At 64.6% G+C, this 54,730-nt stretch carries 61 protein-coding genes (1 of these 61 cut by a window edge); 31 read left to right on the forward strand and 30 right to left on the reverse strand.

Going from position 1 to position 54,730, the window contains the following annotated elements; all coding sequences use genetic code 11:
* Nucleotides 1-142 precede the first annotated feature (142 nt).
* The gene (locus WFP44_RS08160; RefSeq protein ID WP_336925968.1) at nucleotides 143-958 is read right to left on the reverse strand and encodes a bifunctional transcriptional activator/DNA repair enzyme AdaA; all 816 of its coding nucleotides are present in this window, start codon (nucleotides 956-958) and stop codon (nucleotides 143-145) included.
* Between the two features lie 78 nt (nucleotides 959-1,036).
* On the opposite strand from WFP44_RS08160, the gene WFP44_RS08165 reads away from it, so the two are divergent.
* The 6 genes from WFP44_RS08165 (at nucleotide 1,037) to WFP44_RS08190 (ending at nucleotide 7,537) form a co-directional block, all read left to right on the forward strand.
* Nucleotides 1,037-2,620, forward strand: coding sequence for a S1 family peptidase (locus WFP44_RS08165; RefSeq protein ID WP_336925969.1), 1,584 nt, complete (start codon nucleotides 1,037-1,039; stop codon nucleotides 2,618-2,620).
* 164 nt (nucleotides 2,621-2,784) lie between these two features.
* On the forward strand, nucleotides 2,785-3,342 hold the full coding sequence (locus WFP44_RS08170) for a F0F1 ATP synthase subunit delta (RefSeq protein ID WP_336925970.1): 558 nt from the start codon (nucleotides 2,785-2,787) through the stop codon (nucleotides 3,340-3,342).
* 27 nt (nucleotides 3,343-3,369) lie between these two features.
* Nucleotides 3,370-4,899, forward strand: coding sequence for a F0F1 ATP synthase subunit alpha (gene atpA, locus WFP44_RS08175; RefSeq protein WP_336926316.1), 1,530 nt, complete (start codon nucleotides 3,370-3,372; stop codon nucleotides 4,897-4,899).
* Nucleotides 4,900-4,928: 29 nt separating this feature from the next.
* Nucleotides 4,929-5,798 carry a F0F1 ATP synthase subunit gamma gene (locus WFP44_RS08180; protein WP_336925971.1) on the forward strand — a complete coding sequence of 290 codons (870 nt, stop codon included), beginning with the start codon at nucleotides 4,929-4,931 and terminating at the stop codon, nucleotides 5,796-5,798.
* Nucleotides 5,799-5,816: 18 nt separating this feature from the next.
* Nucleotides 5,817-7,274, forward strand: coding sequence for a F0F1 ATP synthase subunit beta (gene atpD / locus WFP44_RS08185; protein WP_336925972.1), 1,458 nt, complete (start codon nucleotides 5,817-5,819; stop codon nucleotides 7,272-7,274).
* A 5-nt stretch (nucleotides 7,275-7,279) separates the two neighbouring features.
* Nucleotides 7,280-7,537 carry an ATP synthase F1 subunit epsilon gene (locus tag WFP44_RS08190; RefSeq protein ID WP_336925974.1) on the forward strand — a complete coding sequence of 86 codons (258 nt, stop codon included), beginning with the start codon at nucleotides 7,280-7,282 and terminating at the stop codon, nucleotides 7,535-7,537.
* 72 nt (nucleotides 7,538-7,609) lie between these two features.
* Here WFP44_RS08190 and WFP44_RS08195 read toward each other — a convergent pair whose 3' ends face one another.
* Together WFP44_RS08195 and WFP44_RS08200 are read right to left on the reverse strand one after the other, a co-directional pair.
* Complete coding sequence (locus WFP44_RS08195) at nucleotides 7,610-7,906, reverse strand: HNH endonuclease (protein ID WP_336925976.1); 297 nt, start codon at nucleotides 7,904-7,906, stop codon at nucleotides 7,610-7,612.
* A gap of 2 nt (nucleotides 7,907-7,908) precedes the next feature.
* Nucleotides 7,909-8,844 (reverse strand): DMT family transporter, encoded by a 936-nt coding sequence (locus WFP44_RS08200; RefSeq protein ID WP_336925978.1) that lies wholly within the window; start codon nucleotides 8,842-8,844, stop codon nucleotides 7,909-7,911.
* Between the two features lie 178 nt (nucleotides 8,845-9,022).
* Between WFP44_RS08200 and WFP44_RS08205 the strand changes: the two genes are divergently transcribed.
* The 4 genes from WFP44_RS08205 to WFP44_RS08220 are packed head-to-tail and all read left to right on the forward strand — an operon-like array spanning nucleotide 9,023 to nucleotide 13,491.
* Complete coding sequence (locus WFP44_RS08205) at nucleotides 9,023-10,039, forward strand: glycosyltransferase family 2 protein (RefSeq protein ID WP_336925979.1); 1,017 nt, start codon at nucleotides 9,023-9,025, stop codon at nucleotides 10,037-10,039.
* Complete coding sequence (locus WFP44_RS08210) at nucleotides 10,036-11,730, forward strand: ArnT family glycosyltransferase (RefSeq protein ID WP_336925981.1); 1,695 nt, start codon at nucleotides 10,036-10,038, stop codon at nucleotides 11,728-11,730. Before WFP44_RS08205 ends, WFP44_RS08210 begins: the two co-directional genes overlap by 4 nt.
* A 2-nt stretch (nucleotides 11,731-11,732) precedes the next feature.
* Complete coding sequence (locus WFP44_RS08215) at nucleotides 11,733-12,551, forward strand: class I SAM-dependent methyltransferase (RefSeq protein WP_336925983.1); 819 nt, start codon at nucleotides 11,733-11,735, stop codon at nucleotides 12,549-12,551.
* Between the two features lie 10 nt (nucleotides 12,552-12,561).
* Entirely contained in the window at nucleotides 12,562-13,491 is a 930-nt protein-coding gene (locus tag WFP44_RS08220; protein ID WP_336925984.1) for a lysylphosphatidylglycerol synthase domain-containing protein, read from the forward strand.
* Here the strand turns inward: WFP44_RS08220 and WFP44_RS08225 are convergent.
* Nucleotides 13,424-14,566, reverse strand: coding sequence for a glycosyltransferase (locus tag WFP44_RS08225; protein ID WP_336925985.1), 1,143 nt, complete (start codon nucleotides 14,564-14,566; stop codon nucleotides 13,424-13,426). The genes WFP44_RS08220 and WFP44_RS08225 overlap by 68 nt on opposite strands.
* 186 nt (nucleotides 14,567-14,752) lie before the next feature.
* On the opposite strand from WFP44_RS08225, the gene WFP44_RS08230 reads away from it, so the two are divergent.
* On the forward strand, nucleotides 14,753-16,270 hold the full coding sequence (locus WFP44_RS08230; protein WP_336925987.1) for a TadA family conjugal transfer-associated ATPase: 1,518 nt from the start codon (nucleotides 14,753-14,755) through the stop codon (nucleotides 16,268-16,270).
* 116 nt (nucleotides 16,271-16,386) lie between these two features.
* Here WFP44_RS08230 and WFP44_RS08235 read toward each other — a convergent pair whose 3' ends face one another.
* Nucleotides 16,387-16,620: a hypothetical protein gene (locus tag WFP44_RS08235; RefSeq protein WP_336925988.1), complete on the reverse strand. Its 234-nt coding sequence runs from the start codon at nucleotides 16,618-16,620 to the stop codon at nucleotides 16,387-16,389.
* Nucleotides 16,621-16,696: 76 nt separating this feature from the next.
* On the opposite strand from WFP44_RS08235, the gene WFP44_RS08240 reads away from it, so the two are divergent.
* Together WFP44_RS08240 and WFP44_RS08245 are read left to right on the forward strand one after the other, a co-directional pair.
* A complete protein-coding gene (locus tag WFP44_RS08240) occupies nucleotides 16,697-17,629 on the forward strand; it encodes a DMT family transporter (RefSeq protein ID WP_336925990.1) in 933 nt (310 codons plus the stop codon).
* 49 nt (nucleotides 17,630-17,678) lie between these two features.
* On the forward strand, nucleotides 17,679-17,807 hold the full coding sequence (locus tag WFP44_RS08245) for a hypothetical protein (protein ID WP_336925992.1): 129 nt from the start codon (nucleotides 17,679-17,681) through the stop codon (nucleotides 17,805-17,807).
* A gap of 12 nt (nucleotides 17,808-17,819) precedes the next feature.
* On the opposite strand, the gene WFP44_RS08250 is transcribed toward WFP44_RS08245, so the two are convergent.
* The 12 genes from WFP44_RS08250 to WFP44_RS08305 are packed head-to-tail and all read right to left on the reverse strand — an operon-like array spanning nucleotide 17,820 to nucleotide 26,617.
* Nucleotides 17,820-18,413, reverse strand: coding sequence for a DUF938 domain-containing protein (locus WFP44_RS08250; protein WP_336925994.1), 594 nt, complete (start codon nucleotides 18,411-18,413; stop codon nucleotides 17,820-17,822).
* Nucleotides 18,410-18,877, reverse strand: coding sequence for an ABA4-like family protein (locus WFP44_RS08255; protein ID WP_336925995.1), 468 nt, complete (start codon nucleotides 18,875-18,877; stop codon nucleotides 18,410-18,412). Before WFP44_RS08255 ends, WFP44_RS08250 begins: the two co-directional genes overlap by 4 nt.
* Nucleotides 18,874-19,851, reverse strand: a complete 978-nt coding sequence (locus WFP44_RS08260; protein ID WP_336925996.1) for a bile acid:sodium symporter family protein — start codon at nucleotides 19,849-19,851, stop codon at nucleotides 18,874-18,876. The genes WFP44_RS08255 and WFP44_RS08260 overlap by 4 nt, the downstream gene beginning before the upstream one ends.
* A 24-nt stretch (nucleotides 19,852-19,875) precedes the next feature.
* The gene (locus tag WFP44_RS08265; RefSeq protein WP_336925998.1) at nucleotides 19,876-20,562 is read right to left on the reverse strand and encodes an NAD-dependent epimerase/dehydratase family protein; all 687 of its coding nucleotides are present in this window, start codon (nucleotides 20,560-20,562) and stop codon (nucleotides 19,876-19,878) included.
* A complete protein-coding gene (locus WFP44_RS08270) occupies nucleotides 20,555-21,727 on the reverse strand; it encodes a deoxyguanosinetriphosphate triphosphohydrolase (RefSeq protein WP_336926000.1) in 1,173 nt (390 codons plus the stop codon). Before WFP44_RS08270 ends, WFP44_RS08265 begins: the two co-directional genes overlap by 8 nt.
* A 60-nt stretch (nucleotides 21,728-21,787) precedes the next feature.
* Entirely contained in the window at nucleotides 21,788-22,498 is a 711-nt protein-coding gene (locus WFP44_RS08275) for an aspartate/glutamate racemase family protein (protein WP_336926003.1), read from the reverse strand.
* 25 nt (nucleotides 22,499-22,523) lie between these two features.
* A complete protein-coding gene (locus tag WFP44_RS08280; protein WP_336926004.1) occupies nucleotides 22,524-23,960 on the reverse strand; it encodes an NAD(P)(+) transhydrogenase (Re/Si-specific) subunit beta in 1,437 nt (478 codons plus the stop codon).
* On the reverse strand, nucleotides 23,960-24,244 hold the full coding sequence (locus WFP44_RS08285) for an NAD(P) transhydrogenase subunit alpha part 2 (protein WP_336926005.1): 285 nt from the start codon (nucleotides 24,242-24,244) through the stop codon (nucleotides 23,960-23,962). The genes WFP44_RS08280 and WFP44_RS08285 overlap by 1 nt, the downstream gene beginning before the upstream one ends.
* A 1-nt stretch (nucleotide 24,245) precedes the next feature.
* Nucleotides 24,246-24,635, reverse strand: a complete 390-nt coding sequence (locus WFP44_RS08290) for a hypothetical protein (protein WP_336926006.1) — start codon at nucleotides 24,633-24,635, stop codon at nucleotides 24,246-24,248.
* 1 nt (nucleotide 24,636) lies between these two features.
* On the reverse strand, nucleotides 24,637-25,359 hold the full coding sequence (locus tag WFP44_RS08295) for an endonuclease NucS domain-containing protein (RefSeq protein ID WP_336926008.1): 723 nt from the start codon (nucleotides 25,357-25,359) through the stop codon (nucleotides 24,637-24,639).
* Nucleotides 25,356-26,477, reverse strand: a complete 1,122-nt coding sequence (locus WFP44_RS08300) for an NAD(P) transhydrogenase subunit alpha (protein WP_336926317.1) — start codon at nucleotides 26,475-26,477, stop codon at nucleotides 25,356-25,358. The genes WFP44_RS08295 and WFP44_RS08300 overlap by 4 nt, the downstream gene beginning before the upstream one ends.
* Nucleotides 26,478-26,494: 17 nt before the next feature.
* Entirely contained in the window at nucleotides 26,495-26,617 is a 123-nt protein-coding gene (locus WFP44_RS08305) for an aa3-type cytochrome c oxidase subunit IV (protein ID WP_336926009.1), read from the reverse strand.
* Nucleotides 26,618-26,835: 218 nt separating this feature from the next.
* Between WFP44_RS08305 and WFP44_RS08310 the strand changes: the two genes are divergently transcribed.
* Both WFP44_RS08310 and WFP44_RS08315 read left to right on the forward strand, forming a co-directional pair.
* Nucleotides 26,836-28,254 carry a sigma-54-dependent transcriptional regulator gene (locus WFP44_RS08310; protein ID WP_336926011.1) on the forward strand — a complete coding sequence of 473 codons (1,419 nt, stop codon included), beginning with the start codon at nucleotides 26,836-26,838 and terminating at the stop codon, nucleotides 28,252-28,254.
* 123 nt (nucleotides 28,255-28,377) lie between these two features.
* Nucleotides 28,378-29,172 (forward strand): SDR family oxidoreductase, encoded by a 795-nt coding sequence (locus WFP44_RS08315; RefSeq protein WP_336926012.1) that lies wholly within the window; start codon nucleotides 28,378-28,380, stop codon nucleotides 29,170-29,172.
* A gap of 46 nt (nucleotides 29,173-29,218) precedes the next feature.
* Here the strand turns inward: WFP44_RS08315 and WFP44_RS08320 are convergent, their stop codons facing one another.
* From WFP44_RS08320 to WFP44_RS08335, 4 genes are all read right to left on the reverse strand, one after another.
* Complete coding sequence (locus WFP44_RS08320; RefSeq protein WP_336926014.1) at nucleotides 29,219-29,722, reverse strand: hypothetical protein; 504 nt, start codon at nucleotides 29,720-29,722, stop codon at nucleotides 29,219-29,221.
* A gap of 9 nt (nucleotides 29,723-29,731) precedes the next feature.
* A complete protein-coding gene (gene folP, locus WFP44_RS08325; RefSeq protein WP_336926016.1) occupies nucleotides 29,732-30,856 on the reverse strand; it encodes a dihydropteroate synthase in 1,125 nt (374 codons plus the stop codon).
* Between the two features lie 45 nt (nucleotides 30,857-30,901).
* Nucleotides 30,902-32,062: a site-specific DNA-methyltransferase gene (locus WFP44_RS08330; protein ID WP_336926018.1), complete on the reverse strand. Its 1,161-nt coding sequence runs from the start codon at nucleotides 32,060-32,062 to the stop codon at nucleotides 30,902-30,904.
* 201 nt (nucleotides 32,063-32,263) lie between these two features.
* Entirely contained in the window at nucleotides 32,264-32,905 is a 642-nt protein-coding gene (locus WFP44_RS08335) for a ribonuclease HII (RefSeq protein ID WP_336926019.1), read from the reverse strand.
* Here WFP44_RS08335 and WFP44_RS08340 point away from each other — a divergent pair.
* The 6 genes from WFP44_RS08340 to WFP44_RS08365 all read left to right on the forward strand — a co-directional run bounded on the left by WFP44_RS08340 (nucleotide 32,904) and on the right by WFP44_RS08365 (nucleotide 39,064).
* Entirely contained in the window at nucleotides 32,904-34,085 is a 1,182-nt protein-coding gene (locus tag WFP44_RS08340; RefSeq protein ID WP_336926021.1) for a PQQ-dependent sugar dehydrogenase, read from the forward strand. The genes WFP44_RS08335 and WFP44_RS08340 overlap by 2 nt on opposite strands.
* 73 nt (nucleotides 34,086-34,158) lie before the next feature.
* Nucleotides 34,159-34,689: a GNAT family N-acetyltransferase gene (locus WFP44_RS08345; protein ID WP_336926022.1), complete on the forward strand. Its 531-nt coding sequence runs from the start codon at nucleotides 34,159-34,161 to the stop codon at nucleotides 34,687-34,689.
* A 55-nt stretch (nucleotides 34,690-34,744) separates the two neighbouring features.
* Nucleotides 34,745-35,344, forward strand: coding sequence for a CoA pyrophosphatase (locus WFP44_RS08350; protein WP_377922799.1), 600 nt, complete (start codon nucleotides 34,745-34,747; stop codon nucleotides 35,342-35,344).
* A complete protein-coding gene (locus WFP44_RS08355; protein WP_336926024.1) occupies nucleotides 35,341-36,504 on the forward strand; it encodes a CCA tRNA nucleotidyltransferase in 1,164 nt (387 codons plus the stop codon). The genes WFP44_RS08350 and WFP44_RS08355 overlap by 4 nt, the downstream gene beginning before the upstream one ends.
* Nucleotides 36,505-36,860: 356 nt before the next feature.
* The gene (locus tag WFP44_RS08360) at nucleotides 36,861-38,309 is read left to right on the forward strand and encodes a DEAD/DEAH box helicase (RefSeq protein ID WP_336926026.1); all 1,449 of its coding nucleotides are present in this window, start codon (nucleotides 36,861-36,863) and stop codon (nucleotides 38,307-38,309) included.
* Between the two features lie 251 nt (nucleotides 38,310-38,560).
* A complete protein-coding gene (locus WFP44_RS08365; protein WP_336926027.1) occupies nucleotides 38,561-39,064 on the forward strand; it encodes a hypothetical protein in 504 nt (167 codons plus the stop codon).
* Between the two features lie 63 nt (nucleotides 39,065-39,127).
* Here the strand turns inward: WFP44_RS08365 and parC are convergent, their stop codons facing one another.
* The 4 genes from parC to WFP44_RS08385 form a co-directional block, all read right to left on the reverse strand.
* Nucleotides 39,128-41,428: a DNA topoisomerase IV subunit A gene (gene parC / locus WFP44_RS08370; protein WP_336926029.1), complete on the reverse strand. Its 2,301-nt coding sequence runs from the start codon at nucleotides 41,426-41,428 to the stop codon at nucleotides 39,128-39,130.
* Between the two features lie 78 nt (nucleotides 41,429-41,506).
* Nucleotides 41,507-41,836, reverse strand: coding sequence for a 2Fe-2S iron-sulfur cluster-binding protein (locus tag WFP44_RS08375; protein ID WP_336926320.1), 330 nt, complete (start codon nucleotides 41,834-41,836; stop codon nucleotides 41,507-41,509).
* Nucleotides 41,837-41,841: 5 nt separating this feature from the next.
* Nucleotides 41,842-42,915 carry a cysteine desulfurase family protein gene (locus tag WFP44_RS08380; RefSeq protein WP_336926031.1) on the reverse strand — a complete coding sequence of 358 codons (1,074 nt, stop codon included), beginning with the start codon at nucleotides 42,913-42,915 and terminating at the stop codon, nucleotides 41,842-41,844.
* Nucleotides 42,912-43,952, reverse strand: a complete 1,041-nt coding sequence (locus WFP44_RS08385) for a cysteine desulfurase family protein (protein WP_336926032.1) — start codon at nucleotides 43,950-43,952, stop codon at nucleotides 42,912-42,914. Before WFP44_RS08385 ends, WFP44_RS08380 begins: the two co-directional genes overlap by 4 nt.
* Before the next feature lie 97 nt (nucleotides 43,953-44,049).
* On the opposite strand from WFP44_RS08385, the gene WFP44_RS08390 reads away from it, so the two are divergent.
* Together WFP44_RS08390 and WFP44_RS08395 are read left to right on the forward strand one after the other, a co-directional pair.
* On the forward strand, nucleotides 44,050-44,706 hold the full coding sequence (locus tag WFP44_RS08390) for an alpha/beta hydrolase (protein ID WP_336926033.1): 657 nt from the start codon (nucleotides 44,050-44,052) through the stop codon (nucleotides 44,704-44,706).
* Nucleotides 44,707-44,887: 181 nt separating this feature from the next.
* Nucleotides 44,888-45,565: an energy transducer TonB gene (locus WFP44_RS08395; RefSeq protein WP_336926034.1), complete on the forward strand. Its 678-nt coding sequence runs from the start codon at nucleotides 44,888-44,890 to the stop codon at nucleotides 45,563-45,565.
* 6 nt (nucleotides 45,566-45,571) lie between these two features.
* On the opposite strand, the gene WFP44_RS08400 is transcribed toward WFP44_RS08395, so the two are convergent.
* Nucleotides 45,572-45,799, reverse strand: coding sequence for a hypothetical protein (locus WFP44_RS08400; protein WP_336926036.1), 228 nt, complete (start codon nucleotides 45,797-45,799; stop codon nucleotides 45,572-45,574).
* 149 nt (nucleotides 45,800-45,948) lie between these two features.
* On the opposite strand from WFP44_RS08400, the gene WFP44_RS08405 reads away from it, so the two are divergent.
* Nucleotides 45,949-46,110 carry a hypothetical protein gene (locus WFP44_RS08405; protein ID WP_336926037.1) on the forward strand — a complete coding sequence of 54 codons (162 nt, stop codon included), beginning with the start codon at nucleotides 45,949-45,951 and terminating at the stop codon, nucleotides 46,108-46,110.
* A 118-nt stretch (nucleotides 46,111-46,228) separates the two neighbouring features.
* Here WFP44_RS08405 and WFP44_RS08410 read toward each other — a convergent pair whose 3' ends face one another.
* The 3 genes from WFP44_RS08410 to WFP44_RS08420 form a co-directional block, all read right to left on the reverse strand.
* Nucleotides 46,229-46,591 (reverse strand): hypothetical protein, encoded by a 363-nt coding sequence (locus WFP44_RS08410; RefSeq protein WP_336926038.1) that lies wholly within the window; start codon nucleotides 46,589-46,591, stop codon nucleotides 46,229-46,231.
* 69 nt (nucleotides 46,592-46,660) lie between these two features.
* Nucleotides 46,661-47,119, reverse strand: a complete 459-nt coding sequence (locus WFP44_RS08415; protein ID WP_336926039.1) for a hypothetical protein — start codon at nucleotides 47,117-47,119, stop codon at nucleotides 46,661-46,663.
* Nucleotides 47,120-47,170: 51 nt separating this feature from the next.
* Nucleotides 47,171-48,781 (reverse strand): phosphoenolpyruvate carboxykinase, encoded by a 1,611-nt coding sequence (locus WFP44_RS08420; protein WP_336926040.1) that lies wholly within the window; start codon nucleotides 48,779-48,781, stop codon nucleotides 47,171-47,173.
* A 276-nt stretch (nucleotides 48,782-49,057) separates the two neighbouring features.
* On the opposite strand from WFP44_RS08420, the gene WFP44_RS08425 reads away from it, so the two are divergent.
* The 7 genes from WFP44_RS08425 (at nucleotide 49,058) to WFP44_RS08455 (ending at nucleotide 54,510) form a co-directional block, all read left to right on the forward strand.
* Nucleotides 49,058-49,822, forward strand: coding sequence for a response regulator transcription factor (locus WFP44_RS08425; RefSeq protein ID WP_336926041.1), 765 nt, complete (start codon nucleotides 49,058-49,060; stop codon nucleotides 49,820-49,822).
* 18 nt (nucleotides 49,823-49,840) lie between these two features.
* Entirely contained in the window at nucleotides 49,841-51,397 is a 1,557-nt protein-coding gene (locus WFP44_RS08430) for an ATP-binding protein (protein ID WP_336926042.1), read from the forward strand.
* Nucleotides 51,394-51,819 (forward strand): HPr kinase/phosphorylase, encoded by a 426-nt coding sequence (locus WFP44_RS08435; protein WP_336926043.1) that lies wholly within the window; start codon nucleotides 51,394-51,396, stop codon nucleotides 51,817-51,819. The genes WFP44_RS08430 and WFP44_RS08435 overlap by 4 nt, the downstream gene beginning before the upstream one ends.
* A gap of 76 nt (nucleotides 51,820-51,895) precedes the next feature.
* Nucleotides 51,896-52,855 carry an RNase adapter RapZ gene (gene rapZ, locus WFP44_RS08440; RefSeq protein WP_336926045.1) on the forward strand — a complete coding sequence of 320 codons (960 nt, stop codon included), beginning with the start codon at nucleotides 51,896-51,898 and terminating at the stop codon, nucleotides 52,853-52,855.
* A gap of 120 nt (nucleotides 52,856-52,975) precedes the next feature.
* Nucleotides 52,976-53,380, forward strand: a complete 405-nt coding sequence (locus WFP44_RS08445) for a PTS sugar transporter subunit IIA (protein WP_336919895.1) — start codon at nucleotides 52,976-52,978, stop codon at nucleotides 53,378-53,380.
* 44 nt (nucleotides 53,381-53,424) lie between these two features.
* The gene (locus WFP44_RS08450; RefSeq protein WP_336926321.1) at nucleotides 53,425-53,703 is read left to right on the forward strand and encodes an HPr family phosphocarrier protein; all 279 of its coding nucleotides are present in this window, start codon (nucleotides 53,425-53,427) and stop codon (nucleotides 53,701-53,703) included.
* Between the two features lie 6 nt (nucleotides 53,704-53,709).
* Nucleotides 53,710-54,510, forward strand: coding sequence for a TrmH family RNA methyltransferase (locus WFP44_RS08455; RefSeq protein WP_336926047.1), 801 nt, complete (start codon nucleotides 53,710-53,712; stop codon nucleotides 54,508-54,510).
* Here the strand turns inward: WFP44_RS08455 and WFP44_RS08460 are convergent.
* Nucleotides 54,507-54,730: the end of a hypothetical protein gene (locus WFP44_RS08460; RefSeq protein WP_336926049.1), read on the reverse strand. Its footprint extends 517 nt past the window's final position; 224 of the gene's 741 nt are visible here — the last part of the coding sequence; the start codon falls outside the window, past its right edge; the stop codon is at nucleotides 54,507-54,509. The genes WFP44_RS08455 and WFP44_RS08460 overlap by 4 nt on opposite strands.

Below are 54,730 nucleotides of genomic sequence, written 5' to 3' on the forward strand. Positions count from 1 at the left end.
AGGCTTGTTCGGCAACAACGGCTCGATCACCAGCCACTCATCATCGGTCAGTTCAAATCTACGACGCGTCATCCAAAGCTCCTTCCCTAAGCCTTGAATCAAACGCGCCCGCGCCGCGCAAGTCAGTTTATGAGTTTACGGCCTAGGGCGTCTTTTCGCGCCGCAGCAATTCGCGCTTGATCGCCTCGCCCCAGGCATAGCCTCCCAGCGATCCATCGGCGGCGATCACCCGGTGGCACGGGATCAGCACCGCTACGGGGTTGGCTCCGTTCGCCCCGCCCACCGCGCGCGCGGCGCCCGGCTGGCCGATTGCCACGGCGATTTCGGCATAAGAGCGTGTCGCGCCCGGTGGAATGGCCCGCAACTGCGCCCAGACGCGCTGCTGGAAAGGCGTTCCGCCGGTATCAAGTGTCAGACCCTGCGCGCCGCTGGCCGGCTTCTCCACGCGGGCCACGACTTCATCCATCAGCGCCGCCGGCACCGCCCCTTGCGCCAGATCGGCCTGCGGAAAATGGCGCGGCAGATCGTCCCCGCTTTCGTGGAAGGACAGGCGGCAGATGCCCTTGTCGCTCACCGCCAGCAGCATGGGGCCCAGCGTGGTCTGCCGCACCGCCCAGCCGATCCGCACCCCCGCCCCGCCGCGCTGCCAGGCCGATGGCGTCATGCCCAGCCGTTGGCGCATCGCGGCGTAAAAGCGGCCCGCGCTTTCAAATCCGGCATCGTACACCGCATCCGTAATCCGCCCGCCCTGTGCGAGCGCGTTTACCGCGCGCTCTTCGCGCAGGGCGCGGGCAAAGGCAGCGGGGGAAAGGCCAGTCACGCGCAGAAACAGGCGCTGCACCTGAAAGGCCGAAAGGCCCGTCGCGCGCGCAAGCGCATCCAGCGTGGGCGCTTTTCCCTCGCCATCCAGAAGGCAGGCGATGCGATAGGCCAGTATCTGTTCATCGGGATTCGTCATGCCCTGATGATAGGATGGCTAGGCGTGATTGCTTCCCGAATCTTGCAAGGCGGGCAAGGTGCTGAAAGAAGGTGGCCCATGATACGCTTGATCACCGCCCGCCTGCTTCCTGCCCTTGCCCTTCTGGCCGCCCTGGCCGGGCTGTCCCTGCCCGCGCACGCCGACCCTGCCGATATCGATGCGGCCGCGCGCGGTGTGGTGCGGGTGGTGGTGGCGGCGCGCGATGGCGGGGAACTTTATGCCGTCAGCCACGGTTCGGGTTTTGCGGTGAATGCCGAAACCATCGTCACCAACGCCCATGTCGTGGGCGAGGCGATGGGGGATCCGCGGCTGGTGATCGGCATTGTTCCGTCTGAAGGGGGCGAGGCGGTGTATGGCCGGGTGATTGCAATTTCCCCGCGCAACGATCTGGCTCTGCTGCGCACGACCAGCCCCCTGCGGCTCGCGCCGCTCACGCTCTCGGGCCTCACCCCGCAGGGTGCCGGGGCCGTTACCGCGATTGGCTATCCCATGAATGTGGATCAGGCGCAGGGGCTGGCGATGGCGGACATCTTCCGCGCGCAGCCGCCGGTGACCAGCCAGGGCTTCCTGTCGGGCAGGCGGCCCAGCCGCGAATTCGATACGCTGCTGCACACAGCGCCGATTGCACGCGGCAACAGCGGCGGCCCGCTGGTGGACCAATGCGGGCGCGTGATCGGGGTCAATTCGTTCGGCACGGAAAGCGCGGGGACGGAGGCCGAGTTCTTCTTTGCCGTCTCCATCCGCGAATTGCTGCCCTTTCTGCGTGCCAATTCGATCACGCCCACGGTCAATTCGCTGCCCTGCCGCAGCCTGGCTGAACTGGAGGAAAGCGAGCGCGCTCTGGAACAGAACCGTCAGGCCGAAGCCGAGCGACGGGCACAGGCCGAGGAAACCGCCCTGGCGCAGCGGCGAACGGAAATGCGCCGCGAGATAGAATATGGCGTGATCGACGAACGCGCCAACGGTCTGGCGCTGGCGCTCGTACTGCTGATGGTCGGTTTTGCGGGTGCCGGATTTGCCTGTGACGCCCATCGCCGGGGGGTGATGCAGCACCGCAAGATCGGCGGCGCGATCGCTTTGGGGGCGGTCGTGCTGGCACTGGTCGCATGGGCCATGCGTCCATCCTTTGCCGAGATAGAGGAGAGGCTGGAGGAGCAATTGCGCGCCCAGATGGAGGCAGAACGCGCCGACGGGGACACAGGGGTCATCGCCGCCGCCGCGAGCGGGGAACTGACCTGCGTGCTCGATGTCGGGCGCAGCCGGGTGGTAGGCGAACCGCTGGAAAGCCTGCCGCTTGAATGGCGCAGCGATGGCTGCGTAAACGGGCGCACGCAATATGGTCTTGCCAGCGGCGAATGGACACGCATTTTCGTGCCCGAGGATGACCAGAGCGTCTCGATCAACCGCTTCGACCCGGCGACAGGGGAATATGTGGTGGACCGCTTCCTGCTCGACCGCGAGGCGATGATCGCCGCGCGCGAAGCCCGCGCCCAGTTCCAGGCGCCTGCCTGCGGCGCAGGGCCGGAAGCGGCAGGCGCATTCGGCGCGCAGCAGGCCCAGATCGCCGCGTCGCTGCCCGCCAGCCCCAATGAGCGGCTGGTCTATCGTTGCGGTTCGGGCCGCGTCGCGGCTGAGGAATAAAAACGCGGCATCCGCCGGACGGCCAAGATGATGCCGGGTGGCTTGCATCCCCGGCACCTGCCTGCTAGGCGCGCGCCAACCTTGCCCGGACCCATTCGTTTGAGTCCATCTGGTGGCAAGTGACATCTATCGTTTTCGGTAACCTTTCAAGGGACACCTCACGCGTGGAGCTTTCCGCCGGTATCAAGGCAAGCCTGGCAGGGCGTTACGCCTCCGCCCTGTTCGATCTCGCTAGCGAAGCGGGAAGCGTTTCGGCTGTGGAGGCTGATCTCGACAAGCTGCGCGCTGCGCTGGCCGAATCGGGTGAACTGCGCGCGCTGATCCAGAACCCGCAGGTCAGCCGCAGCGCGCTGGGCCGCGTGGTTGCAGGCCTTGCCACGCATCTGTCGCTTTCACCGCTGACTGCCAATTTCCTGGGCGTGCTGGCCGAGAACCGCCGCGTGGGCGCCCTGCCCGCCATTATCCGCGCGTTCGCCGCGATTGCCGCTGCCCAGCGCGGCGAGGTGGCCGCCGAAGTCGCCAGCGCGCACCCGCTGAATGCCAGCCAGCTTGCCGAACTGGAAAACCGCCTGCGTGCCCGTGAAGGGCGCACGGTGAAGCTCGCTACCCGCGTCGATCCCGACCTTCTGGGCGGGCTTGTCGTCACCATTGGTTCCAAGCGTATCGATTCGTCGATCCGCACCCGTCTCAACTCGCTTGCCCAGGCCATGAAGAACGCCTGACCGCCCCATTTGTCGAAAGGCTGAATGATGGAAATCCGCGCCGCAGAAATCTCCAAGGTCATCAAGGACCAGATCGCCAATTTCGGCACCCAGGCCGAGGTGAGCGAAGTCGGCTCCGTGCTGTCGGTTGGTGACGGCATCGCCCGCATCCACGGTCTGGACAAGGTTCAGGCCGGCGAGATGGTGGAATTCGCCAACGGTGTGCAGGGCATGGCCCTGAACCTGGAAGCGGACAATGTCGGCGTCGTGATCTTCGGCTCTGACGCCGAAATCCGCGAAGGCGACACGGTGAAGCGCACCGGCACCATCGTGGACGTGCCCGTGGGCAAGGGCCTTTTGGGCCGCGTGGTCGATGCTCTGGGCAATCCGATCGACGGCAAGGGCCCGCTGACCGATGTCACCCGTATGCGCGTGGAAAAGAAGGCCCCCGGCATCATCCCGCGCCAGTCGGTGCACGAGCCGGTGCAGACCGGCCTCAAGGCGATTGACGCGCTGGTTCCCGTGGGCCGCGGCCAGCGCGAACTGATCATCGGTGACCGTCAGACCGGCAAGACCGCCGTGGCGATCGACACCTTCATCAACCAGAAGGAAGTCAACGCCGGCACGGATGAGAGCAAGAAGCTGTATTGCATCTATGTCGCCGTGGGCCAGAAGCGCTCGACCGTGGCGCAGATCGTGCGCCAGCTGGAAGAAAACGGCGCGATGGAATATTCCATCGTGGTTGCCGCCACCGCTTCGGAACCGGCCCCGCTGCAATATCTCGCCCCCTATACCGGCGCGACGATGGGCGAGTTTTTCCGCGACAACGGTATGCACGCCGTGATCGTGTATGACGATTTGTCCAAGCAGGCCGTGGCCTATCGCCAGATGTCGCTGCTGCTGCGCCGCCCGCCGGGCCGCGAAGCCTATCCGGGCGACGTGTTCTATCTGCACAGCCGCCTGCTGGAGCGTGCGGCAAAGCTGAATGCCGAAAACGGTTCGGGCTCGCTCACCGCGCTGCCGATCATCGAAACGCAGGCGGGCGACGTGTCGGCCTATATCCCCACCAACGTGATTTCGATCACCGACGGGCAGATCTTCCTGGAAACCGGCCTGTTCTATCAGGGCATCCGTCCGGCCATCAACGTCGGCCTGTCGGTGTCGCGCGTGGGCGGTGCGGCCCAGACCAAGGCGATGAAGAAGGTGGCCGGCTCCATCAAGCTGGAACTGGCGCAATACCGCGAAATGGCGGCCTTCGCGCAGTTCGGTTCGGACCTCGACGCCGCCACGCAAAAGCTGCTCAACCGCGGCGCGCGTCTGACCGAACTTCTTAAGCAGAAGCAGTTCAGCCCCATGCCGTTCGAGGAACAGACCGTGTCGATCTATGCCGGCACCAATGGCTATCTTGATGCCATTCCGGTGAACCGCGTGGGCGAATACGAAGCCGCAATGCTCAGCTATATGCGCAACGAGCATGGCAGCGTGCTGGCCGAAATCCGCAACAGCCAGAAGTTCGAAGGCGAAGTGGCGGAAAAGACCAAGGCCGCGCTCGACGCCTTCGCCAAGCAGTTCGCCTGATCCTCTTCGAGCCTTGTTAGGGAGCCGAAATGGCCTCGCTGAAAGAACTTAAAGGTCGGATCAACTCGGTCAAATCGACCCAGAAGATCACCAAGGCCAAGCAGATGGTCGCCGCGGCCAAGCTTCGCCGTGCGCAGGCTGCGGCCGAGGCGGGGCGTCCTTATGCCACCCGTCTGGCTGCGGTGATGGCCTCGCTCGCGGGCAAGGTCAGCGGCGATTCCGCCCCGCGCCTGCTCGCCGGCACCGGATCGGACAAGCGCCATCTGCTGGTGGTTGTGAATACCGACAAGGGCCTGTGCGGTGGCCTCAATTCCAACATCGTCAAGGAAGCGCGCAATGTGGCGCGCGCGCTGATGGCAGAAGGCAAGGAAGTCGAATTCTTCCTTGTCGGCAAGAAGGGCCGCGCGCCGCTGAAGCGCGATTTTCCCAATGCCATCGGCGATAGCTTCGACACCAGCACCGTGCGCACCCCCGGCTTTGCCGAAGCGGCGCAGATCGCGGACCAGCTGGTGGCGATGTTTGATGCGGGCAAGTTCGATGTCGCGCATCTGATCGCACCGGTATTCAAGAGCGCGCTGGCGCAGGATCCGGTAACGCAGCAGCTCATCCCCGTCCCCGCCCCTGCCACCGCTGCCGCATCGGATGCGGTTGTCGAGTATGAGCCGGACGAGGAAGCGATCCTTGCCGAACTCCTGCCGCGTTACATCAAGACGCAGATTTTCGGCGCGCTGCTGGAACGCGAGGCATCCGAACAAGGCGCGTCGATGACCGCCATGGACAATGCCACGCGCAATGCCGGCGACCTGATCAGCAAGCTGACCATCGTTTACAACCGCCAGCGTCAGGCGGCGATTACCACCGAACTCATCGAAATCATTGCGGGCGCGGAAGCGCTCTAAGCCCGAGGGAATAGCAACATGGCCACCGCCCCCGTCCTCAATCAGACCACCAATGGCACGATTGCCCAAGTCATCGGCGCCGTCGTCGACGTGACCTTCCCCGGCGAACTGCCCGCCATTCTCACCGCGCTGGAAACGCGCAACGGCGATTCCACGCTGGTGCTCGAAGTGGCGCAGCATCTGGGTGAAAACACCGTGCGCACCATCGCGATGGACAGCACGGAGGGCCTCACCCGCGGCCAGGAAGTGATCAATACCGGCGCGCAGATTTCGGTGCCGGTCGGCCCCAAGACGCTGGGCCGCATCATGAATGTGGTGGGCCAGCCGATTGACGAGCGCGGCCCCATCGGCGCCGATCAGACCGCGCCGATCCACGCCAAGGCCCCCGAATTCGTCGACCAGTCGACCGATGCCTCCATTCTGGTCACCGGGATCAAGGTCATCGACCTGCTCGCCCCTTACGCGAAGGGCGGCAAGATCGGCCTGTTCGGCGGCGCGGGCGTGGGCAAGACCGTGCTGATCCAGGAACTGATCAACAACATCGCCAAGGGTCACGGCGGCGTGTCGGTGTTCGCCGGCGTGGGTGAACGCACCCGCGAAGGCAACGACCTGTATCACGAATTCCTCGACGCGGGCGTTATCGCCAAGGACGCCGAGGGCAATGCGACCTCGGAAGGCTCCAAGGTGGCGCTGGTGTTCGGCCAGATGAACGAACCGCCCGGCGCACGCGCCCGTGTGGCGCTGTCGGGCCTGACGATGGCGGAATATTTCCGCGACCAGGAAGGGCAGGACGTGCTGTTCTTCGTCGACAACATCTTCCGCTTCACGCAGGCGGGTTCGGAAGTGTCGGCGCTGCTGGGCCGTATTCCTTCGGCCGTGGGCTATCAGCCTACGCTGGCAACCGACATGGGCGCGCTGCAGGAACGCATCACCTCCACCACCAAGGGGTCGATCACCTCGGTGCAGGCCATCTACGTGCCCGCGGACGACTTGACCGATCCGGCGCCCGCCACCTCCTTTGCGCACTTGGATGCGACCACCACGCTGAACCGCGCGATTTCGGAACTGGGCATTTATCCGGCGGTTGACCCGCTCGATTCGACCAGCCGCGTGCTGGAGCCGCGCATCGTGGGCGCAGAGCATTACGAAACCGCCCGCCGCGTTCAGGAAACGCTCCAGAAGTACAAGAGCCTGCAGGACATCATCGCCATTCTGGGCATGGACGAGCTTTCGGAAGAGGACAAGCTGACCGTGGCCCGCGCGCGCAAGATCCAGCGCTTCCTGTCGCAGCCCTTCCATGTGGCCGAAGTGTTCACCGGCATCCCCGGCAAGTTCGTGCAGATCGAGGACACCGTGAAGAGCTTCAAGGCGGTTGTGGATGGCGAATACGACCACCTGCCCGAAGCCGCCTTCTACATGGTCGGCGGGATCGAGGAAGCGGTGGCCAAGGCCAAGAAGCTGGCTGAGGACGCGTAAGCAAAATGGCTCTGCATTTCGAACTCGTCACTCCGGCCAAGCTGGTTCGGTCCGAGGATGTCTACATGGTGGTCGTCCCCGGAACCGAGGGCGAGTTTGGCGTGCTGGAGGGCCATGCTCCCTTTATGTCGACCATCCGCGACGGTGCGGTGCAGGTCTACAAGGCGGCAGGTGCTGCGCCGGAAAACATTCTGGTGCGCGGCGGCTTTGCCGAAGTCAGCGAAGCGGGCCTCACCGTGCTGGCGGAGCAGGTGGAAGGCTGATCGGCCTGCGCTTTTGCCGCGCCAATCGGCTTGAAAAGGGCGTCCGGTCGGGCGCCCTTTTTGTTTGGGGCTTCAGCCCTTGCGCCTGACCGGTGCGTTGAAATCGGGCGGCCTGCCAGCCACCCATGCAACAAAGCGCGCCAGATCCTCTCGCGCCATCAACCGGGTGCGGTCTGCCCCGATGCGGGCCAGTTCGGCGTTGGTAAAGCACGCATGGATGGTCTTGTGGCAGATCGGATGCACCGCCACCACGTCGCGCCCCTTGCGTGCCTTGGGAACAGGATGGTGCCACTGCACCGCGCGGCCCAGCGGCCTTTCGCACAGCCAGCAATGCACAGCGGAATGAACGTCAGACTGCGCACCCGTCACCTTCAGGCCCCCAACTGCTCCTGTGCCGCCAGCGCGGCATCCTTGCGTTGCCGGTCGCGGCGGCGGCCGGCCTGCCACAGGAACAGGCCTGCCGCGATGATGACGCCTGCACCCAGCATGGCGATGGCATCGGGCGCATCGCCAAAGAAGACCCAGCCCAGCCCCACAGCCATCAGCAACTGGCCGTAAGTCATCGGCGCCACGGTGCCAGCTCCCGCACGCACCGTGCCCATGAAGATAAGATACTGCGCCAATGTGGCCGACAGGCCGATGAAGGCGCAGCGCGCCACCACGCTCCAGTGCGGCGTTGTCATCACAAAGCCTTCCACGCCGCTGAAATGTCCGGCCAGCGTTGCGAAGGCGAGCACGATCAGCGCGGTGACCGACATATAATATTGCATCGCCAATACGCTGGCCCTTCCCGCCGCGGCGCGGTTGGCGATGATCACCACCGCCATGCCGGTGGCAGAGAGCAGCGGCAGCAGCGCCCCCCAGCCGATCACTTCGAAATTGGGACGCAGCACAATTGCAACGCCGATAAAGGCCAGCGCGGTGGCAATCCAGGTGCTGGCATGGGCGCGTTCCTTCAGGAAAACCAGCGCCAGCAGCGCGGTGATGACAGGCTGGGTAAAGGCGATGGTCGTGGCCTCCGCCAGCGGCATGATCCACACCGCCAGGAACATCCCCACCGCCGACGTGCTGATCGCCAGCCCGCGCAGCCACTGCAAACCGTCGCGCGGCAGGGCAAGTCCGGCCACGCCGTGATGCCGCAGCACCAGCCCCGCCAGCAGCAAAGTGCCCATGAGGTAGCGCGTGGTTGCCATGGCGGTTGCGGGCCATTCCCCCGCCATCCCCTTGATGATCGCATCGCCAAGGGAAAGCGTGCAGAAGCCCGCCAGCGCATAGAGCAGGCCCGCGCGGTCAGAAGGATGTGGCATGGTCGGTATCGTCCTCTCCCAGGCTCTCGCCTAGAGCAGCAGCGGGAGGCGGGCAATCGGCATGAAGGGAAGCTACCGAGCTTTTACCCGCGGTTAACTATGAACCGGTAGTTCTGCGCAGACAGGCGGAACGCGGGCGTTTCGGCGACTTACAGAGCGGGACGACGAACGGGGCCACATGACCAAGCTGATCATCCAGATTCCTTGCCTGAACGAGGCGGAAAGCCTGCCGGACACGCTGGTTGCCCTGCCGCGGATCATCCCCGGCATCGACACGATCGAGATCCTTGTCATCGACGATGGCAGCACCGATAACACCGCCGATGTCGCCCGGCGGTTTGGCGCGCATCATGTGATCCGCCACCGTCGAAACCGCGGACTTGCCGCCTCGTTCCAGACCGGACTTGATGCCGCGCTGGCCGCAGGTGCGGATATCATCGTCAATACCGATGCCGATGGGCAATATGCCGGCGAGGATATCGGCAAGCTGGTCGCCCCGATTCTGGCGAACGAGGCCGACCTTGTGATCGGTGATCGGGGCGTCGGCCGCAACGAGCATTTCGGGTTCATCAAGCGGCGCCTGCAAAGGCTGGGCAGCGCGGTTGTGCGCAATCTGTCTGGCACCGAAGTGACCGATGCCGTCAGCGGCTTTCGCGCCATCAGCCGCGCGGCGGCGCAGCGCATCACCATCACCACCGAATTCAGCTACACCACCGATATGCTGATCCAGGCCGGCCGCAAGCGGTTCAAGATCGTGAGCGTGCCAATCCGCACCAATGCGACCGAGCGGCCGAGCCGGTTGTTCAAATCCATCCCGCAATTCATCGCGCGCCAGTTGATGACGATGGCACGCGCTTATGCTACCTATAATCCGCTGCGCACTTTCGCCCTGATTGGTGCAATCATGGCAGCGATCGGTCTCATTCCGATGGCACGTTTCCTTGTCCTGTGGGCAATCGGCCAGGGGGACGGGCATATTCAATCGCTGGTTCTGGGCGGCGCTTTTCTGGTGATGGGCGTGCTGACCGGGTTGCTGGGTGTGCTGGCCGAATTGATCGGCGCGAACCGCAAACTTCTCGAAGCCGCGCTGGCCCATATCCGGCGGCTGGAGCAGGACGTAGCCGCACTGCGCGACCAGTCCAATTCCGCAATCCCGTCTGCCAAGACCTCGACGGCCGACCGGGAAGCGGCATGACCACCCTGCCGGCCACAGCCCCGGATGCGGGCGCAAGACCCCGATCAGCGACGCCGCGCCCCTCGCCCGTTCCGGCGGAGCGCTGGCTGCTTCCTGCCGCGCTGGTGCTGGTTCTGGCGCTGCAATTGCCGCTGGTGCTCCACCGGGCGATCAACTGGGACGAGTTCTGGCATTACAACCTGACCGTTCTGGCCGCGCAGGGCCAGCTCGATCAGCCCTTGCAGACCCTGTTTACACGCGTCTTCATGTGGGTGCCGGGCCTTCCCGGAAACCCGGTGGATCATATCGTGCTGATCCGCCTGTTCATGCTGGGCTGCGAAGTGGTGGTGCTGGCGTGCATTGCCGCCATTGCCGGGCGTTTCAGCGACAGGAACACCGGCCTGCTTTGCGCGCTTGCCTATCTCTCCAGCATTTTCGTGTTTCAGCACGGCACTTCGTTCCGGTATGATCCGCAGGCAGCCGCGCTGCTGATGGGCAGCCTGTGGGTGCTGGTATGCCGCCCGGCCACAGCCCGCTGGATGGTGCTGGCGGGCGTTCTGGGCGGGCTTGCCGCCATGATTACCATCAAGTCGGTTCTTTACGCGCCGGTCTTTGCCGGCGTATTCTGGCTGCGCTGGAACGAGAACGGTCGCACGCGCGCTGCGCTGGGCGGACTGGCGATCATGGTGCTCGCTGCGGCCATCACCTTTGCTGCCGTGTATCTTTGGCATACCAGCACGATCGTCGAAGCCCCCGGCAGCGGGGCAGGCGACCTTGTCCGTGCATCGGGCGAGAAGATGTTCAGCCTGACCGAACATCTTTATCTGCTCCACAATCTGAAGGGCGCGATCTTTTCTCCCGTCATGACGGTGCTGGCCCTGGCCTGCCCCTTTGCCATCGCGCTGGCAAAGCGCCCCGCCGCCGAACGCGCCGCGTTGGCCGGGTTCTGGCTGCCGCTGACCACGCTGGGCTTTTACCACAACACTGCGCCCTATTTTCATGTGTTCATGCTGGCCCCCGTGGCGGTATCGCTGGCTGCCATCATGCCGGCAGCAGTCCGCCGCTATGGCATAAAGCCCCTCGCGGCCACCTTCGTCCTGCTGACTGCAATGCTGCTGTGGCGCGAGGAGGAAAGCCCGATCGGCAAGCAGCGCGAAATCATCGCCACCGCCAGCGAGATTTTTGGCGAGCCGGTAGCCTATTTCGACAGCAGCGCCATGCTCGGCCAGTTCCGTAAGGCCAATCCGTTCATGACCCCGTGGGGCATCCACCGCTATCTGCGCGGCGAATTTCCCAGCATGACCGCCACGATGGAACGGCAGGCAGTGCCGCTGGTGGTGGAAAATGATCCGCTGTTCACGCAGGCGCTGCGCACGCGCGCGAATGTGAACGGGTTGCTGCCGCAGGATCTTGCCGCCTTGCGCGCTACTTACATTCCCTATTGGGGCCCTCTGTGGATCGCAGGCTTTGACCTGCCTGCGGGAAGCGCAGAACAAACATTGCTGGTGCGGGTTCCCGGTCCCTACACCGTGCATGGCAATGCTTCCGTGATCGTGAACGGCACCGCCTACGAACCGGGAAGCGTTTTCACGCTGGAACGCGGACCGCACCGCATCGCCGCGCCGGATGCCGCCGCACGTCTGGTCTGGGGCGACAGGCTTGCCCAGCCCGCCCGTCCGGCCCCGGCCGAACCCTATTTCATGGGATTTTGACCATGTGCACGAAACTTCCGCAAAGGCTCGAAGCCGGTCCCCCTGTGGCCCTGCCTTCCGGCCGAGCCAGCACGGCAAACGCACCGCGCTCGCTGCCCCCACTGACCGCCAATGCAAGCCTGCGCTGGGACGTGGTGCAAAGGCTGCTTCCGGCCCAACCTGGCCGGGTGCTGGAAATCGGTTGCGGACGAGGAACCGCCGCTGCGCGGATTGCCCGGCGGGCGACGAAACTTGTGGCGGTGGAGCCCGATCAGGCATCGTTCGCGGAGGCAAGGAACAATCTGGCAGGCTTAGCCCAAGTGCATAACTGCATGAGCTTTGAATTGGATGCACGCGAAAGCTTCAACACGATCTGTGCTTTCGAAGTGCTGGAGCACATCGCGGACGATCAAGGCGCGCTAATGGAATGGAAGGCCAAGCTGGAACCGGGTGGGCAGCTGTTGATCAGCGTCCCGGCGTGGCAGAAGCGCTTTGCAGAACTGGATGAACTCGCTGGGCATTTCCGTCGCTATGATCCCGCGCAAATGGAAGCCCTGCTGCGCAAGGCCGGCTTCACGGACATCGTGGTAGAGCTTTACGGATTCCCCGCCGGACATTTGCTCGAAGCGATCCGCAACGCCCTTGCCAAACGCAGTCTGGCGGCCGGAGCCCATATGTTGGATATTGCCGAGCGCACGGCCGGATCAGGCCGCCTGCTGCAACCCGGCAAGGTCTGGATGAACGATGTGATCGCTCTTGCCGCGCGCCCCTTGGTGTGGCTCCAACGGTTGTTCCCAAATCGCGGCGTCGGACTGGTGGCCCGCGCGCGCAAACCCGATTGATCGGGTGCTCGTGCAACGCCTGAACCTCGCCCGGTATCGCCCCATGGCACAAGGCGCCTTTCTGCTCGCCGCTGTTCTGGCGGGTGGGTGGCTGGTCGCCCGCGAGGGCGAGGCTATCGTCGCCGCGCTGGCAAGGGCCGACCTGCTGCATATCGGGATCGCGGTGATAGCTGCTTGCGCAAATCTGGCATTGGCGGCGCTGTCGTGGCGCTCTGTTGTGCCGATTGGCACAGGCAAATTTCCGGCCGCAGCGGCTGCGCGTCTTTTCCTGCTGTCGCAGGTGGGCAAATATCTCCCCGGCGGGATCTGGAACTTTGTTGCCGCAGCAGACCTTGCCCACACGGCAGGATTGCCGCGCGCTGCCATCGTCGGCAGCTTTTTTCTGGCTTTGATAATCGGCATCGGTTCAGGCGCAGCTCTGGCACTGCTGCTGATCCCGCAGGCGGCCGAGCAATTGGGTTTGCCGACCTGGTGGATCGGGGCAGCATTGGTCGTGGGTGTGCTTGGGCTGGCAATCTTGCATCGGTTCTGGCCGCAGCTCCGCGCTCGCTTGCCCATCGTTGATCGGCGCAGTCTCCTTCTCGCAACAGCTCTCGCCACTGCGGGTTGGATATGCGCCGGAGCAATGATCTGGGCACTTGCCTTGGCATTTGGCGGTGAAGATGCAGGACACGTGTCCCCCGCTTTTGCCATTGGTGCCTATGCCTTCGCATGGGTTGCGGGCTTTGTGGCGTTCGTCGCGCCAGCCGGTCTGGTCGTGCGCGAAGGCGCGCTGATTGCAGGCCTTGCCTCAGCCATGCCGCTTGCCGAAGCAGGCGCCGTCGCGCTGGTTGCCCGCGTGATCGTGACGCTGATTGATATCCTCGGCGCGGTTATCGCGGGAGTGGTGACCAAGCGTCCAGAAGCACACACAACTGGCGGATACCCCGATCAGGCGTGAGTTCAGCAAGAATTTCGGCAGGCAAGGGCTCTGGCGTGCTGGGAGCTGCCAGTTCCTGCGCCACGGCTTTTGCCAACGCTTGCGGATCGCCGGGCGGCACGGTGATGACCGCCTGCGGATAGGCCTGCGCCAAGGCCTCGACTGCCGCGCTTGACCGCGTGATAACCGGCTTGCCTACCGCCAACTGCTGAAACAGCTTGTTCGGAATCACGCGCCCTGCCTTGTCCGACAGACCGAAAACGCCAAGACACAGCCGCGCTCGCGCAATGACGGCGGGAAGCCGCGCGTAATCAACCCAGGCAATCCAATCGACCTGCGCGCCCGGATTCTGGATCAACCACGCGCGCAGTTGCGGCTCCATCTGTCCGCGCCCGATGATGACCCATCGCGCATCCAGACCCGCGGACAGGCGCGCGGCCGACAGAATCGTCTCGATCCCGTGCAGTGGGATCAATTGCCCGTAGAACAGCACGATCGGCAGGCCACCCGGTGGCCCGAGCAGATCAGCCGCATCATCCTGCACCTGACAGGGCGTGAACTGCGGCTCTGCCCCGACCAGCACGGTAACCAGACGGTCGCGCGGCAGTCCGAACTCGGCAGCGAGATAGTCGCCATGGCAATCCGTATCGACCAGGATCACATCGGCCAATCGGAGCACCATCCGCTCGAACAGCCAGATTGCGCGGGCAGCAAGAGGTGTTCTGACCATTCCGCGATCCGCAACAATCATGTCGTAGAGCGGCAGGAAGGCATCGAAAACCAGCGGACGCCGCATCATCCGTGCGAGAGGGGCAATCAGGAGCATTTCCGCAAAGCCCGGATACGGCAGCAGGATTGCCGCCATGCGGGGAGATCGCCACAACCGCCAGAGTGCACCCGGAAGTCCGATCAGCAGCCGCACCACCACCATGGCGACACTTGCCTTGGACGGAATATTGGTCTGCGCGACGCCCTCCCAGCCGGGAATCAGGATATCCTCGGCAAGACGCCCGCTCCGGCGCAAAGCCGCAAGCAAGAGGCGAACGCGCGGCTTGCGCGTATCATAGGCACCAAAGACGACGATTGGACGCGGCATCACCTGCTTTTGGCAAAGCCCGCAGCGCTTGTCAGCGGGCAATTCCGGCCGGCCCACAGCCCTGTCCAGGCGCATGGAATTTAGGAAAATAATAAGGTTTCTCTCTTATTCACCTTTTTTCGAGACGAGCCCTTCGCAAGATTGCGGCGAAGTCCGGATGATGATGGAAACTCTCAGGGGCTGGGCATGAGCGCTTTCGGACGCAGGAACGGGACACTCGGACAGCAGGGCGCACGCCCTGCCTTCGGCGTGGCCAAGCCGATGCGCGGCGGGGCTGTTGCCCCTCCCGGATCGGTTCCGGCCGGTGGCGAGCAATTCCCGCCCCTGCCCGGTGAAAACCTTGATGCCGATCCGCTCGGCGGTCTGCCGCGCGAAGACGCGATGAGCCGGCTGGCCGAACGGGCCAATGCCGTGCACGCCGCGGACGAAGGGCCGCAGGGCTTTGAAGCCAGTGTCCACAAGATCAAGGAACAGGTGCTTCCGCGCCTGCTCGAACGCGTCGATCCCGAAGCGGCTGCCACGCTGTCAAAGGAAGAGCTTTCCGAAGAGTTCCGCCCCATCATCATGGAGGTGCTGGCGGAGCTGAAGATCACCCTCAACCGGCGCGAGCAATTCGCGCTGGAAAAGGTGCTGATCGACGAACTGCTGGGCTTCGGCCCGCTGGAAGAGCTGCTGAACGATCCCGACATTTCGGACATCATGGTCAACGGCCCCGAACAGACCTATGTCGAAAAGAAGGGCAAGCTGCAGATCGCGCCGATCAAGTTCCGCGACGAAAGCCACCTGTTCCAGATTGCCCAGCGCATCGTGAACCAGGTCGGTCGCCGCGTTGACCAGACCACGCCGCTGGCCGACGCCCGCCTGAAGGACGGCAGCCGCGTCAACGTGATCGTGCCGCCGCTGTCCCTGCGCGGCACCGCGATTTCCATTCGTAAGTTTTCCGAAAAGCCCATCACGCTCGATATGCTCAAGAACTTCGGTTCGATGAGCGAGAAGATGTGCACCGCCCTGAAGATTGCCGGCGCGTGCCGCATGAATATCGTGATTTCGGGCGGCACGGGTTCGGGCAAGACCACCATGCTCAATGCCCTGTCGAAGATGATCGATCCGGGCGAGCGCGTGCTGACCATCGAGGACGCCGCCGAACTGCGTCTGCAACAGCCGCACTGGCTGCCGCTGGAAACCCGCCCGCCCAACCTGGAAGGGCAAGGTGCGATCACTATTGGCGATCTTGTGAAGAACGCCCTGCGTATGCGCCCGGACCGCATCATCCTGGGCGAAATTCGCGGCGCGGAATGTTTCGACCTGCTGGCCGCGATGAACACCGGCCACGACGGGTCAATGTGTACGCTGCACGCCAACTCCCCGCGCGAATGCCTGGGCCGTATGGAAAACATGATCCTGATGGGCGACATCAAGATCCCCAAGGAAGCCATCAGCCGCCAGATCGCGGAAAGCGTCGATCTGATCGTTCAGGTGAAGCGCCTGCGCGACGGCAGCCGCCGCACCACCAACATCACCGAGGTGATCGGGATGGAAGGCGATGTGATCGTGACGCAGGAATTGTTCAAGTTCGAATATCTGGACGAGAGCGAAGACGGCAAGATCATCGGCGAATTCCGCAGCACGGGCCTGCGTCCCTACACGCTGGAAAAGGCGCGCCAGTTCGGCTTTGATCAGGCTTATCTGGAGGCGTGCCTCTGACACGCCTGTCGCAAGCCCATCCGGGCTTGCGGCCACATCGCAAAAGCTCGGGCGGCCGTTCGGCCATGCGCTCGCCAGGCGACCGTTACCTTTGAGGTGTGCTTGCGAGGGAGGATCTAGCCCCCCAGCCAGCCCTTGATTGCCACCAGCAGCAGGCCTGCGCCAATCGTGGCACTGGCAAGGAACACCGGCGTCCACGGCACGCAGCCCACGCGGTCGATATCCCTGCGCCGGGCGCGGCGCCAATCGGCCAGCAGGGCAATCGCGGCGAGCAGCAGGAAGGCCGCGGCCCATAATCCCACTTCGGTCGCCTCGCTGGCAAAAAGGATGAAAGCAGGCAGGTTAAGCATTGCGCGCGCATATGTGCGCGGTTTTGCGGATCGGCAACTGCTTGAACAATGCCGCCCGCCCTCTATGGGAAAAGGCATGACATCTGCCCGCCACGACCGCCCCTTGCTGGCACTTGCGATAAGACTGGGCGGCGTGATGGGGCTGTCGATCATGGCCGCGCTGATCAAGCTGGCGTCCACGCGCGGCATCCATCTGGCCGAGATTATCTTCTGGCGGCAATTCACCACCGTTCCCATCCTGCTCGCCTGGGCATGGTTTGCCGGGCAGGGCGCAGGCGTTGCCCGGCTGAAAGCGCTGGCGACCAAGCGCCCGCGCGATCACGCGATGCGCGGCATTTACGGCATGATCGGCATGGTCTTCAATTTCGGCGCGGTGATCCTGCTGCCGCTGGCGGAGGCGACGACGATCAATTTCTCCGCGCCGATCTGGGCGGTGATCCTGTCGATCATTTTCCTGAAGGAGAAGGTGGGCGTCTGGCGCTGGAGCGCGGTGCTGGCGGGGTTTGCGGGTATTCTGGTGATCGCGCAGCCTGGTGACGGGCATATCCCGCTGGTCGGCGCGGCAGTGGCAATGGCGGGGGCATTCATGATTGCGCTGATCTCGATCCAGATCCGCGACCTTTCGCGCACCGAAAACCCCATGGCGATCGTGTTCTGGTTCGCCACGCTGAGTTCGATTTGCTCGCTGCCTTTCATGCTATTCGTGGCAGGCCCGCATGATGCGCTCGATTGGCTTATCCTGCTGGGCACCGGACTTGCGGGAACCTGGGGCCAGTTGATGATCACCGCCGCGCTCCGCTATGGCAAGGTGTCGAGCGTGATCGTGATGGATTATTCGGCGATTGTCTGGGCCACCTTGTTCGGCTGGCTGCTGTTCGCAGTGCTTCCGCCGATCACCACGCTGTTCGGCGCACCGTTGGTGATTGCGGCGGGCATCATCATCGCGTGGCGCGAACGGGTGGTGCGGCGCGCACCCTTTACCGATCAACGCGGCGCGGCCGGAACCTGATGCCCGGCTAACCGTTCAATCTGGCAGGATCATCAAAAGGACTGAAACGATGGCACGCAAAATCGCTTTGACTCTTGCCGCAGGTGTTCTGGCGTTGACGGCCAGCGCCTGCAACACGGTGCGCGGGGTGGGATCGGATCTGCAATCGGCCGCCAATACGGTTGACGAAGCTATCTGACGCGCGGGCGCTTTAGCGCTTGCGATAGATAAGCATGATGTTGTTGGCGGGCATGGCGACACGCCGTGCCCGCTCAAATCCGTTGACGCGTGCCAGTGCGTCCATCCACGCGGTTTTGCGCAGGCCCCATGCGGGATTGCGACCCTTGAGGCTGGCGTCGAACGCCAGGTTGGATTCCGCCGTTTCAACACCATCCTCAATCCACGGGCCGTAGAAGATCAGCGGCGCGCCAGCAGGCAGGATCTGGCCCGCTTGCCGCAGCAATCCCTCGCTCGCGGAAAGCGGGCTGATATGCACCATGTTGATGCAGACGAGCGCGTCCGCGCCATGCACCGGCCATTCCGGCGCGGAGGCATCCAGCGCCAGCGGCGGCGCAATATTGGGCAGGCCCGCCTCGGCCGTCCATGCCGCGATGGATGCGCGTGCATCGGCATCGGGATCACTTGGCTGCCAGAACAGATGCGGGAAGCGCGCGGCGAAATGGATCACGTGTTCACCCGTGCCGCTGGCCACTTCTAGCACGGTGCCGCGGGCGGGCAATTCCTGCGCCAGCACATCGGCAATAGGGGCGCGGTTGCGCGCGGCAGCGGGGGCTTCCTGCTTCACCGGCGACCTGCGCCGCGGATGCCTGATCGCGGATTGGCGCGGCGCGCGGCAGGTTCGCGGATCACCAGCCAGATAAGCAGGCCCAGCGGCCCGGCAAGGAAGGTCGCCACAAGCACGGGTGCCTGCCACACCCGCGCAAAGCCCTTCGCATCGGCATCGCGCGCGATCCACATACCCGCAAACAGATCGAGCGCCAGATAATGAATCCAACCCACCGTCACGCCTGCATCGCTGGCAAAGATGCTGCGCACGCCTTCGATGCTGGTGAAATCCGCGCCGCTCGCCCCCTCAACCGCGCCGGTCAACAGCGCCAGCAGCAGCACAGCATAACCGAGACACAACAACCCCACCCCGCCATAAAAGATCAGCGTGCGCGAAATTTCGCCGCGCGGGGCCAGGATCAACGCCGCCCAGCAGATAAGCGCCAGCAGATTGGCCGCGCCGAAAGTCCACTCCCAGTTCATCGCTCTTGCACCTTTTCGCGGCTCCATATCCCGGCGAGGATCGACCCGATCACCACGTGATAGACCGAGGAAATCGCGCTGGGAACAGGGGCCAACGCCGCCTGCATCGGATTGGTGAACTGCGCGGCAAAACTGGGGGCGCTGGCAAGGCTGGCGCCGAGGCCGCTGTTCTGCATCCCCACCTCGATGCTGATCGTGCGCGCATCCGCGCGGGCAAAACCCATCAGGCGCGGCAGCAGCAGGCCCAGCGCAAAGCCCGTGGCGTGCAGCAGGAAGATGGCGATCAGCAGGCGGCCGAAATGCGCCTCGATCAACTCCTTCGAATTGCCGACTATCCCGCCCACGATCAGCACGATGGCGAACACCGACAGCAGCGGCGATACCACCGCGATCCGCCGCGTGAGGGATGGCAGCAGGGTGTTGAGCGCCACCCCCGCCACCACCGGCACCAGCACAATTGCGACCATCTGGCGCAGCAGGCTCCAGCGGTCGATCTGGATGAAAACCCCGCCCAGCCAGTCGGTCAGAAGCGGGGTGAACAGAATGGCAAGCAGCGTGGAGCACATCGTCATGCTGACCGACAGGGCAAGGTTGGCGCGCGCCAGATAGGTCACCACATTGCTGGCCGTGCCGCCGGGACAACAGGCCACCAGCACCAGCCCTACCGCCAGCCCCTGTTCCAGCCCGAACAGCATGGCAAAGCAAAGCCCCGCCAGCGGCATAACGGTGAATTGCAGCGTAATCCCCGCCGCGATGCCTTTCGGCATTTTCAGGACGCGGGCGAAATCGGCAAGGCTCAGCGTCAGGCCCATGCCCAGCATGATGAGGCCCAGCAGCACGCTGACCAGCCCCTGCCCCGCCACCGAAGTCTGCGTGACCCAGGTGAAATGCGCAGGCTCGATCCACGCCCACGCCACGCCCAGCACCGTCCAGATGGCAAACAGGCCCGTTGCCCGCTCGATCAGTTTTGCCATGCCCCCTGCCCCCCTGTGCTGGCTCTAGCCGCGTTGCCAGCGGGCGGAAAGGCGCAGGATTTCGTCATGGTGATGGACAAAGCGACCAGGCGCTTTTTCGCGCGCGCATTGCAGCGCCGCCATGGCCACATCGGCACCGCGGATGGAGCGGTATTTGCGGCGCTCCCCCTGCAAGGCCAGATCGGCCAGCGGGGCCAGCGCCGCGCCCATCGCTTCCAGCAGGCGGGCATCGTCCACCCTCTTGCCGCGCAGCAGACCGGGGCGGAAGATATCCAACCGGGCAAAGCCGAGCTTCGCCAGCCCTGCCTCCATCTCGCCCTTCACGCGCAGATAGAACGCCTTTGCGCCCATATCCGCGCCGACGGACGAGACAACCGCAAAGCTGCGCGCGCCCGCCGCTTTCGCCTGCGCTGCCGCCTCCAGCACCAGATCGCGGTCGATCACGGCAAAGGCGGCCTTGTCTCCGCCCTGCTTGGCAAGGGTGGTGCCCAGCGCACAGATCACCGCATCGGGTGCGATGGCCGCAATCTCCTGCGCCCAGCCTTCGACCGGGGCAAGATGCACTTCCATCCGCGCGCCCGGTGGCAAGGGAACCTCGCGCCGCGCCAGCCCCACCAGCCGCACATCGGCGCGGCCCACCGCGGCGGTCAGCACCTGCTGCCCCACAAGGCCCGATACGCCCAGCACAAGGATGCGCGCAGGATCAGACATTCGACAAGCCCTCCGGCACCTCGCCAAAAACGCGGGCGTAACAATCCATGGCATAGCGATCGGTCATGCCGGCAAGGAAATCGGCAATGTGCCGCGCACGGCCGGTGGGATCTTCGGGCAGGCTTTCATGCCAGCCGGGGTTCATCAATGCGGGGTTTTCATCAAACGCCGCGTAAAGGCGCGCAATTACCTGATTGGCGACGCGCGCGGTGCGCAGCTGTTCGGGGTGGTAATACAGCCGTTCATACAGGAAGGCTTTCAGCCGCCGTTCGCGCTGCGCCCATTCGGGCGAGAAGGCCACCAATGCGCGGCCTGCCTGCCGCACATCCTCCACTGATGCAATGCCTTCCAGATTGGCCTGCGTGGTGGCAATCAGATCGTTCACCATCGCGCCGATCTGGTCGCGCACCAGTTCGCGCAGCAACAGACTTTCCGGCGCGCCGGGGTGGCGGGCGCAGACAGCCTCCCACTGATTGCGCAGGAAATCGAGTTCGAGCAAATCGTCGATCGTCAGAAAGCCGGCGCGCACCCCGTCATCGATGTCGTGATTGTCATAGGCGATGTCATCCGCCAGCGCGGCCACCTGCGCCTCCAGCGAGGCGTGGCTGGCAAGCCCCAGCGGAAAGGCCGCGTCCAGTTCCGCCAGCGCCCAGCCGGGGGCGGCGACCGGGCCGTTATGCTTGGCCAGACCCTCCAGCACTTCCCAGCTGAGATTGAGGCCGGCCATGTCGCAATAGGGCCGCTCCAGCCGCATCAGCACGCGCAGGCAATGCTCGTTATGGTCCCACCCGCCATGCGGGGCGAGCGCGGCGGCCAATGCGTCCTCTCCCGAATGGCCGAAAGGCGGATGGCCGATATCATGCGCCAGACACAGCGCCTCGGCCAGATCCTCATCCAGACCCAGGGATCGGGCGATCACCCGGCCGATCTGCGCCACTTCAAGGCTGTGGGTCAGGCGGACGCGGTAATGGTCGCCATCGGGCGCAACAAACACCTGCGCCTTGCCCGCCAGCCGGCGAAAGGCAATCGAATGGATGATCCGGTCGCGGTCGCGCTGGAACGCGCTGCGGGGCCCTCGCGCCCCTTCGGCCCCTTGCGCAAACTCTCGGCCACGGCTGGCGGCAGGGTCGGCGGCATAAGGTGGCTTGGCAAGCGGGCTGAGCATCCCACACGCGCTAGAGGCGCGCTGGCAGAGTGGCAACGGGAACAGGATACGAACGGCGGCTTATGCCGCGCCCGCTGTGCCGCCATCCAACAACCAGCGCACCGCATGGGCGGCATGGATGCGCGTGCTGGAATAGATCGGCAGCACATTGGCATCCACATCCACCACCAATTCCAGTTCGGTCGCGCCCAGCACGATCGCTTCGGCACCCTGCTGGGCCTTGCCGGTGATGATGGTTTTCAGCGCGCGTTCGGCATCGCGTGTCACGCGCCCCGCCACCAGTTCCTCGTAGACGATCCTGTCGATCTCGGCCGTCACATCCGGATCGGGCGGGAGCAGATCGATCCCGTGCCCCACCAGGCGGCGACGGTAAAAGCTGCCAAAGGCAACATTGTGCGTGGCAACGACAGCCGCCTTGTTCACGCCTGCCGCCGCCATCTCCTGCCCCACGCAATCCGCGATGTGCAGCACGGGGATGGAGACGCTGGCCGCCACCGCATCATATACGCGGTGCATCGAATTGGCGGCGATCAGGAGGAGCCCTGCCCCCGCCGCTTCCAGCCTTTGCGCAGACGCGGTGAGACAATCCGCGGCGCGCGCCCAGTCCTCCTCGCTCTCCAGCCCGGCAAGGCCGGCAAAGTCGAGATTCTCGATCAGCATGGGCGCGCTGGATGGTGCCCCGCGCGCCTTCTGCCAGGCGGCGTTGATCTGTTCGTAATAGGCGGCGGTGGCAATCCAGCTCATCCCGCCGATCAAACCCAATTTGCGCAAAACGTCCTGCCCCTGTCCTATGGCTTCAAGCGTCCAGCGCCTTGTTGATATCCTCGACCATCTTCTTGGCATCGGCCAGCAGCATCATGGTCTGATCCATGTAGAACACATCGTTATCCACACCCGCATAGCCGACGCCGCCCATGCTACGCTTGATGAAGAAGACCTGCTTGGCCTTGTCCACATCGAACACGGGCATACCGTAGATCGGACTGGACTTGTCGGTCTTGGCCGCAGGGTTCACCACATCGTTTGCACCGATGATGAAGGCGACATCGCACTGGGCGAATTCGCTGTTGATGTCCTCCAGCTCGAACACCTCGTCATAGGGCACATTGGCCTCGGCCAGCAGCACATTCATGTGCCCCGGCATACGGCCCGCGACCGGATGGATGGCGTATTTGACGCTGACGCCTTCCTTTTTCAGATGATCGGCCATTTCGCGCAGCGCGTGCTGTGCCTGCGCCACCGCCATGCCGTAGCCGGGGATGATGATGACGCTTTCGGCCTGTTTCAGCATGAAGGCGGCATCGTCCGCGCTGCCCTGCTTCCACGGGCGCTGCTCCTTCGCCGCGCCACCTGCGGCGGAGGCTTCCGCGCCGAATCCGCCCGCAATCACGGAAATGAAGCTGCGGTTCATCGCGCGGCACATGATGTAGGACAGGATCGCGCCGGAGGAGCCGACCAGCGCCCCGGTCACGATCATCGCGGTATTGCCCAGCGTAAAGCCCATCGCCGCCGCCGCCCAGCCGGAATAGCTGTTCAGCATCGACACCACCACCGGCATATCCGCCCCGCCGATGGGGATGATGAGCAGGAAACCGATGACAAAGGCGAGCACGGTGATCGTGGCGATGATCCAGATCGCCTGATCGGTCATGAACCAGCCGGTCAGGCCAAGGATCGCCGCCAGCGTGCCCAGATTGATCAGGTGCCGCGCAGGCAGCAGGATCGGCGCGCCGCTCATCTTGCCGGCCAGTTTCAGGAAGGCGATGACGCTGCCCGAAAAGGTGATCGCGCCAATCGCGATGCCAAGGCCGAGTTCAAGGCGCGAAACCGGGTTGATCGCGCCCGATGGCAACAGGATGGAGAAAGCCTCCGGATTGAGATAGGCCGCCCAGCCCACCAGCACGGCGGCAAGGCCCACAAGGCTGTGAAACGCCGCCACCAGTTGCGGCATATCAGTCATCTTGATGCGGCGGGCGATAACGAAACCTATCACCCCGCCAATGCCGATGGCGACAAGGATTTCGGGCAGGCTTGCCAGATCATGCGTCACCAGCGTGGTGACCACCGCAATCAGCATCCCCGCCATGCCATAACGGTTGCCCGCGCGGCTGGTGGTGGGGTGCGAAAGGCCGCGCAGCGCAAGGATGAACAGCACGCCCGCGACCAGATAGGCAAGGCCCACCCACGGGTTCACGCCCGCGCCATCCGTTCCGGCAGCAAGGAAGGAGAGCATCACTTCTTCTCCTTCTTCTTGTACATCGCCAGCATCCGCTCGGTCACGGCAAAGCCGCCGAAGATGTTGACGCTTGCCATCACCACGGCGGCAAGGCCCAGCCATTTGGCCGTGGCGCTGCCCGCCTCGGCGGAAGCGACAAGCGCGCCCACGATGATGACGGAGGAGATCGCATTGGTCACCGACATCAGCGGCGTATGCAGCGCAGGAGTGACCGACCAGACGACGTAATAGCCCACGAAACAGGCCAGCACGAAGATCGAGAGGATTGCAATGAAGTCCATATCAGCGCCGCTCCGCCGTCCAGGGAAGGACGAAACCGCGCCCTTCCGACCAGGTTTGCCCCACCAGCCTGCCATCGATCAGGCAGGCGGCGGAATGGTAATCGCCCGAAAGGTCGGCCGTGCGAAAGGCCAGACAATCGCGCCCCTGCGCGCGGCCCACCTGCCCCGCCACAATCGGGCTTTCGTAAAATGTGCCGGACACCGCGCCTTCGGCTGAAATGGCGATGCGCATGACCTGCGTGTAAGGCGTGCCCCCCTGCTCAAACCGCAAATCCACCTGCCATTCGCCCATCATGGCCGCCACCGCAGGCTCTGGCGCAACCACCGGCGTCCCGCCCGCAAGAACGAGGGCTGAGAGCGGCGCCAAGGTAAAGCCGAGTGTCAGCCCCATCTCACAACTCCTCAAACGAAAAGTTGAAGCGATATCGCGCAAGCTTCAACAAGGGGACGGCCAACACGCCGCTGAGGCAGCTCTTGTCAAATTCGGCCGCAACCAGAATGCCCCTCACCTTGGTATCGGGTTCTTCCTGCATGAGGTCGCCCATATAACCGGTAATCTGGCCTAAGGCTTCGCGGCGGGCCAGCCCCGCCTTCAACTCAATCACCACGAAGGCGCCGTCCCTGTCGCGTGCCAGAATATCGATGAAGCCGGATTCTACGCTGCGTTCCATACCGCCGTCGGCAATGTCGAGCCCTGCTTCAAGCTGGGCGATTTCGCGCCGCAATTCGGCCTGCAAATTGCGTTCAAGTTCGAAATGCTTGCCCTCGTGCCGTTCCTTGATCGCAGCTCCGGCAATTTCGATTGCCGCTTCTGAGACAAAGTCTTCCTCGTTCTCGCGAAACCTGGCGTAGCACCGCAGCGAACTCTTGTAGGAAGCAAGGTTGGCGTAGAGATTGCTGCCAGCCGAAATCTTGGACGGGTTGGGTTTGCCAAGCTTGGCATCTTGCGAGGAATAATTCAGCTCCGCCGCGACCTTTTCCACGTCTCCTGCATCAAACAGCGCGTCAAGATCGCCATAGGCTTCTTCAACCTTGCGCGCTTGGGACAAGTGGGTTGCTGCTGAATTTGGGGAGTAATTGGCTACCAGCCACGCCTTGAACGCGCCGCGCTTCACCCCTTCAGCCTTTCGCTCACCACCGCGCCGCCTTGGGTAAGCCGCACGGCGGTGCCGATTTCCTCGTCCAGCACGGGCCGGCCCGCCTCCTTGTCCCAGAAGGCGGAGAGGAAGTTGTAGTGGTTGCGGCTGAACAAAGCGGATGCGTCGGCAGGCAGATGCGCGGGCGTGTTGGCATAGCCCATCACGAAAACGCCGTGCCGCTCCACCACCTGATCCGCCACGCTGCCTTCGACATTTCCGCCTTGCGCCACAGCCAGATCGAAGATCACGCTGCCGGGGCGCATCGTGGCAATCTGCGCATCGGTAATCAGGCGCGGCGCGGGGCGGCCGGGGATCAGCGCGGTGGTGATGACGATGTCCTGTTTGGCGATATGGCTGCTGACGAGCTCAGCCTGCGCCGCCTGATATTCGGGCGACATTTCGGTGGCATATCCGCCCGCGCCCTCGCCCTCGATTCCGGCCACGCTTTCCACGAAGATCGGTTTCGCGCCCAGCGACTGGATCTGCTCTTTCGTGGCGCTGCGCACATCGGTGGCGGACACCTGCGCGCCCAGCCGCCGCGCGGTGGCAATGGCCTGAAGCCCCGCCACGCCCACGCCCATCACGAACACCTTGGCAGCCGACACCGTGCCTGCCGCGGTCATCATCATGGGGAAGGCGCGGCCATATTGGTTCGCGGCGGCCAGCACCGCCTTGTATCCGGCAAGGTTGGACTGGCTGGAGAGCACATCCATGCTCTGCGCACGGGTGATGCGCGGCATCAATTCCATCGCCAGCGCTTCCAGCCCGGCTGCGGCATAGGCATCTACCCGTGCGCGATCGCGGAAGGGATCGAAGATGGCGGCCACCATGGCCCCCGGCTTCGCTCCCGCCAGCAAGGCCGGATCGGGCGCCTGCACCGCCAGCACGATGTCAGCGCCCGCCACCGTTGCGGCGGCATCGCCCACCTGCGCCCCGGCGGCGCGGTAATCCTCGTCCGTGATGGAGGCGGAAAGACCCGCGCCCTGCTCCACCGCCATTTCGGCCCCCAGCGCGATGAATTTCTTCACCGTTTCCGGGGTCGCAGCAGTGCGGGTTTCGCCGGCAGCACGTTCCTTCAGAACGGCGATGCGGATGCCCCCCACTGTCTCGCTCAGCTGATGATCACGAGAACGATAAGCACCAGAACCGCGATCAGCGGAGTTGCCCATTTCAGCATCGAAATGAAGCTGTCATAGGTCTTTTCGTTCGGTTTGATGTCCTGCGAATTGGCCATGTGCCTGCGTGTCCCTGTCAGTATCTGCGATAAATGCGTGCTTCTTGCTCTATCGCCCCTGCCTCGCGACCTCAAGTGCCTGAAAGGGACCTAAGGGGACATAGCGGGCCAGAATGGGCCGGAACACCGAAAGCCGCTCCTTAATCGCCTCTTTACCCGCGCTTGCTAAGCCCCTTCCTCACGCCGGGGGTCCGGCCTCAATCGCCAGGTGGGGATAAATGGCAGAAGCCGAACAGCGCCTGCTGATGCTGATCGATGACGAGCCGGCGCAAAGCCGCCTCATCACCGCGCTTGCCGCGCGCGAAGGCTGGCGCACACTGGTGGTGGACGAGGCGGAAAAGGCCATTGCCACGCTGGGCACGCGGCAGGGGATGCAGCTGTCCGCCATCATCCTTGACCAATGGGTGCCCGGCGATGCCGCCTGCGACCTGATTGCCGAGTTGAAGGACCGCCGACCCGCCCTGCCCATCCTGATGCTGACCGCCAGCACATCGCCGCTGCTCGCCGTGGAGGCGATGCGCGCTGGCGCCACCGATTACCTCGTCAAACCCGTTGCGCCCGAACGGCTGATGCAGGCGCTGCGCAACGCCACCGCGCATGAAGCGCCCCGTTACGAACTCACCCCGCTGACCGAGAAAATGCCCGCCCGCCTCGATTTCGACGCGATGGTGGGCACCGCGCCCGGTTTCCGCGATGCGCTGGCCAAGGCGGCCAAGGCGGCGCGCGGGCATGGCAACATCCTGATCGAAGGGGAAAGCGGCACCGGCAAGGAAATGCTGGTGCGCGCCATGCACGCCGCCAGCCCGCGCGTGCGCGCCCCCTACCGCGCGATCAATATCGGCGGTGTGCCCACATCCAGCTTGGAATCCGTGCTTTTCGGCCATGAGAAAGGCGCTTTTGCCGGCGCGTTCGACCGGCAGGTGGGCGCGCTGCAACATTGCGACGGCGGCACGCTGGTGCTGGACGAGGTGGACCGCCTGCCGCCCGAATTGCAGGATCGGCTGGCCGAAGCACTTACCAACGGCACGGTGCGCCCCATCGGCGCGCGGCACAGCTTCAAGGTGGATGTGCGCATCCTTTCCGCCAGCAATCTGCCGCTGGCCGACCTTGTGGCCACGGGCCATTTCCGCGCCGATCTGCTCGACCATCTCAGCCGCACGACCATCACCCTGCCGCCGTTGCGCGAGCGTAACGGCGATATCTCCGCCCTCACCCGCCATTTCCTCGCCCGCATTGGCGAACAGCCGGGCCTCAGGCAATTGGGCATTACCGATGGCGCGCTCAAACTGCTCGCCGCGTTCGACTGGCCGGGCAATGTGCGGCAATTGCAGGCCGTGCTGTTCCGCGCAGCGGTGTTCTGCGATGGCGACGCGCTGACGGCGGCAGATTTCCCGCAGCTTCAGCAGATGATCGGAGACCTTGCCGAGGCGAACCAGCCGGTGATGGAAAGCGCCGGCGTGCAGATCTACACCGCCGACGGCAATCTGCGCCCGCTGGAAGATATCGAGGCCGATGTCATCCGCCTCGCCATCGGCCATTACCGCGGCCGCATGACCGAAGTCGCGCGGCGGCTGGGCATTGGCCGCTCCACGCTCTACCGCAAGCTGTCCGATCTGGGGATTGAAAGCGCGGCGTGATCGGCGTATTCGAAGGCCGTTCAAGAGGAGTTCCTGCATTGGTCCAGTAACACCGCCCCGGCGGTTAGATCTCTGCTCGCGGCCATCCGCCGCGCCTGACCAATTGCATTCAAGGAACATCCCATGCCTGCCAGCCAAAGCCCGCGCCTGCGCGGCAAAACCGCCATTGTCACCGGGGCCGCGCGCGGCATCGGCCTTGCCATTGCCACGGCCTTTGCCCGCGAAGGTGCCGACGTCCTGCTGACCGATATCGCCGACGATGAAGGCGAAGCTGCCGCCCGCCGCATCGGCTGCCGTTTCCTGCACCTCGATGTGCGGCAAGAGGAGGATTGGCAGAACCTGCACACCATCGCGCCGCGCGTCGATATTGTGGTCAACAATGCCGGGATAACCGGTTTTGAAACCTCGCCCGGCCCGCACGATCCCGAAAACGCCAGCCTTGCCGATTGGCGCGCGGTTCATGCCACCAATCTGGACGGAACATTTCTTGGTTGCCGCTATGCGATCAAGGCAATGAAGGAGGCGGGGCGCGGGTCGATCATCAACATCTCCTCAAGATCGGGCCTTGTCGGCATACCGGGTGCGGCAGCCTATGCCAGTTCCAAGGCGGCAATCCGCAACCACACCAAATCGGTGGCGCTGTGGTGCGCGCAGAACGGCTGGGCAATCCGCTGCAATTCGATCCACCCCGCCGCGATCCTGACGCCGATGTGGGAACCGCTGCTGGGCACCGGGCCCGAGCGGGAGGCGAACATGGCCGCGTTCGTGGCGGATACGCCGCTCCGCCGCTTCGGCACGGTGGAGGAAGTCGCGGCGCTCGCCGTGCTGCTGGCCTCGGACGAGGCGACCTATATCACCGGGGCGGAATTGAATATCGACGGCGGCTTGCTGGCGGGCACTGCGGCTGCGCCGGGATAGAGTTAACCTGGGATTGGACGCCTAGCTTAACGTTTCGCCTCATCAACTAAGCTTTAGACTTCGAGGGAATTCTTATATCTAAGGCATGGGCTTCAAGCTGGCCCCGCAACCTCGTCGCGAGCTTTCCGAATATGGCGGAAGCCAACATCGTATAGGTGGCCATCGCTGTTACAGGATCGTCCTTAAAATCCTGTCGCAAATCGCTGACTCTCGACGAAATTTCGTTGTCATAATCACGAAGCAAGCCCAAACATTCTGGAAAATAGAGAGCAATATTCGCCCTTAGCCGACCAATAATGAATGGACTTTGCTGCTCAACTCCCTTCTCCCCATTCGCGATTCTTAACGCAGCTATTCCGGACAAGTTTGCCAAATGTTGAAGGCGGTCGATCTCGTCCAAAGTTTCTTCGAGCTTTCGTCGCAATATTGCCTCGTCTTCGCGAGCATTTGCCAAGGATTGGCGCGTCTTTTCGAGCCGATGCGCAATCAGCGGTGCCAACAGCGTTCCCAGAATGCCTAATGCCGCAATCCCAAACGCGGTACAGTCCATTTACACCCCCTACCCCACCAGCCCCGCAAAATCCGTCAGCGCGGCGTCGCGCATTCCGCGCCACACATTCCTTGCCTGCACCGTTTCGAACACGTCATGCACGCGCAGCATATGGTATCCGGCGTCCATGCCGCGCAAAGCCAGCGCCAGCGATCCGCCGAGGCGCTGGTGCGCCGCCGCCTCGTTGCTCAGCGCGCCGATCATGCGTTTGCGGCTGGCGCCCAGCAGCAGCGGCTGGCCCAGCGCGTGGAACAGCGGCAGCGCGTTCATCAGCGCGAGATTGTCCGCCAGCGACTTGCCGAAACCGATGCCGGGATCGAGCACGATTGCCTCGCGCGCAATGCCCGCCGCAATGGCCGCATCGCGCCGTTCGCGCAGCCAGTCGAACACATCGAACACCACGCTGGCATAATCGCCATTGGCGTGCAGATCCTGCGCGGCCGCGTTGCTCGGCCCCGGCGCGTGCATCAGGATCACCGGGCGGCCTGACGATGCGGCAAAGCCCAGGCTGCGCGGATCGTGGCGCAGGGCGGAGACATCGTTCAGGATATGCGCGCCTGCATCCAGCGCCGCCTGCATCACCGCCGGGCGGCGCGTGTCCACGCTCACCGCCGCGCCCATGCGCACGCAAAGTTCGATGGCCGGAACCACGCGCTTGATCTCGTCCCCTTCCCACACGGCGGCGGCGCCGGGGCGGGTGCTTTCGCCGCCAATGTCGATGATGGCCGCGCCCGCTTCGTGCATGGCGGCGGCCTGCGCCTGCATGGCGGCGGGATCGTCCATAAACTGCCCGCCGTCGGAGAAACTGTCGGGCGTTACATTGAGCACGCCCATCACCTGCGGCTGGTCGAGCCGGATCGTGCGTTCACCGCATTGCAGTGGGGCGTGAACCTTGGACAGATCAGCCCATTGCGCCGCACCCTCTGCCGCCAGATCGGGGCCGAGCTGTTCCAGCGTTGCGGGCATGGTGCGTGGGCTCGCGATCAGGCGCTGCGTCACGCGCGCGCCATCGCGCACCACCACCGCGAACTGGCTGGCCCACACCATGCTGCCGCCAAGGCGCAAGGCGTCGCCCTCCACCGCCTGCGGGCCGGAGACGAGAGTGAGCGGCTGGATGTAGAGGCGTTGGGTCATGCTTTCCCTTTATGCCGGTTCAAGGGCCGCGCGAAGGGGACGCCGTCAATCTTCCACGCTGAGCAGATAGGTCTGCCGCGCGGCGTCGATGGGTTTTAGGCCATCTGCCGCCTCGTAATGCCAGAAGCTCCAGCCGTTGCAGCTGGGCGCGCCCTGCAATTCCTTGCCCACGCCGTGGATCGAACCGGTCAGCGCCCCGCAGGCGATGGAACCATCGGCGCGCACTTCGGCGGTCCAGCGGCGCTGCTTGTCGGTCAGCCTGGTGCCGGGGGGCAGCAGCCCTGCCTCCACCACTGCGCCAAAGGCCACGCGCGGCGCGTCGCGTTTGCTCTGCATCGTGGTGATCGCGCTTTCGTCAAGCGGCAATTCCTTGGCGATGCGTGCCGTGGCGACCTTGCGATAGGCGTCCTCGCGCTCGCACCCGATCCAGTCGCGGCCCAGCCGTTTCGCCACCGCGCCCGTGGTGCCGGTGCCGAAGAACGGGTCGAGCACCACATCGCCCGCCTCGCTGGTGGCCAGCAATACGCGGTAGAGCAGCGCCTCGGGCTTTTGCGTGGGGTGCGCCTTGTGCCCGGCATCGTCCTTCAGCCGTTCCCCGCCCGAACAGATCGGCAGCACCCAGTCGCTGCGCATCTGCAGCTCGTCATTCAGCGTCTTCATGGCGCGGTAGTTGAAGTGGTATTTGGCCTTCTCCCCCATGCTGGCCCAGATCAGCGTTTCATGCGCATTGGTAAAGCGCGTGCCGCGAAAATTGGGCATGGGGTTGGTCTTGCGCCAGATGATGTCGTTGAGGATCCAGAAGCCCAGATCCTGCATCAGCGCGCCCACGCGGAAGATGTTGTGATAGGAACCGATCACCCAGATCGCCCCATCGGGTTTGAGCACCCGGCGCGCCTCGGTCAGCCAGCTGCGGGTGAACCGGTCATAGGCGCCAAAGCTGTCGAACTGGTCCCAATGGTCGGTCACCGCATCGACATGGCTGCCATCGGGCCGGTTCAGGTCGCCGCCCAGTTGCAGGTTGTAGGGCGGATCGGCAAAGATCAGATCGACGCAATTGTCGGGCAGGCTGCGCATGGCTTCCACGCAGTCGCCATCGAGGATACGGCCCAGCGGCAGATCCTCCTTGCGCACCTTTGGGGCCCCCGATTTTGACCCAATCTTCACCCTCGCGGCCGGAGCCGCCCGCAATTTTGTTACACTGCCCATAAACACGATGACCCCTGAGTTATCCACAGGGTGAGTCCTCGGAGTCGTGAGGTCAAGCGGCAATTTCGGCGCGGCGATGCGCAGGCCCCCAGGCTTCAAACGGAACGAAAAGAGTCCGGCACAAGATGTTGAGTCCCTGCGCCATTCACAGACTCGATATGCTGCGGTGTGGCGGCAAGGACTCTGGTCCGCTCAGAAGTTCTAAAAATCCAGCGCAGCCTGCGCGACCGGCGCAAAGCTCATCCGGTGCAAAGGCGTCGGGCCATGGCGGCGCAGCGCCTCCAGATGCTCTTTCGAGCCATAGCCCTTGTTCCGCTCCCACCCATAATGCGGGTAGTGCTGCGCGGCCTCCAGCATCAGACGGTCGCGGTATTCCTTGGCCAGAATGCTGGCCGCGCCGATGCAGGCTTCCTTCCCGTCCCCGCCCACGATGGCGCGCGCAGGCCAGCGCCAGCCGGACGCGCGACCGGCAGGGGTCAGGTTCCCGTCGATCAGCGCGGCGATATCGGCAAGGCCGCTGGCTGCGCACAACCGCTCCACCGCGCGCGTCATGGCCAGCATGGTGGCGGCGAAGATATTGATCCGGTCAATCTCCGCCACATCCACCACGCCGATGCCATAGGCGCAGGTGGCGCGGATTTCCGCCTCCAGCGCGGCGCGCCTGCGCGGTGAAAGACGCTTGGAATCGTCCACGCCCTTTGGTCCCGGCTTGCACAGAATGACCGCAGCCGCCACAACGGGGCCAGCCAGCGGCCCCCTTCCCGCCTCGTCCACACCCGCCACCGGCAGGCCGGGCGCATAGTGGGCCGCGAAATCGATCGAAGAACAACCGGAGAGCACCATGCACAAATCCCTGTCCCTCTCTCTATTCCCCGTGGCGCTGTTTGCCGCAAGCTGCGGCGCGCCCGCGATGGGGGATAGCGTGGCTGTCGCGCAGGTTGTGGCGGGTGAAGCGGTGGAACTGGAAGCTGGATCGCCCTTTGCCGCCAGCGCGCATATCGCCCTGACCGAAGGCTGGGCCATCGCAGTGGAGCCATCCACGGGCAATCTGCTGATTACCGAGAAGGGCGGCACCGCCAAATACTACAATCCCGCAACCGGCGCGGTTCTGCCAGTCCATGGCCTGCCCGAAGTGGGCTATGGCGGGCAAGGCGGGCTTGGCGATGTCGCCTTTGCGCCCGATTATGCGGACAGCGGCATGATCTACCTGTCCTGGGCGCAGAGCGCAGGCGGCGAGGCGCGCCGTGCCGTGGCCGCACGCGGTGCGTTCGCCTGCGATGCGAGCGCCTGCACCATCTCCGGCCTGACCGAAATCTGGCGGCAAGACCCGGCGGTGAATGCCTTCGGCCATTTCAGCCACAAATTCGCCTTCGCGCCCGATGGCAGCCACCTGTTCCTGTCCAGCGGCGACCGGATGCAGCCCGTGCTGCCGCAGCAATTGGACAACAATCTGGGCAAGGTGCTGCGCCTCAACCTCGATGGCACACCTGCCGCCGGCAATCCCTTCGCCGCGCACGGCTCGCCCGCCGATCAGATCTGGTCCTATGGCCAGCGCAATCTGCTGGGCCTGCAATTCGATCTGGACGGCAATCTGTGGGATCTGGAACACGGGCCGCGTGGCGGCGATGAACTCAATCTGGTGGAGCCGGGCAATAATTACGGCTGGCCCACGCGCTCCTATGGCATCAATTACAACGGCGACCCGATCCCCGATCACACCGAGGATGACGGCTTTGTAAAGCCCGCAATCTACTGGAACCCGGTGATCGCACCGGGCGATATGCTGTTCTATCGCGGCGATATGTTCCCCGCATGGCGCGGGCAGGCGCTGATCGCGGCGATGGGCAGCGTGACCAGCATCGTGCGCGTATCGGTGGACGCGGCGAACAACTCCGCGACCGAAGAGGCACGCTACAAGTTCCCGTTCCGCCTGCGCGACATTGCCGAGGCGGCTGACGGATCGCTGTGGCTGGTGGAAGACGGCCCGCGCGGGCGGCTGCTGCACGTGACCGCAGCGGAATAACGGGCAGAATAATCCGCCGGTAACAGCGGTAACATTTGCATGGGCGCGCGGCCCGCTTTATCGGCGCGCGCCCATGGACAAGCTTGCGCCTTCGCTGATTCCCCTCGATGCGGTTGACCCTGCGATGGTCGAGCAACTGCTCGACCGCGCCTTCGGGCCGGGGCGCAAGGCACGCACTGCCTACAAGGTGCGCGGCGATGCACCCTACCTGCCCGCGCTCAGCTTCGGCATGGTGGACGAGGATCGGATGCTGGTCGCCACCATTCAGGCCTGGCCGGTGGCGCTGACCGATGCGCAAGGTCGCGCTTTTCCGCTCATCATGGTGGGGCCGGTGGCGGTGCTGCCCGAAAAGCAGGGCGATGGGTTTGGCACCGCCTTGATGCTGGCGCAGGCGCAAGCGCTGGGCGAAATTGGCAAAGAGGTTGAGCCGCTGCCGCAGGTGCTGATCGGCGATGCCCCCTATTACAATCGCTTCGGCTTTTCCGCCGATTACACCGGCGGCTGGACGCTGCCCGGCCCGTGGGAGGCCGAGCGGCTGCTGCTGCGCTGTGCAAATCCCGCAATTCTGCCGCGCGAAGGCACGCTGGGCCCTTGGAAGCTCTGACACTTCCTGCCATCTGAAGGGCCATGTCCTTCGCCAACCGCCAGTCCCACGCCTGATGGACATATTCGACCGTCTGGCCGACCATTTCGAACGTGGCCACGCGCGCGAGAATGTGACCGTGCTGCCCGGCTTTGCCGTGCGCCTGCCCCCGGTGCTGACGCCGGCCGCGGTGCTGATCGGCATCACCGAACGCAGCGAGCCTGGCGTGATCCTGACGCATCGCCGCGCCGATATGCGCAAACACGCTGGGCAAGTCGCCTTTCCCGGCGGCAAGCTCGATCCGGGCGAGGATGCAGTGGCGGCCGCCTTGCGCGAGGCGAACGAGGAACTGGGCATCGACCCTGCCGATGTGCGCGTGATCGGCACCACCGACCGCTTCGTGACCGGCACGGGGTATGAAGTGACCCCGGTTATCGCCACGCTGCCGCCCGACCTGCCCTTGGTGCCCAACCCGGAAGAAGTTTCCGCCTGGTTCGAACCGCCGCTGGCCTTCGTGCTCGACCCGGCGAACCATGCGCGCAAGGAAGCGGTATTCGAAGGCGCGCTGCATCCCTATACCGAAATCCTATGGGAAGGGCATCGGATCTGGGGCGTGACGGCGGCGATCATCGCCAATCTGGCGCAGCGGCTGAACTGGCTGGAGGACAGGGCATGAACCGCCTGCCCGCCGCCGACTGGACGCAGCGCGAAGATCTTGCCGCGCTGGTGGCTGCACTGGGTGCGGAAAACTTGCGCTGGGTGGGCGGCGCAGTGCGCGACACGCTGCTGGGCCATCCGGTCAAGGATATTGACGCAGCCACTACGCTGCGCCCCGAACAGGTGGTGGACCTGTGCGCGGCCGCCGGCATCCGCACCGTGCCCACCGGCATTGCACATGGCACCGTTACCGCGATCCTGCCCGGCGGCAATGTCGAGGTCACGACCCTGCGGCGCGATGTCTCCACCGACGGGCGGCGCGCCACCGTCGCCTTTGCCGATGACTGGCGTGAAGATGCCGCGCGGCGCGATTTTACCATCAACGCGCTCTATGCCGATCCGGCCACGCTGGAAATTTTCGACTTTTTCGGCGGGCAGGCCGATCTGGCCGCGCGGCGCGTGCGCTTTATTGGCGATGCGCGCCAACGCATTGCCGAAGATCATTTGCGTATCCTGCGCTATTTCCGCTTTCAGGCGCGGTTTGGCGGGATGCTGGATGGCGAGGCGGAGGCTGCCTGCGCTGATCTGGCCAACACGCTGAAGGGGCTGAGCCGCGAGCGCGTGGCGATGGAATTGCTCAGCCTGCTCGCCCTGCCCGATCCTGCCTCCACAGTGGAGCGGATGCAGCGGCTGGGCGTGCTGCCAGTCGTGCTGCCCGAAGCCGATGCTTCCGCGCTGGCCGCGCTCGTGGCCCACGAACAGCGGCTTGGCGCGGCACCCCACGCCCTGCGCCGCATGGCCGCGCTGCTGCCGCGCGACGCAGCGCTGGCGGAAAAGGTCGCAGCACGCCTGAAGCTTTCCGCTGCGCAGAAGAAGCATCTGGCGCTGTGCGCGGGCCGCGAGGAGAGTGATGCGGCCAATCCGCGCGCACTGGCCTATCGCATTGGCCCGGATGCCGCGCGTGACCGGGTGCTGCTGGCCGGCGGCGATCCGGCCGTGCTGGACGGCTGGACCATTCCCGAACTGCCGCTGAAGGGTGGAGAGATCGTCGCGCGCGGTGTGGGTGCCGGGCCGGAAGTTGCCCGCCTGTTGCGCGCGGTGGAGGCCCGCTGGATGGCGGAAGGCTTTCCGGGTCGCGCGCGGGTGGAGGAGATACTCGCCGAGGAATTGGCGCGCTAACCCGTTCGGCAATCCGCCGAACCATAGCGCAAACGCGCGCCCACAGCGGGGGCAGCATTCTGCCCGTCTAGCGAGGATGAAGGGACGGATGGCCCTTATCAAACCAAGAACGCAATTTTCTTGCTTGTTAACGAAACATCCCTATATGCCGCATCAGACCAGCGCGAAACCTTCGCGTGATCCGTTTGCAAGCGTGAGCCTTTCCCAAGTCCAATCGGGAACAGGACCGGCACCGGACAAGTGGTCAATCCGCTGAAAGCTACCCGTGTCACGCTTGGGTCGCCTTTGAAGGCCCCAATCCGCACCCGGAATCCATCCGGCGCGTGCGGACATATGTGAACGAAAGAAAGAGATTCATGTCCTATTTTACCGAACTCGGCCTGGCCAAGCCTATCCTGCGCGCGCTCGAAGCCAAGGGGTATAACGACCCCACGCCGATCCAGCGCCAGGCCATTCCCGCGCTTCTGGAAGGGCGCGACCTTCTGGGCATTGCGCAGACCGGCACCGGCAAGACCGCTGCCTTCTCGCTGCCCAGCCTGCACCGCCTTGCCGCCAATCCGAAGGCCCGCACCCCGCGCGGCTGCCGGATGCTGGTGCTCTCCCCCACCCGCGAACTCGCCGCGCAGATTGCCGACAACATGGTCGGTTATGCCAAATATCTGAATCTTGGCGTGCAGACCGTGTTTGGCGGTGTGCCCGTGGGCAAGCAGATCAGCGCGCTGGGGCGCGGCACCGATATTCTGGTGGCAACACCGGGCCGGCTGCTCGATCTTATCGAACAGCGTGCGCTGGTGCTCGACCACGTCGAAATCTTCGTGCTGGATGAAGCCGACCAGATGATGGATCTGGGCTTTATCAAGCCGCTGACGCGCATTGCCGGCCTGCTGCCGAAACAGCGGCAGAGCCTGTTTTTCAGCGCCACCATGCCGAATGAAATTGCGCAATTGGGCAAGCGGTTCATCACCGATCCGGTGAAGGTGGAAGTCGCGCCGCAATCGACCACCGCCGAAAAGGTGGCGCAATATGTCACCCATGTCGACCAGAAGGAAAAGCAGGCGCTGCTCACCATCTCGCTGAAAAAGGGTCTGGAATCGGGCGATATCGAAAGCTGCCTCGTGTTCACGCGCACCAAGCATGGCGCAGACCGCGTGGTGAAGCATCTGATCGCCGCCGGGATCGAGGCTGCCGCCATTCACGGCAACAAGAGCCAGGCGCAGCGCACCCGCGCGCTCGACGGTTTCCGCGAAGGCCGCGTGCCGGTGCTGGTCGCCACCGATATCGCCGCGCGCGGTATCGATGTGCCCGGCGTGTCGGCGGTGTTCAATTTCGAACTGCCCAATGTGCCTGAACAATATGTCCACCGCATCGGCCGCACCGCGCGCGCCGGCAAGGGCGGCATGGCGATCAGTTACTGTGCAGGCGATGAAAAGACCTATCTGCGCGACATCGTGCGGCTGACCGGCGTGCAGCCGATCGCCGCCCCGCTGCCCGCCAATTTCCTCGAACAGGCCGCGCGCCTGCCCAAGCCTTCGGCCAAGCAATTGGGCGCGGAACATTCGGACGATAACCGCAATGGCGGCTCCAACCGCCGCAGCCGTCAGGCCGAAAGCCGCAACCGCGGCCCGCGCCGCCATCCCGATGTGGCCGTGCGGCCCAAGGGTGCGCGCCCTGCTGCAGCCAGCGCGGAAGGCACGGCGCGTTCGGGCGAAGCCCGGCCTGCCGGTGGGCAGAATACCGGCCAGAACCGCAACCGCAACCGCAGGCGCGGTGGCGGCGGCGGAAGGCCGCAAGCCGCGCTGGCCTGATCTCAAGGCCAGACCGCCGGCACACGCTGGAACTGGCGCACGGCATTGACGGGCCGTGGCTCGGCTCATGGAAGCTGAGCCACGGCCCGTCCCGTTTGGGGTTGTGATCACCTCCCCGATCCTCAAGCTGGAGGGGCGAGGCGCAACTGCCTTCGTCGTCTCCGGTCAGGCCCTGTGCCGTTTCCCCTGCCTTTTGCGGGGTAGGCGGATGCGTGCCTGATGCGGGCGAGACTGGTAAAGAGGATAATGCTTTGAAGACCTATCAGACGATTTTCGCCGCAGCTGCCATGCTGGCTGCGCCGGTGGCCGTGATGGCCCAGGATGTGGGCGCAACGGTAACTGGCAACGATGCCAACCCGATCGGCACGGTCGTTTCGAATGACGGCGCGACTGTGGTTGTCGATACCGGGGCGCACCGTGTGCCGCTGCCGCTTGATGTGTTCGCCAATGGCGAAGGCGGCCCCACGCTGAACACCACCAGGGCCGAACTCGATTCCATCTACGAACGCCAACTGGCCGAAGCTGCCGCCGCCCGCGATGCCGCGCTGGTGGAAGGCGCCAGCGTGGTCACGGCCGATCAGCAGGTGCTGGGCAAGATCGACATGATCGACGGTGACAATATCGTGATCCGCGAAGGCGATTTCGTCGTCACCCTGCCGCGCGAGATGCTGGCAGTTAATGGCGAAGGCGCGCTGATTGCGCTGGCCAGCATGGATGCGATCCAGCAGGCCCTCCAGGCCGCGCAAGGCGGCTGATCCATCGGACAGTTCGATCAGAAAGGCCGGCAGGGATCCACCTTTCCGGCCTTTTTGCTTGGGTCAGAACCGGTTGTCTTTCGGGAACCCCGTCGGCGGCATCCGCCCGGCCGCGCCGCGCGCCACTTTCCACATATGGATTTCGGTCTCGGTGCGGGTGCGCCCGCTGTCGCCGCCCATCGTCCAGCTGAGGCCATCGGCCAGCGTGAAAGTGGTCGCATCGGCCAGGCCACCATCCCGATACCGTTGCAGCGTCACGCCCTGCCCGCGCGCCATTTCGGGCACTTCGTCCAGCGCAAACACCACCAGCTTGCGGTTATCGCCCACCACCGCCACATGGTCATGCGCGGGGGCAATGGGGCGCACCACGGTCAGCCGCGCACCATCCTTCAGATTGACCACCTGCCGGCCCTTTCGCGTTTCGGCCAGCAATTCCTCGGTCCTTGCGGCAAAGCCCTTGCCGATGCTGGAGGCAAGCAGCAATTGCCGCCCCGCTTCATGCACCACCACCGCCACCACGCTGGCGCCCGCATCGATATCCAGCGTGTTGCGCACCGGTTCGCCAAAGCCGCGCGCCGATGGCAGCTTGTCTGCACCGATGGTGAAGAAACGGCCATCATCGCAGGCGAGCAGCAGCTTGTCGGTCGTCTGGCAATGGACGGCAAAACCCGCTTCGTCGCCTTCCTTGTATTTGAAATCGCCGCAACCATCGCTGCCCAGATCGACATGGCCCTTGGCCGCGCGGATCCAGCCCTTTTTCGACAGGATCACCGTTACCGGTTCCTTTTCGATCATCGCGTCCATGCTGAATTCGACCACGGGCGCGGCTTCCGCAATATCGGTGCGGCGGCGGCCCAGCGCGGTGTCAGGCGCATATTCGGCGCGCAGGGCGGCCAGATCGCGCTTCAGCCGCGTGCGCTGCCGCGCGGGGCTGGCGAGCAGCTTTTCCAGCTCGTCCTTCTCGGCCAGCAGATCATCCTTCTCGCGGCGAAGTTCCATCTCCTCCAGCTTGCGCAAGGAACGCAGCCGCATATTGAGTATCGCTTCGGCCTGCCGGTCGGTCAGGGCGAATTCGGCCATCATCACGGGTTTCGGTTCATCCTCGGTGCGGATGATCTGGATCACCCGGTCAAGGTTGAGGAAGGCGATGATATAGCCTTCAACCAGTTCCAGCCGCGCGGCGATCTTGTCCAGCCGGTGCTGGCTGCGGCGTTGCAGGATGTCGATCTGGCTGACCAGCCAGTGCTCCAGCAATTCTTTCAGCCCCATCACCAGCGGCGTGCGCGTGGCATCGAGGACATTGAGGTTGAGGCTGAACCGCGTTTCCAGATCGGTCAGCTTGTAGAGCGATTCCTTGAGCAGTTCGGGATCGACATTGCGGCTGCGCGGCACCAGCACGATGCGGATCGCCTCGTCGCTCTCGTCGCGCACATCTTCCAGAATGGGCAGCTTCTTGTCGGCAATCGCCTGCGCGATCTGTTCGATCAGCTTGCCCTTGGCCACCTGATAGGGGATTTCGGAAATGACGAGCTGCCAGCCGCCGCCCTTGTGCCGCTCGATCCCGGCAAGGCGGTCGGCCTCGTCGCTGGCCTCGGCGGCGTAGAATCGCCCGCGCACACGGAAGCTGCCGCGCCCGGTTTCATAGGCATGGGATATGCTGGCGGGTGAATCCACGATCAGGCCGCCGGTGGCAAAATCCGGCCCCTTGAACACGCCCATCAGTTCGGCATGGGTCACATCGCGGTTGAACAGCACCAGTTCGGCCGCATCGATGATTTCCGCGACATTGTGGCTGGGGATGCTGGTCGCCATGCCCACCGCAATGCCGCTCGCCCCGTTGGCGAGGAGATTGGGGAACAGGCCGGGAAAAATCTCCGGCTCCTCATCCTCTCCGTTATAGGTCGGGATGAAATCAACCGTGCCTTCATCGAGCCCTTCCATCAGGCTCATGGCGGTGCGGGTTAAGCGGCATTCGGTATAGCGGTAGGCGGCGGCGTTATCGCCATCGACATTGCCGAAATTGCCCTGCCCTTCCACCAGCGGATAACGCAGCGTGAACGGCTGCGCGAGGCGCACCATGGCATCGTAAACCGCCACATCGCCGTGCGGGTGGAACTTGCCGATGACATCGCCCACCACGCGCGCCGATTTCTTGAACGCGCTGGAGGGATCAAGCTTGAGGCCCCGCATCGCCCACAGCAGGCGGCGGTGAACGGGCTTCAGCCCGTCGCGCAGATCGGGCAGGCTCCGCGCGGTGATGGTGGAGAGGGCATAGACGAGGTAGCGTTCGGACAGCGCGGCATCGAACGGGGCATCGACAATCGCGTCAAACGGGTCAGCGGCGTCATCATCAAGCGTGGGCATGGCGCTGGCCTAGCAGGGGCAAAGCGGGCCTGCCAGCAAGGATGCGCGCGGTATCAACAGCGTTGGCGAATTGCCCGATCAACGCCCCTGCATATCGTGCGCATCGCGCGGGATGCGCACTTCCAGCCCGTCCAGTTCGGGGGTGAGGATTATCTGGCACGACAGGCGGCTGGTGGCGGACAGATCGGCGGCGAGATCGAGCATATCCTCCTCGTCCTCGCTGGCCGACGGCAGCTTGCCGAACCAGTCTCGCGCGATGATCACATGGCAGGTGGAACAGGCCATCTGCCCCTCGCACGTGCCTTCCAGCGGCATGGCGGCAGCCTGCGCGACTTCGAGCAGACGCTCCCCCGGCTGGGCATCTGCTTCGACCCGGTCCCCGTCGCGCGTGATGAAGTTGATCTTGATGGCGGCTATCCCTGCTGCGATGCCGCGTAATTAATCGCTGCCGCCGCCGCTTCAAGCGATTCCATCGTGGTATAGCGGCCAAAGCCCAGCCGGATGGAGGATTTGGCCTCGGCGTCGCTCAGACCAAGGGCGCGCAGCACATGGCTGGGCCGGCCCGATCCGCTGGCGCAGGCGGACCCGGCCGAAAAGGCGATGTCGCGGCAATCGCTCATCAGCCGCGCCACATCCAGCCCCACGCGCCTGATATTGAGGTTGCCATGCCAGCGTGCATCCTCCGGCCCGTTCAAATCCCAGCCTGCGAACAGCGCGCGCGCCCGGTGCCACAGCTTGGCCATATGCGCCGCGTCCTCCTCCTGCCGCGCCAGCGCCAGTTTCGCCGCCGCGCCAAAGCCTGCGCACAAGGCGGGGCTGAGCGTGCCCGAACGCAAGCCCCCTTCCTGCCCGCCGCCGGTAATCTGCGCATCCAATTCCACCCCATCGGCCAGCCACAGCGCACCGATGCCCTTGGGGCCATGCAGCTTGTGCGCGGACACCGCGATCATGTCTGCCGGGGCCACTTGCAGCTTGCCCGCCGCCTGCACCGCGTCCGACAGGAACAGCGCCCCCGCCGCTTTTGCCCGCGCGGCCCAATGCGCGCTGTCCTGCACCGTGCCGATTTCGTTATTGACCTGCATCACGCAGACCATCGCGGTGCCGTCCGGCAAAGGCGTTTCGGTCTGGACAAACCCCTCGGCATCAACCGGCAGGATATGCGCCCGGCCCAGCGCCTGCGCGGTGTCGAGAACCGCGGCGTGTTCGATGGCAGAGACGGCTATCGCACCCTGCCGCCGCGTTCCCCGCATCGCCAGATTGATCGCCTCGGTCGCGCTGCCGGTGAAGATCACGCGCCCGCCCGGCGGAAACAGCGCCGCCACCCGCTCGCGCGCCAGTTCGACCGCTGCCGCCGCGCTGCGGCCCAGCCGGTGGGTGCTGTGCGGATTGCCGAAGCCATCGGTTTCCGGCCCACCCAGCCAGCGCAGCATCTCCTCGCGCGCTTCGGGCGCCAGCGGCGTGGTGGCCTGGCAATCGAGATAGATCATGCAAGGCTCGCCCATGCGCCCAAGAACGCCGCCAGATCGTCGGGCGTGGTATTCCACCCCAGGCTGACGCGGATCGTGCGCTGCGCTGCGCCAGCGGGCAGGCCCATGGCAGAAAGCACGCGGCTGGGCTTGAGCGAACCCGAAGAGCACGCGCTGCCCGCCGACACGGCAAAGCCCATCGCATCCAGACGGATCACCAGCACCTGCGCCGACAATTGCGGATGAGTGAGCGCCAGAATGTGATCGGCGCGGTCAGCAATGGGCAACAGGCTCGGCTCCAGCGCCGCGGCAAAGGCAAGCCGCTCTGCCGGTGTGGTGCACCATTCGCCCGCCTCCAGCGCGGCGGCAAGGCCCATCGCCGCGGGCAGGTTCTCCGTGCCGCGCCGATACCCCCGCTCATGCCCGCCTGAAGGTTCCAGCAAGCCGTAGTCGCGCACCAGCAGCGCGCCGATCCCCACCGGCCCGCCCAGCTTGTGCGCGGATACGACCACCATATCCGCACCCGCCGGCAAAGGCGCCTTGCCTGCGCTTTGCGACGCATCGGCCAACCACAATCCGCCCGCGTCGTGGATCAGCGCCGCCAATGCCGCTTCATCCTGCCGCGCGCCGGTTTCGGAATTGACCGTCTGGATGGCAACCAGCGGCCGCTCGCGCTGCACCGCTTCGGCCAGCACCAGCGGATCAATGCGCCCATCGGGCAGGACGGCAAGCTGTTCGGCATCGGGCGCCGCGGCCAGCACCGCATCATGCTCTGCCGCGCCCACCAGCCGCGCGCCTGCCTTTGCCCGCCCCAGTGCGATCGCCAGTGCCTCGCTCGCTCCGCTGGTGAAGATGACCTCGCCCTGCCAGCCCAGCGCCGCCTTCACCCGCGCGCGGGCATCTTCCAGCGCAGCCTTCGCCCGCCGCCCTTCGGCGTGGGGGGACGAGGGATTGGCCCAGATGGCAAAGCCTTCCTCCATCGCCGCGTGCGCTGCGGGGCGCAGGGGCGATGTTGCGGCATGATCGAGATAGATGCGGGCAGAAATGGCGGAACTCATCGAATAATTGCGAAACCGGGCATAGTTCCTATATAGCCGCGCACTTGCCCCGCGCCACCCGCGCGGTTCACATCACATATTCAGGTCTGTCCAAACCATGCCCCACGTGATCTTCCCCGGCCCCGAAGGCCGCCTTGAAGGACGCTTTTCCCCCGGCCCGCGCCCGCGCGCGCCCGTTGCCATGATCCTGCATCCGCATTCGCAGGGTGGCGGCACGATGAACGACCGCATCGTGCAGATGATGTACAAGACCTTTGTCGATCGCGGCTTTGCCACGCTGCGCTTCAATTTCCGCGGCGTGGGCAAGAGCCAGGGCAGTTTCGACAACGGCATCGGCGAATTGTCCGATGCAGCATCGGCGCTCGACTGGGTGCAGCAGATCCATCCCGAAGCTTCGGTCACCTGGATCGCCGGCGTATCCTTCGGTGCGCTTATCGGGATGCAATTGCTGATGCGGCGCCCCGAAATCCGCGGCTTCATCTCGGTCGCACCGCCTGCCAATATGTATGATTTCAGCTTCCTTGCCCCGTGTCCGGCCAGCGGCATCTTCATTCAGGGGATGGCGGATACCGTGGTGCAGCCCGCCAGTGTGCAGAAGCTGGTCGACAAGCTGCGCACGCAAAAGCACATCACCATCCACCATGACGAAATCCCGCGCGCCAACCACTTCTTCGAGAACGAGCTGGACGAGCTGAAAGCCTCGGTCGACCGCTACCTCGATTTCCGCCTCGATCCCGCCTGCCCGATCAGCTGATCGGGCACGGGCGCATCATGCCGCCTGCCTTTGCTCCCACCCACCGCCACCTGCGGCGCGCGATGCGTTTGCGGGAGGCGACGCATTTCCCGCTTGTAACAATTTGTCGCAAAATGTAATGTTACATTATTACCTGCTTGCGGCGCCAAGACCGCGAGAGGTCGGGAAAGGAGAATGGCATATGGCTTATCTCGATCATCCGCACACACATCGCCGTCTGGCAGGCGTTGCCGGGGTTGCCGCCGTCCACGCCGTGCTGGCGGTGGGGCTGGCCGCCGGGCTGACGATCACATACACGCTCGCCCCGCCCGAACCGCCGATCAAGGGCGAAACGGTGGTGGTCAAACTGCCCCCGCCGCCCGAGCCGGTACCCGATCCGGTGCAGAACACCCCAACCCCAGCCCCGCCCATCGCGCCGCCGGCACCGATACCGATTCAGCAGGCCGCGCCAATCGACACGGTGATCGACTTCCCGCCCGAACGCGACGTGGCTCGCACGGTGCAGCCGCCCGCCGATACGTTGCCGACGCGGCCTGCCGATCCGCCTGCTCCTGCTTTCACCCCGCGCCCGCCCGTCCCGGCGAATAGCCAGGCAAGCTGGATCACCAATGCCGATTACCCTTCGCTCGCGCTGCGGCGCGAGCTGGAAGGCGATGTTGCTTACGAACTGGTGATCGATCCGCGCGGGAGAGTGAGCGAATGCCGCATCACCGCCAGCAGCGGCCATCGTCTGCTCGACACCGAAACCTGCCGCCTGATCGAACGGCGGGCACGTTTCACGCCGGCCAGCGACGAAAAGGGACAAAGCACGGGCGGCACATGGCGCGGCAGCGTGCGCTGGACGATCCCTGAACGCTGAAGTGTCTCAGGGCGTGGCGCTGCCCTGCGCGGCAGCGTCAGCGCTCACGCCTTCAGCCGGTGCGCTGCCATCCGGAATGCTCCAGATCACCACATTGCCCAGCATCACCACTGCCAGAATCACCATCAGCATGGATTGGCGGTTCGGCCCCAGGCGCCGGTATAGATACCAGGCGCCTGCCAACATGGCGACGGCCCCCAGCATGACGATGGAATAGACAAGATCGCTCATCATACCTCCCCTAGCCCGACTTGGCGTCCCGAACCAGATGGCGGAATTAGGGCAGGCCCAACATGGTCAATTTCAGGTTAAGCGCAGTCCGCAACCCGGCCTTCATCACCTTCGGGCACTCCGCTTTCACCACATGATGAAGGGATGATGAAATGGAAACGCTGTTCCTGCTGACCGCCGCCATCGGCCTTGCTGCCCTGTTCATCGTGCCACATTCCAAGGATCGCACCAAGCGCCTGCTTCAGCGCGGCGGCGCGGCAGCGGCGTTCAGCATCGGCATTTTTGGATCGGTCTTTTCGATGATGGTCTCGTAAATTCACCCGGCGCTTTCGGTCTCCGGATGAATCCCCTGCGCCGCTCGGCGCAGGAAAACGACCCGGCAGGATTGCCCCCCTGCCGGGTCGTCCCGTTTCTGTGTGAACCAAACCGCGCCTATTTCTTGCCGAACAGCCCTTTGGCCATGCCCGCAATGTCGTTCAGCGGATTGCCGTCGCCGTCCTTGTCCAGCATATCGAGCAAGCCCTTGGCCTGCGGATTATCGTTCAGCATCGTGGCAAAGCTGGTCAGCGAGCCTTCGCCGCCAATGTGCTGCACAATGCTGCTCAGCACGCCGGTATCCAGCCCGGTCTGGGCCGATGCGAGTTCCACGGTATCGCCCTGCATCTGGTGCGAACGGCCCAGCGCGGCAATCGCCTTTTCCGCCATGGCAGGAGAAATGCCGACCTTCTCCGCCAGGTTCACCACATCATCCGGCGCGCCGGCCAGGCCCTTCAGCAAACTGTCGAAAACGCTCATTTCTGCACACTCCTTTTCCGTGATGAAGGCGTCAGTCGCACAGTCTGCTCTCCCGGTCTTTGATGCAAGTCAGACTTGGGTGAGCGGACGCAAATCCGGCGGCACAAAGGCACGGCGCGCCGCCACGCTGAACAGCAGTTCGCGCGAATAGAAGCGCAAGGGGTAGTCGCGCTGGCCGCGCGTGCCTGACAGCAGGCGATTGACACGCGCGACCAGCGATCCGCCCCCTTCCTCGGCCAGATGCGCGCGCACGGCATGAATGTAGAAATGCGTGATCGTGGCGTGATAGCCATGGGCGTCATCGTTCACCCCGCCCACCGCCACATTGTAGCGGGCAATCGCGCCGGGCAGGTCGCGGTCTGCATCGAAGGCGGGATATTCGTCCAGCAGGCACAGGCACGCGGCCAGATGAGCCTCGTGCGTCCATTCGGCGCGCGGCAAGCTGGTGTTAAGCAGGCCCGCTGCTACCCGGCGCACCGCCGCGTCATCGGCAAACAGGCGAACGGGGTATTCGCAAGTGGAGGTCATCGGATCGTTCCGGGCTTCGTCAGGGGAAGGCCCGGAACGATCCGAGCCCAATCAGGCAACCGCCGCCGGGGCTGCCTGGCGCACGCCTTCATCGACATGGTCGGCAAATTGCCGGAAATTGTCGACGAAAAGTTGCACCAGCTTTTGCGCGGTTACGTCATATTCGGCCGGATCAGCCCAGGTCGAACGCGGATCGAGAATGGCGCTGTCCACACCCGGAACCGCCACGGGAACTTCGAAGCCGAAATTCTCGTCCTTGCGGAACTCGACATCGTCCATCTTGCCATCGAGCACGGCGTTGAGCAGCGCGCGGGTCGCCTTGATCGGCATCCGGCGGCCAGTGCCATACTTGCCGCCAGTCCAGCCGGTATTGACCAGCCAGCATTCAACCTTGCCATTCGGGCCGCCCTTGGCGATGCGCTCCTTGAGCAGGTTGCCGTAGACGCTCGGGTGGCGCGGCATGAAGGCGGCGCCAAAGCAGGTGCTGAACGTCGCTTCCGGCTCGGTCACGCCGATTTCGGTGCCAGCCACCTTGGCGGTGTAGCCGCTGAGGAAGTAATACATCGCCTGATCGGGCGTCAGCCGCGCGATCGGGGGCAGCACACCGAAGGCATCCGCCGTCAGCATGATCACGTTCGACGGTGCCGGGCCGAGGTTCTTTTCCGAAGTGTTCGGAATGAACTCGATCGGATAGGCGCCGCGGGTGTTTTCCGTCTTGCTGCTGTCGGTGAAGTCCAATTCGCGGGTCGCCGGGTCCATCGTCACGTTTTCGAGGATCGTGCCGAACATCTTCGTGGTGGCGTAGATCTCGGGCTCGCCTTCAGCCGAAAGGTTGATCATCTTGGCATAGCAGCCGCCTTCGAAGTTGAAGACCGCCGTGTCCGACCAGCCGTGCTCGTCATCGCCGATCAGCGTGCGGCTGGCATCGGCGGACAGCGTGGTCTTGCCGGTACCCGACAGGCCGAAGAAAATCGCGCTCTTGCCGTCCGCGCCGATATTGGCCGAACAGTGCATCGGCATCACACCCTGCGCGGGAAGGAGATAGTTCAGCAGGCCGAACACGCCCTTCTTCATTTCGCCCGAATATTCGGTGTTGCCGATCAGGATCAGCTTTTCGGTGAAGCTCACCGCGATCACCGTATCGCTGCGGCAGCCGTGGCGTGTCGGATCGGCCTTGAAACTGGGCAGGTTTATAATGGTATATTCGGGCACGAAGTTCGCCAGTTCTTCCGCCGTCGGGCGGACCAGCAGCGTGCGGATGAACAGGTTGTGCCACGCCATCTGCGTGATGACGCGGACATTGAGGCGGTATTCGGGCTGCGAGCCGCCGAACAGGTCGGCGACGTAAAGCTCGCTCTGCCCTTGCAGTTCCTTGAGGAAGTCCGCCTTCAGCGCCGCGAAATGCGCCTCGCTCATCGGCTGGTTGATCGTGCCCCAATTGATCGTGTTCTCGGTCTCGGCGTCGCGGACGATATACTTGTCCTTCACGCTGCGGCCGGTGAAGCGGCCCGTATCGACCAGCAGCGCGCCGTGCTTTGTCAGCTGGCCCTCGCCCTTCTTCAGCGCGTGCTCCACCAGCGCGGCGGTGCCCAGATTGGCATAAATGGTGGCTGTGCTGGACACACCCAGATCGGCAAGCGAAACAGCAGTGGTATTGGGCACGAAAGGGTCTCCCCGTGAAAAAAGTTCCAAGCTTCCGGACCGCGCTCTCCCACGGTTAGGGTAGGCCCTTAGTTGCGCAGCCACCCCGCGTCAATTTGCCGAAAGGCCGCCGGTGATGGATTTTCCATCTCAGCGCAATCGATCCAGTGCAATACGGCAATCCGTGCCCTAAAACCGCCGGGCGTCCGCCTTGTGGCGCCGCCTGCGAGCGGATAGGGTCGCGTGCGCAGGTGCTGCAGCAATCGTGCAGCAATTCGGATCGGATAGGCAGGCCAAATGAACACCTCGCATGAGACAGCAGCCGATCAGACGCGATCGGCGGATACCCCGCGATCCATCGCGCTGGTGGATGATGATCGAAACATCCTCGCCACCCTGTCGATCGCGCTCCAGGCCGAAGGCTATCTGACCCGCCTGTATAGCGATGGCGAGGCGGCGCTGGCCGCACTTCGATCGAACCCGCCGGATCTCGCCGTGTTCGATATCAAGATGCCGCGCATGGACGGCATGGAATTGCTGCGCCGCCTGCGCGAGACGAGCGATCTGCCGGTGATCTTCCTGACCAGCAAGGACGAGGAGCAGGACGAAGAAGCCGGGCTTGCGATGGGCGCGGACGATTACATCGCCAAGCCGTTCAGCCAGCGCCTGCTGCTGGCCCGCATCCGCGCCATCCTGCGCCGCGCGGGCCCTTCGCAGGCGAGCCAGCCCGATCTGGCCAGCGCCCCGCCGGGCGATGCGGCAATCATGGAACGCGGCCGCCTGCGGATGGACCCGGCGCGCCATCAGGTCACCTGGGACGGCAAGCCCGTGGGCCTGACCGTGACCGAATTCCTCATCCTGGAAGCGCTCGCCACCCGGCCCGGCGTAATCAAGAGCCGCAACCAGTTGATGGACGCCGCCTACCCCGACGATGTGTTCGTGGACGACCGCACGGTGGACAGCCATATCAAGCGCCTGCGCCGCAAGTTCCGCGCGGTGGATGGAACCTTTGGGGCGATCGAGACGCTGTATGGCGCAGGCTACTCCTTCTCCGATGGCTAAGCCGCCCGAGTTCGTCCGATGACGCGCGAGGAATTGAAGGCCGGGCGGCTGGAACGGCTGGCCTTCCCGCTGGGCCAGTCGCTGACAACGCGCATCCTGGCGGTGAACCTGATCCCGCTGCTGGTGCTGGCGGGCGGGCTGTTCTTCCTCGATTCCTACCGCCGGCAATTGCTGGACGAACGCTACAAGCTGGCCCGGATCGAAGCACAGATCACGGCCGAGGCGCTGGCCGGCGCCACCCGTGCGCGGCAGGAAGCGCTGCTGATCCAGATCGGCAAGGAACAGCGTATGCGCCTGCGGATGTTCGACGCCGACGGGCGGCTGTGGGCCGACAGCTTCGTGCTGGCGGAACCCAGCTTCCGTTTCGATGATCCGGTGGCCGAACCATTTCTGGAGGATTTCGCGCGCTGGACAGACCGCGCCGTGAACTTCGCCGTGGGTGCGCCCGCCCCGCCCCGCTATGTCGAACCGGCAAGTCAGGATGCCGATGCCTGGCCCGAACTTGTCCGCGCGCGCGAGCAGGTGCGCACGCAGATTGAGCTCAGGCTGGCGCCCGACGACACACCGGTCATCAACGCAGCGGCCCCGGTCGGCATCAACGGCGCCACGCTGCTGACCACGCGCAACGCCGCCGACATCACGCAATCGGTGCGCAATGCCCGCACGCAATTGCTCACCATCATCGCCTGGGCGCTGCTTGTCTCGATCATATTGTCGCTCTACCTTGCCAGCACGATCATACAGCCTTTGCGCCGGCTGGTGCGGGCCACCGTGCTGGTGCGATCGGGCCGCGAACGCGAGGTGGAAGTGCCACGTATGTCCGAACGCGGCGACGAGATCGGCGTGCTGGCGCGGGCGGTGTCCGACATGACCGCCACGCTGCGCCACCGGATCGATGCGGTGGAAAGCTTTGCCGCCGATGTGGCGCACGAGATCAAGAACCCGCTTGCATCCCTGCGCAGCGCCACCGAAAGCCTGCCCAAGGTCAAGGACGAGGCGCTGCGCACCCAACTGATCGATATTGCAGCCCATGATGTGCAGCGCATCGACCGGCTTGTGACCGACATTTCCGAAGCCAGCCGCGTCGATGCTGAAATCAGCCGCACCCGCTTTGAACCTGTCGATATGGCCACGCTGTTCGCCAATCTGATCACCGCGCGCGAGGACCGCTGCGCCAAGGCCGGGTGCACCATCCGCCTCGAAGCGGACAAGGGCAGCCACAAGGTGATGGGTGTGCCGCTGCGGCTGGAGAGGATTGCCGAAAACCTGCTCGACAATGCGGTGTCCTTCTCTCCGCCGGGCGGCGAAGTTGTGGTGCAAGTGACCCGCCGGGGCGACCGGATCCTTGCCAGCGTGACCGATCAGGGACCGGGGATCGCGCCGGACAAGCGCGAGACGGTGTTCCGCCGTTTTCACTCCGACCGGCCGGAAGGCGAAAGCTTCGGCAACCATTCCGGTCTTGGCCTTGCCATTGCCCGCACCATTGCAGAGGCGCATGGCGGTACGCTGTTCGTCGATGATCCGCTGCCGGGCCAAACCGGCGCGCGGCTGGTGCTGGACTTGCCTGCGGCATGAGCGCGAGCGAAGTGCGGCAGGCAGGCTGCGTGCTGATAGACGGCGTTGCCGTGCTGATCGAAGGTGCATCCGGCACCGGCAAATCCGCGCTGGCACTGGCGCTGATCGACCGGGGAGCGGTTCTTGTCGGGGATGACGGGGTGACGCTGCACAGGCGCGAGGGCCGCATCTGGGCCAGCCCCCCGCCGCATACCGCCGGCCTTATTGAAATCCGCAATGTCGGGATTGCCCGCCTGCCAGCAGGCGAAGGGCCGGTGGGCCTTGTCCTGCGGCTGGACGCGGCCGCGCCGCGCTATGCCGAGGAGCCTGAGGCGGATACGCTTTTGGGCGTATCCGTGCCTTGCCTCACCCTCTTTCCCGATGCCGCCGTGCTGCCGCTGCGCGCCGAATGGGCGGTGCGGCTTTACGCCCAGCAGGCATAGATCGCGCACAGGCCGCGAGGCCGCCCCCACCATAGCCACTTCCCTTTTTCGCACAGCAAGGGCAGAGGCATGGGCCATGGCCAGCAATCCGGCACAGACTCGGCCCGACACAGGTGGCAATTCCGGCTCCAGTTCCGGCAGCGCCAGCGCGCGGCAGCGCATCCTGCTGGTCACCGGGATGCTGGGCGCGGGCAAGACCACGGCGCTGCGCGAGCTGGAGGATCTGGGCTGGGAAGCGATCGACAATTTGCCGATCCAGCTGATCGAGAAGCTGCTCGATCCCGCGGCGCGCTCCTATCCCATGGCATTCGGTTTCGATTGCCGCACACGCGGGTTTGAACCGGGCGGCATTATCGAACTGGTCAAGCATCTGGCCGCGCGCCCCGATCTGGAACTGACCACGCTGTTTCTCGATTGCGCCGGGGCAGAGCTGGCGCGTCGGTTTGACGAGACGCGGCGCCGGCATTTTCTGGCGCAGGATATGCCCGTGCCGCAGGGGATCAAGGCGGAACGCGAATTGCTCAGCCCCTTGCGCCGCTGGGCCGATGTGCTGATCGACACGACCGATTTCACCGTCAACGACCTGAAGCAGCGCATCCGCGAGCAATTCGGCCAGAGCGCGCCCGCCGCCCTGACGGTGATCGTCTCCAGCTTCGGCTATTCTCGCGGGATGCCGCCGGCGGCCGATCTGGTGTTCGATATGCGCTTTCTGGACAACCCGCACTGGGCGCCGGGCCTGAAGGAGCTGACCGGACTGGACGCGCCGGTGGCCGAATATATCGTCGCCAACCCGGTCTTTACCTCGGCCTTTGGCAAGATAAGCGATCTGGTGCTGGAACTCCTTCCACATTATGCGGCGCAGGGCAAAACCTATGTCAACATCGCCTTTGGCTGCACCGGCGGGCGGCACCGTTCGGTCTATTCGGCACAGGCAATGGCAGAAGTCTTGCGCAAGGCGGGCTTTTCGCCCACTGTGTTGCACCGCAATATGGGCTCGCGCGCGGCCGAGCTGGTCGAAGGGTCGCAGCCAGTATGAAGGGAATTGGTTCCTGACGCCACGATGACGGTGACACCATGATTTTGCCGTGATCGGCAGATATCCGCGGAATGTGACAGCTTTTTATCCCATCTTCCCCACTACGAGTTGCACGCAAGCATGATTGGCATGATTCTGGTAACCCATGGCCGCCTGGCCGAGGAATTCGTCAACGCCATGGAACACGTGGTGGGCGCGCAGGCGGACGTCGCCACGGTCTGCATCGGCCCGAATGACGATATGGAACAGCGGCGCGAGGAGATCGCGGCGGCGATCGATCTGGTGGATACCGGGCAGGGCGCGGTGATCCTGACCGATCTGTTTGGCGGCACGCCCTCCAATCTTGCCATCTCGCTGCTCGAACGCGGGCGCACAGAGGTAATCGCGGGGATCAACCTGCCCATGCTGATCCGGCTGGCGGGTGCGCGCAAGGAACTCGACCTCCCCCACGCGGCGGCCGCCGCGCGCGATGCCGGGCGCAATTACATTACGCTGGCTTCCGAATTCCTCGGACAGGATGCATAAGGCAAGCCGACGGCTCCACAGCCGCGCCTTTGGGGGAGGGTAATCTGGCAGAAGCAGCGAAAACCGTGGGCATCGTGAACAAGCGCGGTCTGCACGCGCGCGCCAGCGCGAAGTTCGTGGGCGCGGTGGCGCAGATGGACGGCGTGCGCGTGACCGTGGCCAAGGACGGGCACGAGGCAAACGGCAATTCAATCCTGGGCCTGATGATGCTGGGCGCAGCGATGGGCGATCATGTCGAAATCCGCGTGGCCGGGGACGGGGCCGAGGCGCGCCTTGCCGAACTGGTTGCGCTGGTCGAAGACGGCTTTGGCGAAGACAGGTAACGCCGCGTGCGCCGCGAAATAACCGGGTTCTCCAACCCCACGGTCAAGGCCCTGCGTGCCCTGCGCGAGAAGAAGCATCGCAAGGCCGCGCGGCAATTCCTGGCCGAAGGGCTGCGGCTGCTGACCGATGCGCTGGAATGCGGCCATGTGCCACAGATGCTGGTGATGAGCAGCGCGCGCGACCCGCATCCCTTGCTGGACACGCTGGAAGCCGCCGTTCTGGCCGCTGGCGGCGAGGTGATCGAAACGACGCCCGATATCCTCTCCAAGATCACCGGCAAGGACAATCCGCAGGCTGTCGCGGGTGTGTTTGCCGAGTTTGATACCGCGATCGAGCGGCTTGATCGCCACGCCGCGCCAATCTGGCTGGTGGCGCAGGCGCTGCGCGATCCGGGCAACCTTGGCACCATGCTGCGCACCGGCGATGCCGTGGGCGCAGGCGGGCTGATCCTTATCGACGATTGCGCCGATCCCTTCAGCGTGGAAGCGGTGCGCGCCAGCATGGGCGCGGTGTTCACGCAAGCAATCGCACAGGCAAGCTGGGACGAGTTCCTTCCGTGGTTGCGCTCCGGACCGGGGCAATTGGTGGCCGCGTCCCTGCGCGATGCCGTGCCTTATCGCGGCGCGCCTTATACCGCGCCCTGCTTCCTGCTGGTGGGCAACGAATCGCGCGGCCTGCCCGGAGAATACGAGGCCGCCTGCGACCTGCGTGTGACCATGCCGATGCGCGGGCGCGCCGACAGCCTCAACGCAGCCGTGGCAGCGGCGGTGCTGGCTTACGAAGTGCTTGCAAGCCTGGAGGCTTAGTCTCCCGCCACCAGCATGGTGATCTTCCAGCCATCGTCGCCGCGATTGGCGAGGAGGCGGTAATCGATCAGGCTGCGAAGATCGGACATGGCGGCGAAGCCCTGCCGGCCGTCGGATGCGGTAACAGAAGCATAGGATGCGCCTTCACCCGGATATTCGCTCACCTCCACCGCTTGCCAGCCGATATTCGCCAATATTTCGGCGTCATCGGCGGCGCTGG

Source organism: Alteraurantiacibacter palmitatis (assembly GCF_037154115.1).
GTDB classification, from domain to species: Bacteria; Pseudomonadota; Alphaproteobacteria; order Sphingomonadales; family Sphingomonadaceae; genus Alteraurantiacibacter; species Alteraurantiacibacter palmitatis.

Coding starts and splice junctions, on each gene's coding strand:
- atpA (WP_336926316.1), top strand. CDS start 3,370: ATGGAAATCCGCGCCGCAGAAATCTCCAAGGTCATCAAGGACCAGATC.
- WFP44_RS08190 (WP_336925974.1), top strand. CDS start 7,280: ATGGCTCTGCATTTCGAACTCGTCACTCCGGCCAAGCTGGTTCGGTCC.
- WFP44_RS08340 (WP_336926021.1), top strand. CDS start 32,904: ATGCACAAATCCCTGTCCCTCTCTCTATTCCCCGTGGCGCTGTTTGCC.
- WFP44_RS08265 (WP_336925998.1), bottom strand. CDS start 20,562: ATGTCTGATCCTGCGCGCATCCTTGTGCTGGGCGTATCGGGCCTTGTG.
- WFP44_RS08315 (WP_336926012.1), top strand. CDS start 28,378: ATGCCTGCCAGCCAAAGCCCGCGCCTGCGCGGCAAAACCGCCATTGTC.
- WFP44_RS08355 (WP_336926024.1), top strand. CDS start 35,341: ATGAACCGCCTGCCCGCCGCCGACTGGACGCAGCGCGAAGATCTTGCC.
- WFP44_RS08270 (WP_336926000.1), bottom strand. CDS start 21,727: ATGCTCAGCCCGCTTGCCAAGCCACCTTATGCCGCCGACCCTGCCGCC.
- WFP44_RS08215 (WP_336925983.1), top strand. CDS start 11,733: ATGTGCACGAAACTTCCGCAAAGGCTCGAAGCCGGTCCCCCTGTGGCC.
- atpD (WP_336925972.1), top strand. CDS start 5,817: ATGGCCACCGCCCCCGTCCTCAATCAGACCACCAATGGCACGATTGCC.
- folP (WP_336926016.1), bottom strand. CDS start 30,856: ATGACCCAACGCCTCTACATCCAGCCGCTCACTCTCGTCTCCGGCCCG.
- WFP44_RS08255 (WP_336925995.1), bottom strand. CDS start 18,877: ATGAACTGGGAGTGGACTTTCGGCGCGGCCAATCTGCTGGCGCTTATC.
- WFP44_RS08390 (WP_336926033.1), top strand. CDS start 44,050: ATGCCCCACGTGATCTTCCCCGGCCCCGAAGGCCGCCTTGAAGGACGC.
- WFP44_RS08180 (WP_336925971.1), top strand. CDS start 4,929: ATGGCCTCGCTGAAAGAACTTAAAGGTCGGATCAACTCGGTCAAATCG.
- WFP44_RS08200 (WP_336925978.1), bottom strand. CDS start 8,844: ATGCCACATCCTTCTGACCGCGCGGGCCTGCTCTATGCGCTGGCGGGC.
- rapZ (WP_336926045.1), top strand. CDS start 51,896: ATGGCCAGCAATCCGGCACAGACTCGGCCCGACACAGGTGGCAATTCC.
- WFP44_RS08330 (WP_336926018.1), bottom strand. CDS start 32,062: ATGGGCAGTGTAACAAAATTGCGGGCGGCTCCGGCCGCGAGGGTGAAG.
- WFP44_RS08415 (WP_336926039.1), bottom strand. CDS start 47,119: ATGACCTCCACTTGCGAATACCCCGTTCGCCTGTTTGCCGATGACGCG.
- WFP44_RS08380 (WP_336926031.1), bottom strand. CDS start 42,915: ATGATCTATCTCGATTGCCAGGCCACCACGCCGCTGGCGCCCGAAGCG.
- WFP44_RS08410 (WP_336926038.1), bottom strand. CDS start 46,591: ATGAGCGTTTTCGACAGTTTGCTGAAGGGCCTGGCCGGCGCGCCGGAT.
- WFP44_RS08385 (WP_336926032.1), bottom strand. CDS start 43,952: ATGAGTTCCGCCATTTCTGCCCGCATCTATCTCGATCATGCCGCAACA.
- WFP44_RS08160 (WP_336925968.1), bottom strand. CDS start 958: ATGACGAATCCCGATGAACAGATACTGGCCTATCGCATCGCCTGCCTT.
- WFP44_RS08165 (WP_336925969.1), top strand. CDS start 1,037: ATGATACGCTTGATCACCGCCCGCCTGCTTCCTGCCCTTGCCCTTCTG.
- WFP44_RS08445 (WP_336919895.1), top strand. CDS start 52,976: ATGATTGGCATGATTCTGGTAACCCATGGCCGCCTGGCCGAGGAATTC.
- WFP44_RS08210 (WP_336925981.1), top strand. CDS start 10,036: ATGACCACCCTGCCGGCCACAGCCCCGGATGCGGGCGCAAGACCCCGA.
- WFP44_RS08285 (WP_336926005.1), bottom strand. CDS start 24,244: ATGGACTTCATTGCAATCCTCTCGATCTTCGTGCTGGCCTGTTTCGTG.
- WFP44_RS08240 (WP_336925990.1), top strand. CDS start 16,697: ATGACATCTGCCCGCCACGACCGCCCCTTGCTGGCACTTGCGATAAGA.
- WFP44_RS08405 (WP_336926037.1), top strand. CDS start 45,949: ATGGAAACGCTGTTCCTGCTGACCGCCGCCATCGGCCTTGCTGCCCTG.
- parC (WP_336926029.1), bottom strand. CDS start 41,428: ATGCCCACGCTTGATGATGACGCCGCTGACCCGTTTGACGCGATTGTC.
- WFP44_RS08245 (WP_336925992.1), top strand. CDS start 17,679: ATGGCACGCAAAATCGCTTTGACTCTTGCCGCAGGTGTTCTGGCGTTG.
- WFP44_RS08395 (WP_336926034.1), top strand. CDS start 44,888: ATGGCTTATCTCGATCATCCGCACACACATCGCCGTCTGGCAGGCGTT.
- WFP44_RS08280 (WP_336926004.1), bottom strand. CDS start 23,960: ATGCTCTCCTTCCTTGCTGCCGGAACGGATGGCGCGGGCGTGAACCCG.
- WFP44_RS08435 (WP_336926043.1), top strand. CDS start 51,394: ATGAGCGCGAGCGAAGTGCGGCAGGCAGGCTGCGTGCTGATAGACGGC.
- WFP44_RS08260 (WP_336925996.1), bottom strand. CDS start 19,851: ATGGCAAAACTGATCGAGCGGGCAACGGGCCTGTTTGCCATCTGGACG.
- WFP44_RS08205 (WP_336925979.1), top strand. CDS start 9,023: ATGACCAAGCTGATCATCCAGATTCCTTGCCTGAACGAGGCGGAAAGC.
- WFP44_RS08225 (WP_336925985.1), bottom strand. CDS start 14,566: ATGCCGCGTCCAATCGTCGTCTTTGGTGCCTATGATACGCGCAAGCCG.
- WFP44_RS08335 (WP_336926019.1), bottom strand. CDS start 32,905: ATGGTGCTCTCCGGTTGTTCTTCGATCGATTTCGCGGCCCACTATGCG.
- WFP44_RS08350 (WP_377922799.1), top strand. CDS start 34,745: ATGGACATATTCGACCGTCTGGCCGACCATTTCGAACGTGGCCACGCG.
- WFP44_RS08345 (WP_336926022.1), top strand. CDS start 34,159: ATGGACAAGCTTGCGCCTTCGCTGATTCCCCTCGATGCGGTTGACCCT.
- WFP44_RS08320 (WP_336926014.1), bottom strand. CDS start 29,722: ATGGACTGTACCGCGTTTGGGATTGCGGCATTAGGCATTCTGGGAACG.
- WFP44_RS08290 (WP_336926006.1), bottom strand. CDS start 24,635: ATGGGGCTGACACTCGGCTTTACCTTGGCGCCGCTCTCAGCCCTCGTT.
- WFP44_RS08305 (WP_336926009.1), bottom strand. CDS start 26,617: ATGGCCAATTCGCAGGACATCAAACCGAACGAAAAGACCTATGACAGC.
- WFP44_RS08400 (WP_336926036.1), bottom strand. CDS start 45,799: ATGATGAGCGATCTTGTCTATTCCATCGTCATGCTGGGGGCCGTCGCC.
- WFP44_RS08310 (WP_336926011.1), top strand. CDS start 26,836: ATGGCAGAAGCCGAACAGCGCCTGCTGATGCTGATCGATGACGAGCCG.
- WFP44_RS08360 (WP_336926026.1), top strand. CDS start 36,861: ATGTCCTATTTTACCGAACTCGGCCTGGCCAAGCCTATCCTGCGCGCG.
- WFP44_RS08430 (WP_336926042.1), top strand. CDS start 49,841: ATGACGCGCGAGGAATTGAAGGCCGGGCGGCTGGAACGGCTGGCCTTC.
- WFP44_RS08235 (WP_336925988.1), bottom strand. CDS start 16,620: ATGCTTAACCTGCCTGCTTTCATCCTTTTTGCCAGCGAGGCGACCGAA.
- WFP44_RS08425 (WP_336926041.1), top strand. CDS start 49,058: ATGAACACCTCGCATGAGACAGCAGCCGATCAGACGCGATCGGCGGAT.
- WFP44_RS08230 (WP_336925987.1), top strand. CDS start 14,753: ATGAGCGCTTTCGGACGCAGGAACGGGACACTCGGACAGCAGGGCGCA.